This is a genomic window from Leucobacter luti (genome assembly GCF_050310065.1).
Classification (GTDB): Bacteria; Actinomycetota; Actinomycetes; order Actinomycetales; family Microbacteriaceae; genus Leucobacter; species Leucobacter luti_B.
The window spans coordinates 2,954,228-3,011,898 of the sequence record NZ_CP190007.1 but is presented as its reverse complement, the minus strand read 5'-3'; the positions used below and the strand labels follow the sequence as shown (position 1 = coordinate 3,011,898).

The window sequence follows — 57,671 nt, the reverse complement described above, 5'->3', positions numbered from 1 at the left end:
GCCGGCCTTGTAGACGGGCGTCGAGGCGACGATCGCGTCGGCGTCGCGCATTATGTCGCTCGCCCGCTCGAGCGCGGGGGAGACGTGCTGGGTGACGAGCGCCGTCGTGATGTCCTCGGCGAGGGCGCGCAGGTCCACGATCGAGACGGAGAGCTCGATGCCCTGCGCCGCCGCGAGCGTGCTCGCCTTCTCGGCGACGCGGTTCGCGAGCATCGTGGTGGTCGAGGGGGCGCTCGTGCCCGCGGTCACGACCGCGAGCGACATGGTGCGGGGCGCCGCTGCGGCGCCGTCGAACGGTGCGTTCATGATGAAGTCCTTAGGGTATTGAAACGAAAAGAGAGTGCGGCGCCTAGCGCCCCGCGAGCTTCCGGCACAGCCGGTCGAGCTCGCGCTGTTCGTCGGGGGTGAGCGCGTCGCCGACCTCGCGGGCGACGCTCTTCGCGTGCGCCGAGCCGACGCGGCGCTGCACGTCGCTGCCTGCCGGCGTGAGGGAGACGCGCACGGCGCGCCCGTCCTCGGGGTCGGCCTCGCGGGCGAGCATCCCACGGCCGACGAGCCGGTCGATCATGCGGGAGAGCGCCGGCTGGCTGAGCAGCACGCCGCTCTGGATATCGCAGATCCGCATGGCCTCGCCGCGCTTCGCGAGCGTGTAGAGCAGGTCGTACTCGCGCACGCTCACCTCGCCCCACATCTTCTCGGCCGTGAAGACCCCCATGAGCGTCGCGTGCGCGGTCATCAGGGATTCCCACGCCGCGTTCGCGAGGCGGACGTCCCGGCGGGGCGCCTGCTGCGTCTCGATGCTCATGGTCTCTCCGTTCGGATCTGGGTCAATCGCTGCTGCGCCACTCAGATTCTGGTCAATCGGTCTGTTGGGAAGGGGGTGCGGGATCGGGATCCGGATCAGGCCCCGGATCCCGGTCCCGCGCCCCGCGACGGGCGGCCCGGGCTCAGCTGAGCCCGAACGCGGCCCCGGCCTTCGTCGGGGTGTCCTGGTAGGGCGAGCCGCCCGTGACGTTGTCGCCGCGGTTGGCGTTCGGGCGCGGCTGGCGCGGCGCCTCGTCCCCGTACTTGGCTCGGACCAGGCTAGCGTGCGTCGGCGACTCGGGAACCTCCGGATCCCGATCCTTCGTCATCTCCGTGCGCAGCACGGGGATGACCTCGGATCCGAGCAGGTCGAGCTGCTCGAGCACCGTCTTCGTCGGGAGCCCGGCGTGGTCGATGAGGAACATCTGCCGCTGGTAGTCGCCGAAGATCTCGCGGAACCCGAGGGTCTTGTCGATGATCTCCTGCGGGCTGCCGACGGTCAGCGGGGTCTGCCGCGTGAAATCCTCCATGCGGGGGCCGTGTCCGTAGACGGGTGCCTCGTTGAAGTAGGGGCGGAACTGCTCGGCAGCGTCCTGCGACTTCTTCGCGACGAACGCCTGCCCGCCGAGGCCGACGATCGCCTGCTTCTGCGTGCCGTGCCCGTAGTGCTCGTAGCGCTCGCGGTAGAAGCGGACGAGGCGGAGGAAGTGCTCCGATGGCGCGAACAGGTGGTTCGCGAAGAAGCCGTCGCCGTAGTAGGCGGCCTGCTCCGCGATCTCCGGGGTCCGGATCGACCCGTGCCAGACGAAGGGCGGCACGTCGTCGAGCGGGCGGGGCGTCGAAGTGAAGCCCTGCAGCGGGGTGCGGAACTTGCCCTCGAAGTCGACGACGTCCTCGCGCCACAGGCGGTGCAGCAGGTTGTAGTTCTCGAGCGCGAGGGGGAGCGCCGAGCGGATGTCCTTGCCGAACCAGGGGTAGACGGGTGCGGTGTTGCCGCGGCCGAGCATGAGGTCCATGCGCCCCTGGGCGAGGTGCTGCAGCATCGCGTATTCCTCCGCGATGCGCACGGGGTCGTTCGTCGTGATGAGCGTGGTGCTCGTCGAGAGCTTCAGGGTCTTCGTCTTCGCGGCCACGTACGACAGGAAGGTCGTGGGGCTCGAGGAGAAGAAGGGGGGATTGTGGTGCTCGCCGATCGCGAAGACGTCGAAGCCGACCTCTTCAGCGTGCACGGCGATTTCGGTGAGGCCGGTGATGCGCTCGGCCTCGCTCGGCGTGATGCCGCTGACGGGGTCGCGCGTGACGTCACTGACCGAGAAGATGCCAAATTCCATGGTGTGTGCCTCCGTTATATGCGCTTGCATGTAAATGTAACACGGCGGGGCGCGAGTTATTCCCGCGATGCCTGAGCGATTTCTCCGGGCCCAGGTTGACGGGCCGCGATCCTCGATTTAGACTGACTAGTCAGTTCAAGAAACACGACGTCGCACCCGCGACAGGAACGAGGACCCCGGTGACCGTGACCGAACTCCTGATGGCAGACCCGCACCCCGGCGGTGAGGCAGACCCGGCAGGCGAGGTCATCGCGCTCCAGGACGCGACCGTCGAGGGCCCACGGGGAACCGTGTTCGGTCCGGTCACGGCCGAGAGCGCCGCGCCCATCACGGTTGTCACGGGCGTGCGCGGATCCGGCCGCACCTCGCTCCTCCTCGCGCTCTCGGGCCGCATGCGGCTCACGGGCGGCGAGGCCAGCACGCTCGGCGAGCGGAGCCCGGCCGCGATCCGGCGCAGCTCCGGGATCGCCGGCTTCGCCGAGATCGACGCCCTCGAGCCGGCCGTCACGGTCGGCGCGACGCTGCGCGAGCGCCTCTCCTGGGCGATGCCCTGGTACCGCAGGACGCCCCGGGTCGGTCCCGAGCTGTGCCGGGAGCTGCTCGAGCCGGCGTTCGGCGCGGAGTGCGAGGCTCCGGATCCTGGCACCCTCGTCCGCGATCTCGCCCCGGCGCAGGAGTTCCTGCTCCGGATCGCGCTCGCGCTCATCGACGGCCCGGAGATCCTGTTCGTCGACGACTTCGACGCGCTGCGCGACCCGGCGGACCGCCGCACGGCGGCGCTGCGGCTCGACGCGATCGCCGCCGCAGGGATCCCGGTCGTGCTCGCGACGAGCGACCCGGGCGACGCCGCGCTCTTCGCCGACGTGACCCGGATCGCGCTCTAGCGGCGACGCGCCGCAACGGCCGCCGCGTGGCGGCCGCCCCAGACACCCAGCACCACACCAAGGAACATCAGCATGTCACTCTTCACCAGGGGAACCGAGCTCAAGCGGTTCCGCCACGGCGCCCTCCCGAAGGTCGCGCTCGCGGTCCTCCTCGTCATCCCGCTCATCTACGGCGCCCTCTATCTCTGGGCGTTCTGGGCGCCGACCGACCACATGGATCGCCTGCCCGTCGCGATCGTGAACCTCGATGAGCACGCCGAGAAGCCGGACGGCACGACGCTCGCCGCGGGCGACGACGTCGTCGACGAGCTGCAGAAGGGGCAGGATCTCGACTGGCGGCCGCTCGGCGCGGACGCTGCGGCTCGGGCCGTGTCCGACGGCGACGTCTACTTCTCGGTCACGATCCCGCGGGACTTCTCTGAGACCCTCGCGGGCCTGCAGGACGACCCGAAGGCCGGCCAGATCGAGGTCGTCTACAACGACAACAACTCCTTCCTCGCCTCGACGCTCGGCAAGCAGGCGATGGTGCAGCTGCGCGACGCAGTCGGCGAGACCACCACGCGCACGGCCGCCGAGCAGGTGCTCGTCGGCGTCGAGAAGCTGAGCGACGGCACGCGCGACGCCGCTGACGCGTCGCAGACGCTGAGCACGGGCGCGGCCGCGGTCGCCGATGGCAGCGGCAAGCTGAGCGCTGGCCTCGGCGAGCTCGCCGACGGCACCTCGCAGCTCGTCGGATCCGCCCCCGAGCTCACGAACGGCACGCACGCGCTCGCGAACGGACTCGGCACGGCGCGTGACGGAAGCGCGAAGCTCGCGGCGGGCGCCGGCGAACTCGCGGGCGGGGCCGCGGAGGCCTCCGCGAAGTCCGGGCAGCTGAGCGCCGGTCTCGGCCAGCTCGCGGGCGGCGCGGGAACCCTCGCCGGCGGCGCAACCGACGTCGCCGACGGCTCGGCCGCGCTCTCGGGCGCGACGGGGAAGCTCGCCGCGGGCGCGGGCGAACTCGCGAGCCGCAGCGCCGAGCTCTCCGCGGGCGTCGGCCAGCTCGCGGCTGGCGCCGCGCAGCTCGACGCCGGCGCCGCGGAGCTCGCGGGCGGTTCGGCCGCCGTCGCGGACGGTGCCGGATCCCTCGCGGCCGGCGCCGGATCCGTCGCCGACGGCACGGAGAAGATCGCGCAGCTAGCAGCCGGGAACCCGGGCCTGACGCTCGGCGAGCTGGACGCCGCGTTGCGGGCGCAGGGCTCCTCGCTGCAGGGGCTCGCGGCGGGCGCGGCCGAGGTGAGCAACGGAGCTGCTGATCTGAGCGACGGCGCGGCCCAGCTCCGCGACGGCGCGGCGGCACTGTCGGAGGGAGCCGCACTCCTCGATACGAACACGCAGACCGCGGCGGGCGGAGCCGCCAAGCTCGCGGGCGGCGCGGAAGACCTCGCCGCGAACCTCGGCGCGCTGAACGGCAAGGCGGGCGAGCTCGCCGCGGGCGCGCAGCAGCTCGCGGGCGGCGCCCAGACGCTGAGCTCGAAGGCGGGCGAGGCGAGTGCGGGCGGATCGCAGCTCGCCGCGGGCCTCAATACGCTCTCGGGTGGCGCGGCGACGCTCGCGGGTGGCAGCGCCGACCTCGCCGGCGGCGTCTCGACCGCGGCCAGCGGGGCCGACCGCCTCGCGGCGGGCGCTGACGCACTCGCGCAGGGCGCGACGAAGCTCAACGACGGCGCGCAGCAGGCGGCTGAGAAGTCGGGTGAGCTCGCGACGGGGGCCGGCAAGGTGAGCGACGGGGCCGGCACCTTCGCCGGTGCGCTCGCGGACGGCGCCGCCGAGGCGCCCGAGTTCGCCGACGGCCAGACCGTGAAGATCGCGGAGACCATGGCGGCCCCGGTAACGCTCGCCGAGACGACCGAGAACGAGGTGCAGGGCTTCGGTGAGGGCTTCGCCCCGTTCTTCATCGCGCTCGCCTCCTTCGTCGGGGCGCTCATCACCTGGCTGATCCTGCGCCCGCTGCCGAGGCGCCCGCTCGCCTCGAACGTGTCGGGCCTCCGTTCCGTGCTCGCCGGCTTCCTCCCGGCCGCACTCATCGGGCTCGGCCAGGTCGTCATCATGATGCTCGTGCTCGTGTACGGGATCGGCCTCGAGCCCGCCCACTGGGTCGGCATGGCGTCGTTCATGCTGCTCGTCACCCTCGCCTTCCTCGCGCTGCAGCAGATGTTCATCGCGCTGCTCGGCACGGCGGCGGGCCGCGTGGTGAGCCTCGTCCTCCTGATGCTGCAGCTGAGCTCCTCCGGCGGCACCTACCCCGTCGAGACGACGCCGGGCTTCTTCCAGGCGCTGCACCCGTTCATGCCGGCCTCCTACGTGGTCGACGGCCTGCGGCAGCTGATCGGCGGCGGGATCGACGCGAGGTTCTGGATCGCGCTCGCGGTCATGTCGCTCGTGCTCGTCGGCTCCCTCGCGATCAGCGCGGTCGCCGCGCGCAGGCAGAAGGTCTGGACGATCGAGCGCCTGCACCCGGCGCTCGCGATCTAACCGCCCGGGATCCGGGACCTGGATCCCGGGAAGATAGGGAAGGATATGAGCATGGCCCGCGTGAACACCAAGCAGCTCATCACCGACGCCGCCGTGCAGGTCGCGGCGCGGCACGGCATCAGCGGCGCGTCGATGGATCAGATCGCGGAGACGGCCGGGGTCGCAAAGGGGAGCCTCTACTACAACTTCGCGTCGAAGGACGCGATCTTCGAGGAGGTGATCCGGGGCGGCTTCGAGCGCCTCGCCACGGCGATCGACGGGGCGAGGGCCGCGTCGACGCCGGAGGCTGCCCCGCGCGCCGTGGCGCTCGCGACGCTCGAGACGCTGCGCTCGAACCTCGACCTCGCGAAGCTCATGGCCTCCGAGGTGTTCCGCACGGATCGGCCGTGGGCCGCGACGATGGAGCTCGCCCGCTCCTCGGTCGTCGTGCGCTTCCGCGACGTGCTGCGCGAGGCGCGCGTGGCCGCTGGGGATCCGCACGCGACCGAGGTCACGGAGACCGCGGGAGCCGCATTCTTCGGCGCGCTCGCCGGGGCCTGCCTCGACTGGCTGCTGTTCCGCCAGGACCAGCCCGTCGAGCAGGTGCTGGATCAGGTGCTCCGTGACCGCTGACGCGACTCAGGGCAGCCCTTGCCCCATACATCTGATCTAAGGTAGCCTGACCTCACCTGGCTTTCAGGTGTGGGAGGCCTCGTGCCGGATCCGGGATCCGGCGGCCGAGAACGTGCTCGCCGTGGATCGGCCGTCGCGCACCTCTCAGGGGGCTCCGCGCGCAACGGTGCAACCGCTGCGCGCCGTCTGAAACGGAGGGGCGCATGCTCGACACACGGCACACCAGAGGGCGGGGACAGGCGAGCGGCGAAGCGCCCTCGCCCCGCGGTGCGGCAGGGCAGCTCCCCGCTGCAGGGGATCACGCCGGCAGAGCCCTGATCGAACTCGCGATCGGGATCGTCGCGGCGGTCGTGGTGGCGGCCCTTGCACTGCTCGCGTTTCTGCTCTTCGCCGCACCGGCGAGGTCCGATCAGCACCTGGGCCCGCCCGCGCCCGCGCCCGCGGGCGTCACCGTGCTGTACGACGGTGCCGAATCGGCGGTGTAACGCGTCACAGGCGGTGGGGCCCCGAGATCACCCGGGGCCCCACCGCCTGTGCGCGCCGCGCTACTCCGAGAGGAGCGCCTGGATGCGGCGAATGCCCTCGAGGAGCGGCTCGTCGCCGAGCGCGTAGCTGAAGCGCAGGTAGCCGGACGGGCCGAAGGCCTCGCCTGGCACCGCCGCAACCTCGGCCTCGGAGAGAATGAGGTCGGCGAGCTCGAGCGAGGTGCTCGGGGTCACGCCCCGGTAGGTCTTGCCGAGCGCGCCAGTGACGTCGACGTAGGCGTAGAACGCGCCCTCGGGCGTGGGGCAGACGAAGCCGGGAACCTTGCTCAGCTCCTCAACGATCACCTTGCGGCGGCGGTCGAAGGCGAGACGCATCTCCTCGATCGGCTCCTGCGGGCCAGTGAGGGCAGCGATCGCCGCGCGCTGCGCGATGTTGTTGATGTTTGAGGTCAGGTGCGACTGCAGGTTCGATGCGCCCTTGATGATGTCTGCGGGGCCGACCATCCAGCCGAGCCGCCAGCCGGTCATCGCGTAGGTCTTCGCGACGCCGTTCACGAGGATCAGGCGGTCCTGGAGCGCCGGGGTGGCCTCGGCGATCGAGACGGCTCGGACGCCGTCGTACGTGAGGTTCTGGTAGATCTCGTCGGAGATCACCCACAGGCCGTTCGCCTCGGCCCAGTCGCCGATCGCCTTCGTCTCCTCGGGCGTGTAGACGGCGCCCGTGGGGTTCGAGGGCGACACGAAGAGCAGCACCTTCGTGCGCTCGGTGCGCGCGGCCTCGAGCTGCTCGACGGTCACCTTGTAGCCCTGGTCCGCGCCAGCGAACACCTCGACGGGAACGCCGTCGGCGAGCTGGATCGCCTCGGGGTAGGTGGTCCAGTACGGGGTCGGCAGGATGACCTCGTCGCCCGGATCGAGCAGCACCTGGAATGACTGGTAGACGGCCTGCTTGCCGCCGTTCGTCACGATGACCTGCGACGGTTCGACCTGCCAGCCCGAGTCGCGAGCCGTCTTCTCCGCGATGGCCTGGCGGAGCTCGGGGAGGCCGGCGGCCGCGGTGTAGCGGAAGTTCTTCGGGTCGTCGAGCGCGACTCGTGCGGCGTCGACGATGTGGGCGGGGGTGGCGAAGTCGGGCTCACCAGCGGCGTAGCTGATGACCGGACGGCCCTCGGCCTGGAGGGCCTTGGCCTTCGCGTCGACTTTGAGCGTCGCCGACTCGGCGATCGCAGCGATCTTCTTCGAAAGACGGGAGTTGTTGGTCACGCCACGATCCTACTCCGGAGGGCTCAGAAAATGGGGCATGCGCGAGTCGAAAGGGCCGGTCAGTAGTACTCGCCGTGGCGATAGTCCCAGCTTCCGAAGCAATCTGCCAGGTTCATCATGATCCGGTCGATGTCGAGGCCCTTGCGGATGACGGTCGGGGCGGGGGTGACGGAGCGTGCGGCACCCTGCTCGGGCACGAGCCGTCCGTGCGCGTCGACGAAGGACACCATGACCCCCTGCTCGTAGCGGGACTCGAGGGTGGCGTCCGGCTGGATCGAGCTCACATATTCGTCGCTCTCGATGATGAGGTCTGCGGCTGCCGCGATCCGGGGCCCGATGCCGGCGACGAGACCGCGATTGCCCTGCCCAGAGGGGTTTGCCGAGCTCGCGAAGGTGAGGCCCCGGCCGTGCTCCCAGCGGGCACGAGCGATCTGCTCGCCCGGGGTGCCGAAGCGCACGATGAAGCAGCTCGTGCCGCGGGCGTCCATGACGAGCTCCGAGGTGCCGTCATCTGGCAGGTGGCCGCGCCCGCGCTCGCTCCACGGCAGGATGCACCCGAGCAGGATGTCCTGCTCCCAGTGCCGCCGGTAGAACTTGGCGATCTCCGGGGTGAGCTCCGCGAGTTCGGCGAGCTGCTCGAGCGAGCCGCAGAGCACGACGCCAGGCTTCGTGCGGGCGCGCCCCTTCGCCGCGAACTTGCGCTCGAGGCCCTCGCGGTCGGAAGCCAGGATGATGTACCCCACCTTCGTGGGGCAGACCACGATCCCGCCCCCGCGCTCCAGTCGCTCGACCGCCCGATCCTCGACGCTGCCATCCCATACGACGCGGGTCATCGCCTGCCCTCTTCCTCGTGCCCCCGTGAATAGATAAGGGGAGCCTAACGCACATCTGATCTGCCGGACAGGGGAGACGGGCGGCCGCGCGCGCCGCCCCCCGCCGGTTCGACAACCCGCCCGGGATCCCGTACAGTAGTGCGAGGTAGTTGACTTCTGCCAGAATTTCCTATGCCTGAAGGCGCTTGAGAAAGTGCCGCAGAGCTGGAGATTCGGCGGTGCGAAACTCCATAGGGCGGTGGCGCAATTGGTAGCGCAGCGGTCTCCAAAACCGCAGGTTGCAGGTTCGAGTCCTGTCCGCCCTGCCGATCTCTTTCGGCGCACAGCGTTGGGGGAGACAACCGAAAGGACACCGAGTGAGCAGCAGTGAAGTTGAGGAGAGCGGCGGCGGCCTGGTCGAGCGCGCCAAGGCGGATCGCGCCTCCAAGCGGAACCTGTTCAGTCGAATCGCGCTCTTCATTCAGCAGGTCATCGCCGAGCTGAAGAAGGTCGTCACCCCGACCCGCAAGGAGCTCATCAACTACACCCTCGTGGTCATCGCGTTCGTCGTGATCATGATGGCTCTGGTCTGGGCGCTCGATCAGCTGTTCGGCTTCGTCACCGTATTCATCTTCGGGACGCCGCTCTCCTGATCTGGGCGAAGCCCGCCGCGGAAGCGCACGAACGAACCCGAGAACGAGCAGAACGAGCAAGGAAAAGAAGAGCATGACGACCGAGAAGAGCAACACCCCCGAGGCCGAGCTCGACGCCGCCCTCGATGCGCTGGTGCAGTCGGTCGATCCGGTTGCCGACGCCGCCGTCGAGGACGCGCTGGACATCGACAACGCCGAGGAGGCGGAGGCCGCGGCCACCGCGATCGTCGATTCCGAGGCTGAGGCTGAGGCCGCAGCCGACGAGGATGCCGACGGCGAGTCCGCCGAGTCGGCCGAGGACCCCTACAAGGCCTTCAAGAAGGATCTCCGCCGCCGCCCGGGCAAGTGGTTCGTGATCCACACCTACGCCGGCTACGAGCGCAAGGTGAAGTCGAACCTCTGGAACCGTCGCGAGACGATGGGCGCGGTCGACGACATCTACGAGATCCAGGTCCCCATGGAAGAGGTCATGGAGGTCAAGAACGGCCAGCGCAAGATGGTGACCCGCGTGCGGATCCCCGGCTACGTGCTCGTTCGCATGAACCTCACCGAGACCACCTGGTCCGTCGTTCGCCACACGCCCGGTGTCACCGGCTTCGTCGGCAACGCGCACAACCCGGTCCCGCTCCGCCTCAACGAGGCCTTCGAGATGCTGAAGAGCACCGTCGAGCTCGAGCCGGCGGCGACCGCCAAGGGCAAGGCCGCAGCGAACGCCGCGGCGCAGGGCAACGTCGAGATCGACTTCGAGGTGGGCGAGACGATCACGATCAAGTCGGGCTCCTTCGAGGGGCTTCCCGGCACGATCAGCGAGATCAACCCGGCGGCCGGCAAGCTCACGGTCCTCGTCTCGCTGTTCGAGCGCGAGACCCCGGTCGAGCTCGGCTTCGACCAGGTCACCAAGATGGTCTAGATCCGGATCCCGGATCGAGACGGAAGGCCCCGCCAGGTGCGGGGCCTTCCGCGTTTCCGCAGCTCGCGGGATCGGCGTGAATCAGGTATGCTTGTCTGGTTTGCGTCGGGATTCTCCGTGCGCAGACGTCTACCGCGTCCCGGATCGGCCGGAACGGCGGGAGAGCGTGCGCACTCGCGCGTGTTCGAAGAAAGGAATGGATCATGGCAAAAGCCAAGAAGGTCACCGGTCTGATCAAGCTTCAGATCGCGGCCGGCGCCGCCAACCCGGCACCCCCCGTGGGTCCCGCGCTGGGTCAGCATGGCGTCAACATCATGGAGTTCTGCAAGGCCTACAACGCGGCCACGGAATCCCAGCGCGGCAACGTCGTCCCGGTTGAGATCACGGTCTACGAGGATCGCTCGTTCACCTTCGTGCTCAAGACCCCTCCGGCGGCTGAGCTGCTGAAGAAGGCCGCTGGCGTCCAGAAGGGCTCCGGCACCCCGCACACCGTCAAGGTCGCGAAGGTCACCGCCGAGCAGGTTCGTCAGATCGCCGAGCAGAAGCAGGCCGATCTGAACGCGAACGACATCGACGCTGCGTCGAAGATCATCGCGGGCACCGCTCGCTCCATGGGCATCACGGTCGAGTAAGGGGCACGGACATGGCACAGAAGTCGAAGGCGTACCGCGCCGCTGCCGAGAAGATTCAGGCAGACAAGTTCTACACTCCCGCCGAGGCTGTCGCCCTGGCGAAGGAGACCGGTTCCACCAAGACCGACTCGACCGTCGAGGTCGCCGTCAAGCTCGGTGTGGACCCCCGCAAGGCTGACCAGATGGTGCGCGGCACCGTCAGCCTGCCCCACGGCACCGGTAAGACCGCACGCGTCATCGTGTTCGCGGTTGGCCCGGCGGCGGAGGCCGCTCTCGCGGCTGGCGCCGACGAGGTCGGTGGCGACGAGCTGATCGAGAAGGTGGCCGCTGGCTACACCGATTTCGATTCGGCCGTCTCGACCCCCGAGCTCATGGGCAAGGTCGGTCGTCTCGGTAAGGTGCTCGGCCCCCGCGGCCTGATGCCGAACCCGAAGACCGGCACCGTCACCCCGGATCCGGCGAAGGCCGTCACGGAGATCAAGGGCGGCAAGATCGAGTTCCGCGTCGACAAGCACGCCAACGTGCACTTCATCGTCGGCAAGGCCTCGTTCACGGCTGAGCAGCTCACCGACAACATCAACTCGGTGCTCGACGAGATCTCGCGCCTGAAGCCGTCCTCGGCCAAGGGCAAGTACGTGCAGAAGGGCGCCGTCTCGACGACCTTCGGCCCGGGCATCCCGCTCGACGTTTCCGGCCTCTAAGTCGCAGGCGTCGGCGGCACGTGAGTGCTCGCGAAACAGCCCCCGCTCTCTCCGAGCGGGGGCTGTTTGCGTGACGGGGAGATGAACAGCTGCGTTCTGGCGGGCTCGGCGCGGCACGATACGTTCATGAATCCTCTGGATAGAATCTGTCGGCCCTCGGAATCTCCTATCATGGGAGGCATGTCTTTCTTGCCCGCCTTGACGCGCCAGCGGCGCCAGCAGCAGCTGTGGAAACATGGCTGAGCGCGCCGCGCCGCCGAGGCCGGTCATCCCGGGATTCACCTACGTCAGACCGCTCGGCCAGGGTGGCTTCGCGCAGGTGCACCTCTACGAGCAGGACATGCCGCGGCGGGTCGTCGCGGTCAAGGTGCTGAGCGGCGAGGCCATCGGCCCGGACGAGGCCGAGCTGCGCGCCGTGTTCGAGCGCGAGGCCGACGTCATGGCGCGGCTCAGCAGCCACCCCTCGATCGTCTCGATCTATCAGGCCAGCATCTCGCTCGACGGTCACCCCTACATCGCGATGGAGTTCTGCCCCGCCTCGATGGGCACGCTCACGAAGGGTAAGCCGGCGCGGCTCAGCGACGTGCTCGACGCGGGGGTGCGGATGGCAGGCGCGCTCGAGACCGCGCACCGCGCCGGGGTGCTGCATCGCGACATCAAGCCGTCGAACGTGCTGCTCACGACGCTCGGTCGCCCCGCGCTCGCGGACTTCGGTATCGCGCAGGTGCTCAACAAGCCGGAGCCGGAGGAGGACGAGGTCGCGATGTCGATCCCGTGGTCCGCGCCGGAGATGGTGAAGCTCGCGAGCACGGGCAGCGTCTCGAGCGAGGTGTGGTCGCTCGGCGCGACCCTGTACTCCTTCGCCGCAGGCCAGGCACCGTTCGAGCTCCCGGATCGCAGCCAGAACACGCGCTCGAAACTCATCGAGCGGATCGCGAAGGCCGTCTACCGGCCGGTTCCCGGCGTGCAGGGCTATGGCCCGTTCGACGAGCTGATCTCGCGCGCACTCCAGAAGGATCCCGCCCGCCGCTACGCGTCGATGGCGGAGTTCGGCGAGGCGATCCAGGGCCTGCAGCGGCACTTCGGCTATGACGTCACTCCGCTCGAGATCGTCGCGGAGGCGTGGCTGCCGCGGACCGGCGAGATCCCGGTCGGCTCCCGCGGCCCGGTCGTGAGCTCGATGCCCGGCCGGCAGACGCGCGCTGCTGCGCGCGCCGCGGCCCTCGCAGACCGCCACGGAACGGACAACGACGGCGTGCTCTACGACCGTCCGGTCTCACCGCTCAGGGCCGGCCTCATCGGCGCGGGGATCGCGGTCGGACTGGTCGCAGGCATCGCGGCCATCGTCTGGGCGACCATCGGGAATGCCGGATGAGGAAAGAGAAGCAGGCACGACCCCCGAGGCAGCCGCGTGCGCCTCGCACGGCGGCCTCCGCGCAGCGGGCACGCAACGCACGGCTCTGGATCGCGGGCGGCGTGGCGCTCGCGCTCGTCGGCACGATCGCCGTGGTCGCGCACGGCTACGACGCCAGGGAGACGCCGCGCGAGGAGCCCGGGGTGTGGGTCGCCCGCGATGCGGGCCAGTACGCGCGCGTCAACACGGACACGGGCGAGATCGACCTCGTGCGCAAGATCTCCGAGCCGAGCGGGGTCACGCAGGTCGGCAACCGCAGCCTGCTGCTCTCCCACGGCAACGGGCGGGCGTGGGCCGTCGAGGCCGCGAACCCGCTCGACCTCAGCGATAGCGGACCGGCCGCGGGCGACGCGGCCAGCGAGGATCCCGAGGGCGCCGGATCCGGATCCGGGACCGACGCGCAAGCGGCGTCGAACAGCGAGGCCCCGTCCGCGATCAGCATGCCGGACGGCACGCGCGACGTCGTCACCGAGGGCCGCTTCGTGGCCGTGCGGACGGAGTCCGGCGGCGTGTACGTGGGCGAGATCGCGCCGTCCGCTCCTGATGCCGAGGCCGAGTCCGCGGTGGACGCCGCGGCCGACGTGACGGCGAGGCTCGAGTCGCTCACCCCCGTCGATCCGCTTGCCGCGCGCCAGCAGGAATCCGGCGAGGGCGCGGATGGCGAGAGCGCCTCCGACGAGGGCACGAACTACCAGGCCGCCGCGGTCGCGGTCTCCGCGGACGGGATCGTCGCGCTCTACTCTGCCGACGACCGGACGGTGGACCGTTACGACCTCGCGAAGGGCGAGTTCGTTGGCGGTACCGACACGGTAGCGGGGCGGGCGGCCACGGCGCCGCAGCTCGCCTTCGTCGGCTCCGACTGGGTGCTGCTCGACGCCGAGAGCGGCCGGCTCTGGCGGGCCGGCGCTGGCGCGCGCGCGAAGGATGTGCCGATCGAAGCTCCGGCGAAGCTGCAGGCGAGCGGTTCGCGGGGCGACGGCTCGGCGCTCATCGCGGACTCCGCCGGCCTGCTCAGCGTGCCGAAGAGCGGCGCACCCGTGCGCACGGTCGAGGCCGAGGGCGTGCCGGCCCAGCCCATCGAGCTCGGCGACACGCGGTTTGCGGCCTGGCTCGGCGCTTCGAGCGGCACACTCTGGACGGGGGAGGGCAGCGACACGCAGCCCCTCCAGTTCGACGACTCGGTCGAGACGGGCGGCGACTGGGAACCCTCGTTCCTCTCAAACGGTGATCGCGCGGTGCTCGGCGACAAACGCACCGGCATGCTTTGGACCCTGCCCGACGGGGCGATGATCCCGCTCACGCAGTGGACGATCTCGGATCCGCCGAAGGAGAACCGCGGCGAGGTCGTGGTCGACGAGGTCACGGAGCAGTTCCCGCCGACCGCGATGCCGGACGCCTTTGGGGTCCGCGCCGGCGAGCCGGCCCCGCTCCCGGTGCTCCTCAACGACTTCGACCCGAACACCTCGGACGTGCTCACGATCCTTCCCGAGTCGCTCACGGAGAACCCGCTCACCGAGGACTTCGGCACCCTGCAGATCGCGCCGGACGGTCAGTCGCTCATGGTGCAGCCGTCGGCAGGCATCACGGGATCCGCGACCTTCAGCTACCGCGTCACGGACGGCGTGCTCCGATCCGAGCCGGCCGTCGTCACCCTCACGGTCGCCGACGATGCGACGAACACGGCCCCGGCCTGGTGCCCGGTCGAGGGCTGCCAACGCACCTGGGGCGTCCCTGCGATCGTGCCGGGCGGCACGCTCGTGACCCCGCTCCTCGAGAGCTGGGTCGACCCCGAGGGCGACGTCATGATGCTCGCCGACGCGCGGCCCGCGCACGCGGAGGATCCCGTCCGCGTGCTCGTCACGGCGGACGGCCGCCTCGCCCTGCGGCACACCGACCCGAACGCGGGGGCCTCCGACATCATGCTCATGATTACGGTGCGCGACAGCCGCGGGCTCGAGCGCCAGCGCGAGCTCCAGGTGCAGGTGCAGCCGGACGCGCTTGCGCAGTTCACGGACTCGGCGGCGACCGTCACGGTCGGGCAGCCGCTCACCCTGCGCCCGCTCGAGCGGGTGGCCGGCGGATCCGGATCCTTCGCGCTCACCGACGCGGCGGTGCAGTCGGGCGATGCGAGCGTGACCCGCCAGCTCGCCTCGGGCACGATCGTTGTCGAGGCGACCCAGCCCGGCGTCTCGAACGTTTCGGTCTCGGTGCAGGACACGGGCACGGGCGCCGAGATCACTGGCACGATCAGGGTCACCGCCGTAACCGGATCGGCGTCCCTCACGCTTCCCCCGCTGCGCGCATTCGTGCGCCCGCTCTCCGACACGACCGTCGAGGTGCTCGGCGCGCTGCCGGGCGCGGACTCGCGTGCACTCTCGGTCGTCGCCGCGGACGTGCTCGACGGTGAGCTGCGCGCGGACATCATCGAGCACTCGCGGGTGCGCGTCGCCGGCTCGACCGCGAATGGCGCCGCCGGGCGGATCGGGGCGGTCGACGTGACCGTCGCCGAGGACGAGCGGCGCGGCCACGGCAGGCTCACCGTCTTCCAGGTGCCGGAGTCAGGGGCGTCCGCGACAATCGCCGTCGCCGACAATGCGACGGTGCGCGCGGGCTCGGTCGTCGACATTCCCGTGCTCGCGAACGACGTCGGGGCGCCGGGCGAGCGCCTGCTCCTGCACCCGGATGTTTCCGGATCCGGAACGAAGGGCGAGCTCGCCTTCGCCTCGGGGTCGGTGCTCCGCTACCTCGCGCCGGAGGCGCCGGGCACCTACCGGGTGAACTACACCGCGTACGGGGCGAGCGCGCCGGATGAGAGCGACGTGGGCACGGTCGTGATCACGGTCACGCCGAAGGCTGGCAACCGCGATCCGAAGCCGGCGACCCTCACGGCGCGGCTCTCGCCCGGCGAGAACACGAGCGTGCACGTGCCGCTCTCCGGCGTGGATCCCGACGGCGACCGGGTGCGTCTCGTCGGCGTCGCCGCGGTCGAGGATCCGCAGGTCACCGCGAGCATTTCAGTGTCCGGGGCCGAGCTCGCGGTCTCGGCGTCCGAGACCGCGAAGCCCGGCGTGCGCACGCTGAAGTACGAGGTCAAGGACGGCGCCGGGGGCGCGGGCGAGGGCGTGCTCCGGGTCATCGTCACGGACGGCTCCGAGGCCTCGGGGGCGCCGATCGCGGTGACCGATGTCGTGCGGCTCATGCCGGGCGCGGACCCTGCGGTCGTGACCCCGCTCAGCAACGACATCGATCCGGCTCGTGGCAGGCTGAGCCTCGAGTCGATCGTGCCGAACGTGCCGGGCGGCACCTCGAACCCCGACTACAAGCGGCTCGCCGATCGCCTCGACGCGAAGGAGCTGGAGCAGGGGAGGGTCACCGTGAAACCTGGCTCCGACCTGGGTGTTGTCTCCTACAAGTACCGGGTGACCTCGAGCGCGACGAAGAGCACAGCCGACGGCCTCGTCGTCGTGCAGACCTCCGAGCGGGTCGGCACCCAGGCGCCCTCCATCACCGACACCGTGCTCAACGTGCGCGACCGGGCCCGCCTCACGGGCGAGGGCGTCGACGTGCTCACCGGCAAGGTGCGCTGGGCCACGGGCGATCCGTCGAGCCTCAGCATCTCGATCTGGCAGGAGAACGGCGGGGACTACCGCGTCGAGGGCACTCGGATCCTCGGCAGCTACAACCCCGACGGCGACACGGTCGTGTTCAAGGCGACCGGCGTCGACACCTCGGGCACGAAGGTGTCGAGCTACGGCTTCCTCGTGATCCCGTCGCTCGACGAGCTCCGGGTCACGCTGAAGCCCGGGCTCGGATCGCTCCGCGTCGACGAGGAACAGTCGGTCGACGCGCGCGTCTCCGACCTCGTCGACGTCGGCCCAGAGGACCGGGTCGAGGTGCGCCAGGGCAGCTTCCCCGTGAGCCGGGCGAACGCGAGGTGCGAGGCCGTATCCGCCGACTCGATCCGGTACCGCGCGGGCAAGGAGGCGCCGTGGGCGGATATCTGTCTCATGGACGTGCGTCTGCGCGGCCAGAAGCAGTGGACCACGCTGCCCGTGCCCGTCGCGATCGTGCCGAAGGACCCGCAGGCGGAACTCCGCCCGCTCACCCGCACGATTGCGCCGGGCGAGAGCGAGTCGATCGCGCTCGCCGACATGGTCGAGTGGCCGGGCGGCCGCCAGGGTGACGCCTCGAAGCTGCGCTTCTCGGTGTCCGGGGGAGGTGCCCTGTTCGAGGTGCAGCCCGGCGGTGCGAACGTGACCGCGACGGCGAAGGCCGACGCGCGGCCGGGCGCCCAGGAGGCGCTGACCGTCAACGTGTCGGGGGCGGGCGAGGCGAGCTCGACGCTCACGCTCCGCGTGGGCGAGGCGGCGCGGGATCTGCCGCGCGGCGGCACGGTGGCGCTGCGCTGCACCGTCGGCGCGTCCTGCAGCGCGAACGTGGTCGGAGTGCCAGGCGAGTACGATCCCTTCGCCGGCAAGTCGGGCGGCGGGCTCAAGCTCGCCTCGGTCGACAGCTCGTCGTGCAACGTCGGATCCTTCGCCCCGGCCGGCGACACGAGCGTCGCGGTGAGCTGGCCCGGCGGCCGCACGACCGGCGGCACCTGCACCGTCGGGTTCACCGTACGCGACGCGCAGGGGCGCACGGGGAGCGGCACGATCGAGTTCGACGCCCAGGGTATCCCCGAGGCGCCCGCGAGCATCTCCCAGATCGACTACAGCGACTCGAGCGCCACCTTCTCCGTGACCCTCACCGGGCGCTCGCATCCCGCCGTCACCGACGTGCGACTCTCGGGCGCTGGCTCAACGAGCTGCTCGCCCGCCGGCCCGTCCTCGTTCACCTGCGTGGCGACCGGGCTCCGCAACGGCGAGAAGCACCAGTTCTCCGCGCGCGCGGTCAACGCCGTCGGCGAGTCCGCGCCGTCGAGCTCCGTCACCGCGTGGGCCTACAAGGCGCCGCCCGCGCCCGAGGTCTCAGCCGAGCCGGTCCGCAACCAGTCGAACGAAGACCAGACCAAGGGCGCGCTCCGGATCCGGATCTCGGGCTCGACGGACTCCCGGGAGTACCAGGTCAGCTACGGCGGCCAGAGCCTCGGCACGCTGCCCGGGCCGAGCGTCACGCGTGAGTTCCCTGGCCTGCCGGCCGGGCCAAACACGGTCGTCGTGGTGCCGGTCACGGCCTTCGAGGTGCCCCCCATCAAGCAGGGCTCCTCCACGGGCGACCGGGCCGAGGTCGCAGCCACTGTGATCGGCGCGCCGAAGATCTCCGGCGCGAACCTTGTGAGCACGGGCAACGAGAGCGCGAGGGTCGAGGGCACCGGGACCGCGCACGCGGGCGAGTCGATCTCTCTGTCCTTCAACGTCGAGCCCAGCAACAAGAACGTCGACTGCCGCAACGGCGGCAGCCAGAGTCGTGACTTCTCCGGCCTCGAATGGCGCAAGGAGTACCACGGCGCGATCTGCGCGAAGAGCGACTACGGCCGCAGCATCGCAACGACCGGGAACGTCCGGATCGGCAACCTCCCGGACGGGATCTCCGGCCAGTACACCGTGAATCCGGCGCCGCAGACGGGCGGGAATCGGGCGAGCTACAAGCTGCAGTCGGGGCTCCAGGCCCTCAACCAGTCGAGCGGCACGACGGTCGTCTGGCGCGTCGACGGCGGCAGCCCCACGACGAGCGCCCCGTCCCCGGACGAGGCGGCGATCCGCACCTTCGAGGTGCGCCAGTGCACGGACCCCGGCGACGAGGGCACCTGCTCGCCGTGGGGGCCGGTGACGCCGACGAACGGCGTGCCGGCGCTCGCGAGCGTGCAGCCGAACGGCCAGTGTTTCGACGCCGCGAGCCCGCCGGCGAACCCGATGAGCCTGTTCACGGTGTCGCCCGCCGCGAGCGGCTACGCGACGGGCGTGGCGGGCACCCCGGACGCGAACGCGAAGACCATCCCCATCACGATCTCGTGGAGCGGCGCGTTCGGCAACCTACAGCAGGTCACGCTCAACGCCTGCTACAAGCCGCCGCCGGCCCAGACCCCCACGACCCCGTAACCCCTGACCAACGATCCCCGAACCCCCGAGGAAGCATGACCACGCAGAACCCGGCCCAGCCGCCGGCCCCCGCCCGAGAAGAGACCCTCACGCCCGACCAGGCGCAGTGGGTGTCGCAGGTGTTCCAGTCGACCGCGGGCGCGGTTGAGCAGGTGATCCACGGCAAGCGACGCGTCATCGAGCTCGTGCTCGCGACCGTGCTCGCGGGCGGCCACGTGCTGCTCGAGGACGTGCCGGGGACGGGCAAGACGGCCCTCGCCCGCGCGCTCGGCCAGGTGATCCAGGGCACCTCGTCCCGCGTGCAGTTCACCCCCGACCTGCTGCCCGGCGACGTGACGGGCATCTCGGTGTTCGACCAGCGCGCCGGCGTCTTCGAGTTCCACGCGGGCCCGATCTTCGCGAACATCGTGCTCGCCGACGAGATCAACCGAGCGAGCCCGAAGACGCAGTCTGCGCTGCTCGAGGTCATGGAGGAGGGGCGCGTCACGGTCGACGGCACCTCGCACGACGTCGGCCACCCGTTCCTCGTGATCGCGACGCAGAACCCCGTCGAGCAGGCCGGCACCTACCGGCTGCCGGAGGCGCAGCTCGACCGCTTCATGATCAAGACCTCGATCGGCTACCCGGACAGTGCCGCGATGGTCCGGATCCTGCAGGGCCACCGCAGCGGCCACGAGGAGCTGCAGCCGGTCGTGACGACGAACATGATCACGCAGGCGCAGGAGTTTGCGAACAAGGTGCATGTGAGCCCGCTCGTCGCGGACTACGCGGTGCGCCTCGTCGAGGCGACCCGGCGCGCAGACTCGGTGCGCCTCGGCGGTAGCGTGCGCGGCGCGCTCTCGCTCGTGCGCCTCGCGTGCGCCTGGGCTGTCGCACACGGCCGCCACTACATCACCCCCGATGACATCCGCGATCTCGCGCTTCCCGTGCTCTCGCACCGGCTCGTGCTCGAGCCCGAGGCCGAGTTCGACGGCGTGACCGCCGAGCAGGTCGTCGGGCAGATCCTCCTCGACGTCGCCCCGCCGCAGGAGAACGGCACGGCGTGAACCAGGAGACGTCCCGCAGCCGCACCTACGGCAGCACGCACAGCACGACGAGGCGCACCGGCACGGCGCGCGGTCGTGCGCAGTCGCGTGCCGTCAGGGCGCGGCGGTGGTGGCGCAGCAACCGGCGCAAGCTCCGCCGCAACCTGCGCCGCACCGTGCAGACGGTCACGCCGTCGGGACGTTTCGTACTCGCGCTCACGATCGTCGCGATCGTGCTCGGCGCGACGCTCGGCTGGGTCGAGGCGTGGGTCGTCGCGCTCGTCGGCGGGGTCATGCTTCTCGCCGCGCTGCCGTTCCTCCTCGGCAACCGCTCCTACCAGATCCGGATCGTGATCGACCGCGCGCGGGTCGTGGCCGGCGGCGAGGTGCGGCTCGGCATCGAGGTCGAGAACACGGTCGCGCGGCCCTCGCTTCCGGCAACCGCGGAACTCCCGGTCGGCGACGCGCTACGCGAGATCGATATCCCGTTCATCGGGCCGCACGGCTCGGCCGTGCTCCCGCTCGAGGTGCCGGCGCCCGTCCGCGGCGTCATCGAGGTCGGCCCCGTGACGCTCGCGCGCCGCGACCCGCTCGGGATCCTGCGCCGCGAGGTCACCTGGCGCGACAAGCGCCTCGTGCACGTGCACCCGCGCACCACCTTCCTGCCGCCGGGATCCGCAGGCCTCGTGCGGGATCTCGACGGCGTCGCGAGCCGCCGCCTCACTGACTCCGACCTCTCGTTCCACGCCGTGCGCGACTATGTGCACGGCGACGCCCTCCGGCACGTGCACTGGCGCTCGACCGCGAAGACGGGCATGCTCATGGTGCGCCAATATGAGGAGACGCAGACGGCGCGCGCGGCGATCCTCTTCGACGCGAACCGCAGCGAGTACGCGAGCGAGGAGGAATTCGAGCTCGGCGTGAGCATCGCGGCCTCGCTCTCGCTGCAGGCCGTGCGCGAGGGGCGCGAGCGCTTCGTCGCCTCGCAGTGGACCCCCGGCCGGTTCCGCCCCGCGATCGACGGGCTCGAGGAGCTGCCGTCGCAGACGGTCACGCAGGTGCTCGACGCGTGGGCCGAGCTGGAGGTCGCTGAGGACGCCTTCCCCATCGAGACGCTCGCGCGCGGTCTCGCGGAGTCGCGCAGGCCGCTCTCCGTCGTCTTCGTCGTCACGGGATCGATCCCTGACGCGGCCCGGATGCGCCGCGCGGCGGTGTCCTTCCCGCCCGACGTGACCGTGATCGCGGTGCGCTGCGAGCTGCTCGCCGATCCGAGCGCGAAGCTCCTCGACGTCTGCAAACTGCTCACCGTCGGCGAGCTCGGCGACCTGCCGCAGCTCATGCTCAGAGGGAGCGGCCGATGAGCCAGGACGCCCGCCCGCCCATGTCGGCGGCGCGGCGCTCAGCGATCGTCGCGACACTCGGTGCTGCCTGGCTCGCGCTGTGGGCCGGCGTGCTTGCGGGGCTCGCTTCGGCCCCCATCTACCGCAGCCCGAGCGCCTGGCTTGTCGCGCTCGTCGCGGCCGGCGTCGCGTTCGGGATCGTCTGGCTCGGCCGCCGCTTCCGCTGGGGCCCGCTCACGATCGTCGCACTGATCTCGGTGTTCGTCGTGCTCGTGGTGCCGCTCGCCGTTCCGAGCGCGCTCACGGGCGGGCTCGGCGGCGTCGTGCGCGGCCTGGGCGACGGCCTCGCGTCGGTCGCGCTCGGCTGGAAGCAGCTGCTCACGCTCACCCTCCCCGTCGGCAGCTATCAGACCGTGCTCGTGCCGCTCTTCGTCGTCGTGTTCGGCGCCACCGCGCTGAGCGCCTGGCTCGCGCTCCGCGGCGGCCTCGCCGCCCAGTTCGCCTCGCTCCCGGTCGCGCTTCCCGTCGCGTTCGGCACCGTCTTCGGCTCCTCGAGCGTGAGCGACCCGCTCCAGCTCGGCCCGCTGCAGATCCTCGCGCCCCGAGAGATCGCGATCTGGCTCGTCGCGTTCGGCGTAATCGCCGGCTGGATCGCGTGGGCCTCGGGCACCGCGCGCCGTGCGGCGCTCCGCCGCGGCAGGGACGGCTCATCGCGCGCCCCGGCGCGCAGGCGCGGCGCGCTGCGCGGGCTCACGGGGGCCTGCATCGTCGTCGCCGCGCTCGCGACCGGATCCCTCCTCGCCCCCGCCCTCACGACGGAGGCTCGGAGCGTCCCGCGCGACCGGATCGACCCCGAGATCGTGATCGCGGAGCGCACGAGCCCGCTCGCCGCCTACCGCACCTGGAAGCGCGACGCGCAGTTCGCCTCCCCGCTCTTCGACGTCACCGCCGCGGGAACACTCCCGCCCAGGATCCGGCTCGCCGTCATGGACCGATACGACGGCGTCGACTTCACGGTCGGCACCGGATCCGGATCCGTCCGCTTCACGCGCTTCCCGAGCGGCGAGCCGCTCGCGGAATCGAGCGAGGTCAGCGTACGAATCGACGAGGGCTACTCCGACATCTGGGTGCCGCTCGCGATGCCGCTCGCCGCCCCGCCCCGCTTCACCGGCCCGCGCGCCTCGGAGCTCGGCGACAGCTTCTATGTGAACCGCGACACGCTCGGAGCCGTCGCGATCCCGACGAAGCGCGGCCTCGAGGCGGGCGACGGGCTCACGGCCGAAATGTCGGTCGCGGCCGACGCGCGGCTCGGCGAGCAGCCCGCGCACGAGGAAGCCCTCATCGACCTCGAGAAGATGCCTGAGCTCGAGCAGTGGTGGCACTCGCAGGAGCTGCCGGCCACGGGCCAGGGCTACACCGAGGCGCTCGACCGCCTTCGCAACCGCGGCTACCTCAGCCACGCGCTCACCGACGGGGAGGGCGAGCGGAAGTGGCTTGACGTGCTGGGCGAGCAGTACGGCACCCGCTTCGTCACGAGCCCGGGCGGCCACTCGATCGCGCGCGTCGAGCAGCTCTTCCAACAGCTGAACGAGCAGCAGCGCGCCGCGGGCAAGGACGCCGACGATGAGACGCTCGTCGCTGGCATCGGCGACGACGAACAGTTTGCCGCCGCGGCCGCCCTGCTCGCGCAGGCCGTCGGCTTCGACTCGCGGGTCGTACTCGGCGTGCGCACGGGCGGCGCGGAGATCCCGGGGGTGCCCGCCTGCGCCGAGAGCTGCACGGGCGAGAACATCGCGGCCTGGGTCGAGGTGCGTGGCTCAGACGGGGTGTGGGCCCCCTTCGACGTGACGCCGCAGGTCGAGACGCCTCCGACCACGCTGGAGGAGGGCGAGCAGCTCCCCGAGTACCCGACCGTGCCCGAGGAGCGCGACGCCGAGGAGAGCGATCCGCCCGTCGGCACGAGCGACGCCGACGGCGAGCACCGGGACCCGCGCGAGGCGGGGGACCTCGCCGTGCTCTGGGTCGCGCTCAAGTACGTTGGCCTCGGTCTCGCCGCGCTCGCCCTCATCACGCTGCTCGTGCTGTTCATCCCGGTCGCGAAGCGGATCCGGCGGCGAGCCCGGCGCTCGGCACCGGATCCGGAGATCCGGGCGCTCGGGGCGTGGGACGAGCTGCTCGACGCCTACGCCGACGCGGGATCCCGTGTGCGTCGCCGTGCGGCGCGCACGTCGACGGCGGAGGAGCTCGAGATCCCGGACGGGGTCTGGATCGCGAGCGAGGTGAATCGTGCGGTGTTCTCGAGCGAGAGCATCGACACGGCGGCCGCCGATGCGCTCTGGCGCAGGGTGGACGCGACGACCGCGGCGCACCGTGCCGGGCTCGGCAGGTGGGGGCGCGTGCGCGCCCGCTTCTCGCTGGCCTCGTACGGGGTACCGCGGCTCGGGGCGCTCTTCGGAGGCCGCGAGGGAGAGAAGGGGAGTTCTTCGATGTTCCATGGGGGGAACCGTGCCGCGCGGGGAATCGCGGCCTACAGGAGGTCGACCAAATGATCCGAGAGACGCCAGCCGCGCTGCGCAGTCCGGAGCTCAGCTACGCCATGCGGACCGATCCCGGCCGCAAACGCGAGGTGAACGAGGACTCGGCGCTGGCCGCGCCACCGTGCTTCCTGGTCGCAGACGGCATGGGCGGGCACGAGGCCGGCGACCTCGCGAGCCAGGCGGCCATCGCGGCCTTCGCCGGGCGCTTCACGCGCCGGGTGCCAGCGGACGTCGAGGACGTCGCCGAGGCGCTCGACGAGGCGCGCGCCGCCGTCGACGCGATCGCCGAGGGCCACGAGCGCGGGGCCGGCTGCACGCTGTCCGGCGCGGTGCTCGTCGACATCGACGGTGCCCCGCACTGGTTCATCCTGAACATCGGCGACTCGCGCGTCTATCTGCACCGCGGCGCCTCGCTCCAGCAGCTCACGGTCGACCACTCGCTGCGCGAGGAGCTGCGCGCCGACGGCGCGGTCGAGGAGGCGATGCTGCCCGGCCGCAACATCATCACGCGCGCCCTCGGCTCGACCGACAGCACGGCCGACTCCTGGCTCATCCCGGTCGAGACGGGATCCAGGCTCCTCATCTGCTCCGACGGGCTCACGAGCGAGGTCGGCGACGAGGATCTCCGGGCGACCCTCACGATGGGCGGCGACCCCGAGGCCGTCGCCGGGGAGCTCGTGCGCCGCGCCAACGACGCGGGCGGGCGCGACAACATCACCGTGGTCGTCGTGGACACCCTCTCGGGCGGATCGACCTGGTTCGAGAATCCGACCGGGGAGAGCGCGACCGACGACTACACGCTGACGGTCACGATCCCCGCGCGGAGGGGCGCATGAGCGGCGAAGAGCGGAAGCCCACGCCCGCCCAGCACGGCGCGGAGCTGGGCGCGGATCTAGGCGCGGATCTAGGCGCGGAGCCGGGCGCGGACGCGGAGGACGCGACCGTGGCGGTGCCGCGCCCGGTCGCCGACGATCAGACCGTCGTCGTGCCCCGGCCCGCGGCCGAGGACGCGACGGTCGCGGTGCCGCGGCCGGCGCCCGCCGCCGACGCGACCGTTGTCGTGCCGCGCCCCGAGCCCGCGCGCCACACGGATTCGCGGCATCACGCGTCGGCGCGACTCTCGAGTTCGGAGTCGTTCAGGCGCTCCCGCACGGGAGGCACGACGAGCAGCCGCAACCCTGCCCCGCCGGTCGAGGAGCCCGAGCAGCTCAACGTGTCGCGCGACATCGCCGCGCTCATGTTCAAGTCGCCGCTCGACCCGCGCCGCCGCGCGAGGGAGTCGCCGTTCCCCGAGTCGGCGTCGTCGAAGCCCAGGCAGGGCGTGCGCCCGGGGATGCCCGTCGTCTACGGTGCGCGCAGCGACTCGAGCCTCGCGGTGGGCGTCGCGGCCTCGCCGAGCGGTCCGATCTCGGCGGGCCAGCCGGTCGTGCCGAGGGAAGGCCGGGCGTCGCTCCCGTCGACCGCGCGCAGGAACAGGCGCGAGCAGGTCATCACCCTTGCGGGCGGGGCGGGCATGCTCGTCGCCGTCGCGTTCGGGCTGTGGTGGATCGGGTCCCTCGCGCTCGCGTGAGGCGACCGCCGTGACCCCGGTTCACGGCAAGTTGGAAGTAACGGGTATCTTAGGTGCTGATAAGCGCGTCCTGAGTGAATGGACTGGTAATGAACGAAGAAGTGGCCACTGGAGGCTGGGCGTTCCTCGGAGCGTTCTCGGTGGTGGGCGGAATACTCTCGCTCGCCATTTACGTCTGGTACCTCTGGTCCCTCTCCAAGCTCTTTCCTCATCTGGGACTTCCCTCCGTCTGGGGCTGGATCCCCGTCTGGAACCAGTGGCAGCTGATCCAGCGCGGCGGCCTGCCCGGCTGGCTCGTGCTGCTCGGGCTCGTGCCCGGGCTCGGGATCGTGGTCATCGTGGTCAGCATCATCGCGATTCACCGGATCAACACCGAGTTCGGCAAGTCGGCCGGGTTCACCGTGCTCGGCGCCGTGCTGCCCCCGCTCTGGGCGATGCTGCTCGCGAATCACATCGCAGACCGCTCCTACTCGGCGCCGCTCGGGCGGTCCGCTCAGCCGGCGCACCAGCCCGCGTACCCCCACGCGCCGGCCCAGCAGCCCTTCAGCCAGGCTCCCCAGCCCGGCCCGCTCGCGCCGCCGGCTCCCGCTGCCGCCCCGCAGCTGGCGCAGCCGCACCCAGCCGCGCCGCAGCCGTACGGGGCGCAGGGCATGCCGGCGGAGCCGCAGCCTTACGCGCCCGCCGCGCAGCAGGCCCCGGCCGCGCAGCAGGCGCAGCCCGCACCGCAGCCGTACTCGCCGCAGCCGGTTGCGCCTGAACCGCAGGCGCCGCAGTCCCACGCGACGCCCGCCCAGGCCCCGCAGCAGCCGTCGTTCCGCTCGCAGATCATCCCGCCGGCGCCGCAGGCGCCAGCCGCTCCGGTCATTCCGCCGGCCGACTACGGCTTCAGCCGCACGACCGAGGGCGACTACGAGCGCCTCGCGGCCGAGGGCATCCAGCAGAAGCCGGCAGCGCCCCTCGGGGCCGCTGAGCCGCTGCGGCCGTTCTCCTGGCCTGAGCCGCAGGATCCGACCGACGCGTTCGCCGCGCCGCCGTCGAATCCCGTCGTGCTTCCGGATCCGCCCGCGGCCCGCACGAGCACCGGCACAGCGCGCCGCCGCGCCGCAGAGCGGGAGGCGGCCGAGCGTCAGGCCGCCGAGCTCGCCGCAGCGGAGCAGGCGGCAGCAGACCGGGAGGCCGCGGAGGCCGCCGAGCGGCAGCGCGCCGAGCGTGAGGCCGCGGAGCGTGAGGCCGCGGAGCGCGCGGCCGCGCTCGCCGCGAAGCAGGAGACCGCGCAGGATCCCGAGCCCGCCAGCGATTCGACCCGCACGGGGAGGCGGGCCGCAGCGCCCGCTGCCGGCGCCGATTCCCTGCCGACCGCCGGCCCCGCGACCGGGGAGACCGACCTTCTTGCGGCTGCCGCGGCTGACGCGGCTTTCGAGGAGGAGCCCGAGGACGACCGCACGGTCGTCGTCGTGCGCCGCGCACGCTGGGGGCTCGAGCTCCCGGACGGCGAGATCGTCGAGCTCGCGGGTGACGACGTGATCGTGGGACGCAAGCCCGTGGCCCAGGGTGAGGCCGGCGTGCTGCAGATCGCGGACCCCACGCGAACGATGTCGAAGTCCCACGCGCGCATGCGTCGCACCGGCGACGACTGGACGATCGAGGATCTCGACTCGACGAACGGCGTCTCCGTCGTCGACGAGCGCGGCGAGGCGATCCAGATCGAGCCGGGCGAGGAGGTTGCGGCGACGGATCACCTCGTGATCGGGACCCTCGAGGTCGCGCTGCGGCGCATGGACTAGACATCGCGAGTTTGCAAAGGCGCTGCTCGCACTCAGCTTCGGAGGCGTAGTGTTTTGCACGTTGGGGCTCTTTGCCCCGCTCCGAAGGGGGAACGATGAAGGTCATCAGCTATAACCTGCGGAAGAACCGAGCCGTCACGGAGATCGGCGAGCTCGCCGAGCAACACTCCGCTGACGTGCTCTGCCTGCAGGAGGCGGAGGCCGTGGCCCTGCCGTCCGAGCTCGGGCACATGCGGCTCGTGCACGCGACCGAGCGCAACCGCCTCGGGCTCGCGATGTATGTGCGCGGGGATCGCTTCCACGCCCGCTCGGCGCACACGTTCCAGCTGAAGAAGTCGCTCCACGACCGCCTCCTCGCGCCCGCGCATGAGCGCCTGCTCGGCGCCCGCCTGCACGACGCGGAGGCGGGCCGCGACCTGGTGGTCGCCTCCTTCCACGCGGCCCCCCTGACGGCCCTCAACTCGCTGCGGCGCCACCAGATCCACGCGGCGCTCGGCGAACTGCGCCAGCTCGGCCCCGGGCTCCCCGCGCTGATGGTCGGTGACTACAACTACCCCGTATTCAAGGGCCGCCTCGACACGGAGATGCGCGACAGCGGATACGAGCTCAGCCTGAGCGACAAGCGCACCTACACGCGCTACCGCATGTTCCGCGGTCACTTCGACTTCGCGACCTCCGCGGGCCTGAACATCGGGGGAGTGCGAACGCTCGACCGCGGCACCTCCGATCACCTGCCGATCCTCGTCACGGCGGAGCACCGCGCGGCGGAGGAGCCGATGGCGGAACAGCTCGCGGAGCGCTCACCGGAGCACGCGACCGTCTGACACGGTTCGTGGCCCGCGAGCGCCGGCGCGGGCGACGGCTCAGGCGCGCGGGTGCACGGGGCTCGCGAGGGAGTGCCGAGCGAGGGGGCCGCGGTGCTCGGCGCTGTTCTCGACAACGAACGTGGCCATGGTCGGCAGGTACCGGTCGTCGGCCGTCTCGATCACGCTGCCCTGCTCGCTGAAGGTGAGCCGCCGCACGCGCAGCAGCGGGGTGCTCGCCTCGATGCGGAGCTGCTCGGCCTCGAGCGGGTGGGCCGTGATCGCGTCGATCGCGTGGCGGGCGCGCACGGGGTGCACGCCGTTGTCTGCGAGCGTCTGATAGACGCTGCGGTGGTCGAGGTCGGCGGCGAGGAGGAGCCGCCCGATCTCGAACGGGAAGGATGAGCGCTCGAGCATCGCGGGCTTGTCGTCGAGCGAGCGGAGGCGGATGATCTCCACGACCGGGGCGTCGGGCGCGATCTGGAGCTCACGGGCGATCTCCTCGGTCGCGGGCCTCCGGCTCGCCTCGACGACGCGCTGGCCGGGTGTGAATCCGAGTTCACGCGCCCATTCCGTGAACGACATGAACGTGTCGAACGACTGTGCGGGCGTCGTGCGCTGCACCCGCGGCGGTGCGCCACGACCGCCAACGATCATGCCTTCCGAGCGGAGCGCCGCGAGGGCCTGGCGGACAGGTCCGCGCGAGGTTCCGAACTCCTCGACGAGCGATTTCTCGCTCGGGACACGATCACCCGGGCACCACTCGCCAGTGCGAATTCTCCTGATCATCTCCTCATATAGCTGGGTGTGGAGTGGCGCACTGCTCGACATGGGACCAGGCTAATAGTTGTCTTGATTTGTCCGGGGTCCGCCGGGTGACGGGCAGATGAATGCTCGGTGACTCGGATCCGCGCAAGGTTTCGGCGTGTGAACTTTAGGAAAACAATTGCGCCGGGGCTTGCCCGCTGGGCGCGCTCTCTCGCATGATCGTGAGTATGACGCGAACGGCATATGTGGCGGCTACGATCGCCTCAATCGCCGCGCTCTCGTGCGTCGCGGCTCTCACGCTCGTGCTGCTCGCCCCGGGGAGCGCCGGGGGCGGGCCCGGTTCGGCTGGGTCAGGCCCCCGCGCAGGATGCCCCGAGGGGCCGCTCCGCCTCGGCGTCGAGCGCTCGGCCGATCCGCAGGAGATGGGGCCCGCCTACCAGCGCTTCGGTGACGCGCTGGCGTCGCGGCTCGGTTGCTCGGTCGAGGTCGTGGTCATGGGAGACGAGGGGGAGGTCGCCGCGGCGCTCGAGGACGGGCGGGTTGAGCTCGCGCAGCTCGAACCGCTCGCCTTCGCCAGGCTCGCTGGGGGCGGGGGGTCGGCGCCTCAGCGGGCTCCCGCGACGCCGCTCGCCGCGTTCGCCGATGCGAGCGGTGAGTCTGCCGCCTACTCCAGCGGCATCTGGGTCGCCCGAGCGTCGGGGATCCGGGGCCTCGGCGATCTTGCTGGCCGCTCGCTGGCGCTCGGCAGGCCGGGCTCCGTTGGCGGCGACGCCCTGCCCGCCGCGGGCCTGAAGGACGCGGGGGTCGGTGGCAGGGTGTCGGTCGACTACGCCGGGGACAGCGCTCGGTCCATGCGCGCGCTCGTCGACGGGACGGTCGACGCCGCGCAGATCGACACCTCCGTGGCCGACGCCGCGGTGCGTGCCGGCGCACTCGACCCGGAGCGATTCCGCCGGATCTGGACCTCGCAGTCAGTGGGCTTCGACCTGATCGCTGCGCGCTCGGAGATGCCGCGTGAGCTGCGACTCCGGATCGCGGGCGCGCTCATCGGGATCGAACCGGTCGATCTCGCGCGGGCGGGCAGGATCGCAGGCGTCGAGGCGCCCGCCCGCATGGTGCGCGCGACGGCCGACGAGTATCGCGCGCTCTCGCGGGTCGCCGGAACTCAGGCGTCCGAGGCCGCGTGATCCCGGGTGCAGCGCGCCGCCGGGCCCTCCTGGGGTGACTCCTCGGCGGCGTCGTTGAAGCGGTGCAGCCCGGAGCGGAGCGTCTCGAGATCGACGAGCGACCACTCGGTGAAGCGCTCGTGATACGACCGGGCCCACTCCTCGCGGATCCGCTTGAACTCGCGCTTCGCCCGCTCGCTCCCCGTGAGGAGGGTGACGCGTCGGTCCTCGGGGGACGGAACCGCGTCGACGAAGTCGAGCTCCCTCAGCTTCGTGATCTGCCGGCTGACCATGGCCTTGTCCATGTCGAGCATGTGCCCGATGCCGGTGACGGTGAGCGGACCCTTCTTGAGGATCAGCTGCAGGATCATGAGCCCGACGCCGTTGAGCTCCGGGTGGAGGGAGCCAGCGTAGCGAGCCCAACGCGACTTCGCGAAGGTGAAGACGTCTGAGAACTCCGAGATGATCTCGGTGATCATCGCATCCTTCGAAGCGTCGGGCTCGCTGCCGTGTTCGCGCATGGTTCCGAAGCCTAGCGCGCTGCGCCGTGAGTTTCGGACGCGGCGTCCGGCGCGGTGCCGGGAGCCGCACCCGGGCCACCGGCCGCTTCGGCGGCGGTCTCGGCCGCCTTGCGTTCGAGCTCGGCGCGCTGCTGCGCCGCGCTCTTCGAGCTGAGCGGGATGTTCGGGATCAGGAGGATCGCGACGATCGCGACGATCGCCACGGGGGAGGCCGCGAGGAAGATGTCGCCGATCCCATGCCCGTACGCCGACTCGACGACGTCGCGGATCGGGGCGGGCAGCTCGGCGATCTTCGGGATCGTGCCGCCCTTCAGTGCGTCGGCGCCGGCCATGGCCGCGGGGTTCGTGCGCGCGAGCTTCTCGAAGCCGTCGGAGATGAACTGGACGACCTGGTGGGAGAGCATCGCGCCCATGGCGGACATGCCGGCGGTGCCGCCGATCGTGCGGAAGAAGGTGACCGCGGAGCTCGAGACGCCGAGCTCGTTCGGCGAGACCGTGTTCTGCACGACGAGCACGAGGTTCTGCATGCACATGCCGACGCCGGCTCCCAGCACGAACATCGACGCGCCGACGTACCAGAACGAGGTGTCGTAGCGGAGCTGGCCCATCATGACGAGGCCGAGCGCGAGGATGAAGGATCCCGCGACCATGTAGCGCTTCCACTTGCCCGTGCGCGAGATGATCTGGCCGACGATCGTCGACGCGAGCAGCACGCCCGCCATCATCGGGATCGTGAGGAGGCCGGACTCGGTCGGCGTCTTGCCGCGGGCGAGCTGCATGTACTGGCCGAGGAAGACGGAGGTGCCGAACATCGCGAGGCCGACCGCGATCGAGGCGATGACGGACATCGTGAAGGTGCGGTTCTTGAAGAGGTGCAGCGGGATCAGGGGCTCGGCGGCCTTCGCCTCGACGATGCCCGCGATGAGGAGGGTGAGGATCCCGCCGCCGACCATGGCGAGGGTCTCCCACGACCACCAGTCGAACTGCGATCCGCCGAGCGTGACCCAGATCAGGAGGCTCGCGAAGCCCGCCGAGATGAGCGTTGCGCCGAGATAGTCGATCTTGACCTTGCGCTTCGTCGTGTGGAGGTGCAGCGTCTGCTGCAGCACGATGATCGCGACGACCGCGATGGGGGCGGCGACGTAGAAGTTCCAGCGCCAGCCGATCGCGTCGGTGATCGCGCCGCCGAGGAGCGGGCCGCCGACGGTCGAGACGGCCATGATCGCGCCCATGATGCCCATGTACTTGCCGCGCTCGAGCGGGCTGATGATCTCGGCGAGCACGATCTGGCCGAGCGCGCCGAGGCCGCCTGCGCCGAGGCCTTGGAACACGCGGAACGCGATGAGCCAGCCCGGATCCTGCGCCATGCCGGCGAGCGCCGAGCCCAGGGTGAAGAGCACGAGCGAGATCTGCAGCAGCGCCTTCTTGCTCGTGAGGTCGGCGAGCTTGCCCCAGATGGGGGTCGAGATTGCCGAGGCGAGCATCGTCGCGGTGACAACCCACGTGAACGCCGCCTGGTCGCCGCCGAGGTCGGCGATGATGATCGGCATCGAGGTGCCGACCACGGTCATCGACAGCATCGAGACGGCCATGCTGAGGAAGAGGCCGGTGAGCGCGAGGTTCTTCGCGCGGCCGTGGAGCACGCCATCGGTGTCCGTGCCTGCCCTGGTCCGTGCGCGTGGCTTCGTTGCTGCGGGTCTGGTCTGCGTCATTCGGTGGTGGGTTCCTTCGGGGTGATGCTGATGGCTGGCGACCCGAGGGGTCGCTTTTGTTGACGAAGATCAACTATACGAAAATGGTTGATAGATGTCAACAAGAGCGCGTCTGAGGAGATTCTTCCCTGATCGCTTTGCGGAAACGTGGACGTCGGGTACAGTTATGTTTCGTGACGGCGTGGAACCCTAAGGGGTGACGCGTCGCGCGCGCCGGTTCGTCGCATCTCTGGGGTTCGAACGCGCCGGAACTGTGTGTCGCTATATAAATCCATTGCGTAACGAAACGAATGGGTGTGGGAGGGAAACCAATGCATCGTTTGAGAGGGCGCGCGGGCGAGTCGCCGCGCGCAAGCCGGGGGCTGCGCTCCTGGTGGAGAATCGGGGTCATGGCGCTCGCCGCGGCCCTGGCGCTGCCGGCGCTGCCCGCGCTGTCGGCATCCGCGGCGAATGCCGCGGAGCTGCAGAACGTGAGCTTCAGCAACGTCACGATCTCGGAGGGCTCGAAGCCGCTCGACGCCGACGGCTTCCTGCCGGCCTCGAACACGCTCACGATCAACCAGTGGAACCCCGGCAACGTCAGCGGGAGCGCGGGCAACTACGTCATGCTCGGCTTCGACGTCGCGGTCCCGAACGGCGCGCAGCCGGGGGACACCTTCTCCGTGTCGCTTCCCGAGTTCTGGACGGTCCGCGGCGCGGCCTCACTCGCTGACCTCGTCGACCCCGCGGGCAACACGATCGCGACGACGAAGGTCGTGACCGTGAACGGGATCCGGAGCATCCAGTTCACGCTGACCGAATTCGTCAAGGACCGCGAGAACCTTGCGGGCAACCTCACGTTCATGGCGCAGGAGCTCTCCTCGCCCGATCGCCCGGTCGGCGACTACGTCGCACCGGTCGTGACGAACACGGGCCAGGAGCTCGTCGAGCTCAAGGCGCGGGTGCCGGCACCCTACTGGGCGGCCCCTTCGATCTCGATGTCGTGGTCGGGCGACCCCAACACCCCGACGGGCGGCGTCGAGCTCCGCTCGCGCCCCTCGTACGACGGCGCGAGCTCGGTCAAGGCGACCGTGTACGCGGGCCCCGGCTACATCTTCGACTGCGAGGCGCTGCGCAACCAGGATCCGACGAAGGCGATCGGCATCGGCCTCGTCGACATCGGGCCCGAGGGCGTCCGCAACTCCCTTCCGACCGAGGAGTGGCTGCTCGATCCGAGCAAGTACACGCTGACCTGCGACGGTGGTTCATTCACCGTCGAGATGCCCGCCTCCTCGTGGACGAGTGCCGACGCCGAGAGCGGCCAGGTGCTCCGCATCATCACGACCAGGATCCCGACCGACGACAGCTGGAAGGACGACGGCGCGGTCTTCGCGTACGCCGACCTCGAGCAGAACGGCCGCACCCTCGAGCTGAACGGCCGCGCCGTGCCCCCGGGCTCGACCGGATCCGGAACCTCGAACCAGCTGCCCCCCCGGCGCCTTCGAGACCCTCATGTTCCAAGACATGAACGGCAACAGCCTCTTCGATGAGGGCACGGACGTCGTGCTCCCCGGCATCCAGGTGAAGCTCACGGGCACCACCTCGACGGGCGCGGCGGTCGACACGGCCGTGACGACCGACGATCAGGGGCGCGCACGCGCCACCATGCGCGCGGGCGACTACACCGCGACGATCGTGAACCCGCCGGCCGGCATGACCCAGGTCACCCCGAACGCCGGCGACGACGCGCTCGACTCCGACTTCGACGGAGGCACGGCCACCTTCACGGTCACGTCGCGCGAGACGACGGCGCGCGATGGCGGCTTCTTCGTCCCCATGGGCACGTTCCTCGCCGACAAGGCGATCACGGGCGACGCGGCAGGCCTCGTCCCCGCCGACACCGAGTTCACCCTCGACTACTCCTACCCGGCTGGCGCGGGCTACCCCGCCGGCAGCGGCACGCTCGTCGTGACGGCGGACGGCACCCAGGTGGAGTCGCCCCAGATCCCGGTCGGCGCGGTGGTCAGGATCACTGAGCAGGCGCCCGCGCCCATCGCGGGCACCGAGTGGGGCGCCCCCGAGTACTCCTCGGAGAACGTCACGATCACGAACGGCTCGCAGCTCGCCGAGTTCACCGTCACGAACCCGATCAGCATTCAGTACGGCACCTTCTCGGCGAAGAAGGCCGTCACGGGCGAGACCGCAGGCATCGTCCCGGGCGACACGGAGTTCACGCTCAATTACTCGTACCCGGCCGGCCCGGGCTACGAGGCGGGCGCCGGATCGCTCACGCTGACGGCCGACGGCACCCCCGTCACCTCGCCGGAGATCCCGGTCGGCGCCGTCGTCACGCTCGAGGAGGCCACCCCGGCACCCGTCGAGAACGCCGAGTGGCAGCGCCCGGTGCTCTCTGCTGACACCGTGACGATCATCGCGGGTGGCACGAGCGGCGAGATCGTGGTGACGAACCAGCTCGACCTCAAGTACGGCTCCTTCTCCGCGAAGAAGGAGCTCACGGGCGAGGCGGCCGGGATCGTCCCGGGCGACACCGAGTTCACGCTCAACTACTCGTACCCGGCCGGGCCGGGCTACGAGGCCGGCGCGGGAACACTCACGCTCACGGCCGACGGCACTCCCGTCACCTCCGAGCCGATCCCCTACGGCGCAGTCGTGACACTGTCGGAGGCCGCCCCGGCGGAGATCCCGAACGCGGTGTGGAGCGCGCCCGTGCTCTCCGCGGACGAGCTCACGATCAGCGCGTTCAGCTCAGGCGTCGAGATCACCGTCACCAACGAGCTGAACCTGCGATACGGCGCGTTCAGCGTCGCGAAGCAGCTCGCGGGCGACGCGGCCGGCCTCGTGGCTGACGATACCGAGTTCACCGTCGACTACGCGTTCCCGGCGGGCCCCGGCTACAAGGCGGGCGCGGGATCGCTCACGATCGCGGCCGATGGCACCCCCACCGTCCAGGACGGGATCCCGGCGGGCGCGGTCGTGACGATCGAGGAGCAGGATCCCGCGGCGATCGACGGCCTCGAGTGGACGGGCGTCTCGTACTCCGCAACCGACGCGACGATCGTCGCCGACGAGACCGCGGAGTTCACCGTCACGAACGAGGCGACCGAGGTCACGACCCCGGTCGGCCCGAAGCCCGACGGCCCCGAGCTCCCGACCACGGGCGCCGCCGCAGGCTGGGCGGGTGGCGCGCTCGCCGCCGCGCTCCTCGCGGGCGGAGCGATCCTCCTGCTGGTGCGCCGACGCAGGATCGCGGCGGAGTAATCACGCCCTGATCCGGCACGGAGGGCCCGGTGCGCGAGTGATCGCGCGCCGGGCCCTCCGGCGATCCGGGCGCACCCGGGGCCAGGAGGAATACGGCAGAATGGACGGCATGGGTCTTGAGAGCGGCAGCATCACCATCGGCGTCATCGGCGGAGGTCAGCTCGCGCGCATGATGGTCCCGCCCGCGATCCACCTTGGGCTCCGGATCAGCGTCCTCGCCGAAGCCGAGGGCTCGAGCGCGGCCCGCGCGGCCGACGCCGTAGGCGACTACCGCGACCCCGAGACCGTGTACGCCTTCGCCGAGACGGTCGACGTCGTCACATTCGACCACGAGCACGTGCCCTCACACATCCTGCGCGAGCTCGAGCGCCGGGGCGTCGCCGTGCATCCCCGGCCGGACGCGCTCCAGTACGCGCAGGACAAGATCCTGATGCGCGAGAAACTCGAGGAACTCGGCGTGCCCGTGCCCGCGTGGGCCGCGGTCGCCGACGAGGAGGAGCTGCAGGCGTTCCTCGACGCGAACGGCGGCCGCGCCGTCGTGAAGACCGCGCGCGGCGGCTACGACGGCAAGGGCGTGCGCGTCGTCTCCGACGCGAGCGAGGCGCGCGACTGGTTCACGGCCCTCGCCGAGGACGGCCACGGCGGCCGGCTGCTCGCCGAGGAACTCGTCGACTTCACCCGCGAACTCTCCCAGCTCGTCGGCCGCAGCCCGAGCGGCGAGAGCCGCACCTGGCCCGTCGTCGAGACGATCCAGCTCAACGGCGTCTGCGCCGAGGTGCTCGCGCCAGCCCCCGTGCAGAACCCCGCGACGCTCGACGAGGCGGCCCGGATCGGGATCGCCGTCGCCGAGGGCGTCGGAGTGACGGGCGTGCTCGCGGTCGAGATGTTCGAGACGAGCGACGGGCGGGTGCTCGTGAACGAGCTCGCGATGCGCCCCCACAACTCGGGCCACTTCTCCATCGAGGGGTCCGTGACCAGCCAGTTCGAGCAGCACCTGCGCGCCGTCGCCGACCTCCCGCTCGGCGACACCTCGATGACCGCACCCGCCGCCGTCATGGTGAACGTGCTGGGCGGGCCAGCCGAGGGGCCGATGCCGGTCCGCTACGCCGAGGCGCTGCGCGCGCACCCCCGCGCGAAGGTCCACAGCTACGACAAGCAGCCGCGGCCCGGCCGCAAGGTCGGGCACGTCACCGTCACGGGCGACGACCTCGAGACGGTGCGGGCCGAGGCGGCGGCGGCGGCGCGCGCGTTCGCCTGATCCGCGCGGCCGGATCCGGAGCCGCTCGATACTGAGCCGCTCGATCCGGCGCCCTTCGCTACGATAGAACCATGGCAGCAAGCGAAGCGCCGCTCGTCGGCGTGATCATGGGTTCTGACTCCGACTACTCGGTCATGAGCGAGGCGGTGCAGGTGCTGCGCGAGTTCGGGATCCCGCACGAGGTCGAGGTCGTGAGCGCGCATCGCACCCCCGAGAAGATGGTGACGTACGCGCGCGAGGCCGCGGGCCGCGGCCTGCGCGTCATCATCGCAGGCGCGGGCGGCGCCGCCCACCTGCCCGGCATGGTCGCGTCGATGACCACGCTCCCCGTCGTCGGCGTCCCCGTGCCGCTCGCGCGGCTCGACGGGATCGACTCGCTGCTCTCCATTGTGCAGATGCCGGGCGGCATCCCCGTCGCGACCGTGTCGATCGGCGGCGCGAAGAACGCCGGCCTCCTCGCCGCCAGGATCCTCGGCGCGAGCGACCGTGCGATCGCGGAGCGCCTCGACATCTACGCGCGTCAGCTCACCGACATGGTCGAGCTCAAGAACGCAGCGCTCCAGGAGCGTGTCGCCGAAGAGGAGTAGGCGAGCGGTGCGCGGCGGGCGAGGGGGCGGGCCCGGCGGCGCCGAATCGGGCGAGCCCGGCGGTGCCGATCCGCGTGCCGCGCACGGTTCGGCGACGTATCGCCGCGCCCTCATCGCGCTCTTCTGCGCGGGGCTCGCGACCTTCGCCCAGATGTACTCGCCACAGGGGATCCTGCCCGACCTTGCGCGCGACTTCGGCGTGACCGCAGGCACCTCGTCATGGGCGGTCGGCGCGACGACAATCGGGGTCGCGCTCGGCGTGATCCCGTGGGCGCGCGCCTCCGAACGACTCGGCCGGATCGCGACGATGCGCCTCTCGATGTCGATCGCGCTCGTGATCGGGCTGATCGCGCCCGCGATCCCGAGCTTTTCGGTGTTTCTCGCTGCCCGCTTCGTCGAGGGCGTGGCGCTCGCCGGGCTTCCGGCCCTCGCGGTCACGGCGATCGCGGAGATCGTGCGGCCGCAGGCGCTCGGAGCGGCCGTCGGAACGTACATCGCAGGCACCACGATCGGTGGCCTGATCGGGCGCATCGTCGCGGGTACCGTGGCCGATTGGGCGGGGCACACCGGCGCGGGCTGGCGGCTCGGAATGGCTGCGGTCGCGGCGCTCGCCGCCGTCGCGACCGTGGTGTTCCTGATCCGGATCCCGCCGGCGGCGGTGCGGCGGCCGGCGCCGCTGCCCATGCTCGCTGCGCTCGCCGACAACCTGCGCAACCCGGGCGTGCTCGCGCTCGTGGCGCAGGCGTTCCTCCTGATGGGCGGGTTCGTGGCGGCCTACAACTACCTCGCGTTCCGGCTGCAGGGGGAGCCGTTCGGGCTGACGCTCGCGCAGGTGTCGTGGCTCTTCCTCGCGTATCTCGCGGGGGCGGTGTCCTCGCGCTGGGTCTGGCGGATCGCGCGAAGGGTGCCGCCGACGGGCGTGCTGCTCGGCTGCATCGGGCTCATGCTCGCGGGGCTCGGCCTCACGCTGCTGCCGTGGCTGCCCGCGGTGATCCTGGGCCTCGTCCTGTTCACGGGCGGGTTTTTCGGCGCCCACTCGATCGCGAGCGGGCTCATCGACCGGCGCGCCGGGGCGGGCAGGGTGCTCGCGCCGCCCCTCTACAACCTGGGCTACTACGCGGGCTCGAGCCTGCTCGGCTGGCTCGGCGGCGTCGCGTTTGCGGCCGGCGGCTGGGGCGCGACGGCGGCGATGATCGCGGTCTCGGCTCTCGCCGCGGCCGCCCTCGCGCTCCTGATCCGCCCCCGCGGGGCGGTTGTTAGCGATTTCGGTTCGTAACCGCGCTCATACGAACAGAAATCGCTAACAACCTCCGGCCCCAGGGGGTGGGGTGTTGTTAGCGATTTCGGGGCTTCGCGCCGCCCGCAAGCCCCGAAATCGCTAACAACCGCCTGCCCGGGGGTCAGAGGTTCGCGTGGGTCTCCCAGAGCTGCCACGCGGCGGCGTTCCAGCTGAAGCTGCGGCTGCGGTCGCGCGCGAGCACCGTGAGGCGGGCGAGCGCACCCGGCTCGGTGAAGAGGCGGTGGTACTCGGCCGCGAAGTCGGACTGCGTCTCGGCACCGATCCCGCCGTCGAGCACGAGCTCGGCGGTTGCGGGGTGGCCCGAGTGCAGCACCGGCACCGAGGAGCCGAGCGCGCCGAGCTCCGTGAAGCCGGTGCCCGAGTAGTTCTGCGGCCGCAGCAGCAGGCCAGCCCCGGCGATGATCGCGCCGACATCGGCGAGCTCGCGCGGGCGCACGGTCGTCACGCGGCCGCGGAGGTCGCCCGGGATCAGGCCAGAATCGGGGGCGGAATCGTGCTCGAGCAGCTGCACCCCGCCGCTCGTCGGCGCGGCGTCGGCCTCGCCGCCTGCGAGTGCGGCCTGCGCCTGCACGTGCGCGTCAACGTTCGCCCGCGCCTGCGCCTGGGCCTGCGCCTGGGCCTGCGTCTGGGCGCCACCCTTCGCGCGGCCCGAGGCGCCCCCGGCCGGTGTCGGCTGCGCCGATCCGGGCTCGAGCCCCTCCAGCACCACGAGGTGCGGCAGCTCCGGATCCGCGCGCATCGCGTCGAACAGCCACTCGAGCCGGCCGCGGTCGCCAGGGGTTGCGGTCGTGAGGGTGTAGCGCGGCGGCAGCCCGAGCACGGCGCGGCGCTCGGCCGAGTCCTCGGCCCGCCGGAATTCGGCGGGCGCCGCGAGCTGCATCACCTGGACCGGGAGCCCGGAGCCGTAGGTCTCCTGCAGTACGCGCGCAGTCGCGTGCGTCGGCGTGAGGATCACGTCGGCGAGCCGCACGGCGCGCTTCGCGAAGGCGCGGAAGAGTCTCGCCTGGTTGCCCTGCATGAGCTCGGGGGCCTCCCACGCGACGCTGTGCGAGATCATGACCGAGGTCTGCGAGCCGTCGTCGTCGCCGCGGGAGCGGAGCGGCACCATCGGGGTCGGCGCGTGCACGAACTCGCCGTCGAGGGGCCGCGCGGTCGCGCCCGTCTGCCAGACGAGGGGCAGCACGCTGGCCCGCAGCGGGAGGTGGTCGACCGTGAGCACGGGGGAGCGAAACTCGGGCGCTTCGGAGCCGCGGGCGAGCAGAAACCTGGCGCTGCAGCTGCGGGGGGCCATGGCCGCGATCGCCGCCGCCAGGTCGCGGGCGCCCGCCGACTGCGCCTGGGCCTCCCAATCGGGAAACGGCTCTGCGATCAGGGTAAGTGCCGCCATGGTGCGTTCCCCCTCACCGGTTTGTTCTTCGTGGTCGCCATTAGGCTCTCGTGAACATTCTATGGAGTGAAACCCGTGCAAACCGTACGAACGGGCACCTCCGGTGCAATCGTTTCCGAAAAGCGACATATGATCCCCGGGAAATCGTGCTTGCTGACGCGCGGGCAGCTTTCGGGATCACACCAGGGGTTGCGAAGTACCCTGGGTGCCATGCGTGTTCTCCTCACCGGCGGCGCCGGGTACATCGGATCCCACACCGCGCTCACCCTCATCGGGCGCGGTCACGAGGTCGTCGTACTCGACGACTTCTCCAACAGCAGCCCCGAGGCGATTAGGCGGGTCGAAGAGCTCGCCGGCGTGTCGATCCCCGTGATCGAGGCCGATCTGGCGGATCGCGAGGCGGCGCGCGCCGCGCTAGCCGGCGTCGAGTTCGACTCGGTGATCCACTTCGCCGGTCTCAAGGCGGTCGGCGAGTCGGTCGCGGAGCCCACGCGGTACTACCGGGTCAATATCGACTCGACGCTCGCGCTCCTCGACCTCATGGCGGAGCGCGGGGTCTCGCGCATCGTGTTCAGCTCCTCCGCGACGGTCTACGGTGACCCGGCGGTCTCGCCGATCGACGAGGAGCAGCCGGTCGGGGTGGGGCTCACGAACCCCTACGGCTGGTCGAAGTTCATGAACGAGCAGATCATCCGTGACGCGCAGCGGGCGCGCCCCGAGCTCGAGGCGGTGCTCCTGCGCTACTTCAACCCGGTCGGCGCGCATCCCTCGGGACGGATCGGCGAGGATCCCGCGGGGATCCCGAACAACCTGATGCCGTTCATCGCGCAGGTCGCGGTCGGCAAGCGGGAGCGGCTCGCCGTGTTCGGCGACACCTACCCCACGCCCGACGGCACGGGGGTCCGCGACTACATCCACGTCATGGATCTCGCGGAGGGCCACGTCGCGGCGCTCGAGGGCGCGGTCGAGGGCGTCACGGTCTACAACCTGGGATCCGGCACCGGATCGAGCGTGCTCGAGGTCGTGCGCGCCTTCGAGGAGGCCTCCGGCCGGCCGATCCCCTACGACATCGTCGAGGCCCGCGCCGGCGACGTCGCGACCGTGGTCGCGGATCCCGCGCGCGCGAACGCCGAGCTGGACTGGCGCACCACCCGGACTCTGGCCGAGGCCTGCCGCGACTCCTGGTCGTGGCAGTCGCAGAATCCGGGCGGATACGCCGGATGACGCTCGATCTCGAACGCCCGATCCGGAACCCGGATCAGGGCTCTGGCCCGCTCATGAGCAAGCGGGCCAGGTGGCTTGTTGTGCTCGGTTTCCTGCTGCCGGGGAGCGCGCAGGTGCTCGCGGGCAATAAGCGCCTCGGCCGCTTCGGTCTCGGCGCCACGCTCTTCGTGATCTGTGCCGGGATCGCCGCGCTCGCCGGCTTCCTGTTCGCGCGCGTGCCGACCCTGACGTTCTTCACGAACGGGATCGTGCTGTTCGTGATCCAGATCCTGCTCTTCGCCTACGCGATCCTCTGGCTCGTGCTCGGCTTCGATACGCTCCGCCTGACGCGTCTCGTGCGGGTGCAGCCGGGGTGGCGCGTGCCGATCGCCGTGATTTCGGTGATCCTCACGGTCGTGCCCGCGCTCGGCGCCGCGTGGGCGGGGACGACGGTCGACGCGGGCCGAAACCTGCTCGGCAACCTGTTCCGCGGCGCCCCCGCGGTCGAGCCGGTCGACGGTCGCTACAACATCCTGCTCCTCGGCACGGACGCGGGCGCGGATCGCGAGGGCCTGCGGCCCGACAGTATCTCGCTCGTCAGCGTCGACGCCGAGACGGGCCAGTCCATCATCGTCGGCCTCCCGCGCGACACGATCGACGTGCCCTTTGCCGAGGGTTCGCCGATGGCGGAGATGCATCCGAACGGATTTGGCGTTGCCCCCAACGCGTTCGGCGACTGGGGTGGCTGCGAGGTCGGCCGCTGCATCCTGAACGGGGTCTACGCGGAGTCCGAGCTCTTCTACCCGGAGCTCTACCCGAATGCGACCGCGAACGGCTCCTCACCGGGCATCGAGGCGACGAAGGACGCGGTGACGGGGATCACCGGTCTCAAAGTGCAGTTCTACGTGCTCGTCAACATGGACGCGTTCGAGAGCATGATCGACGCCCTCGGCGGCGTCGAGATCGACGTCAAGGAGACCCTGCCGATCGGCGGTGACGAGTACGGCAACAACGTCGACGGCTACATCGAGCCCGGTCTGCGCAAGCTCAACGGCTACGAGGCGCAGTGGTACGCCCGTTCCCGGTACGGTTCGACCGGCGGAGACTACGATCGCATGGCCCGCCAGCGTGAGCTGCAGGCCGCGATCCTCGCCCAGATGAACCCCTCGAACGTGCTCCTGCGCTTCCAGGAGGTCGCCTCGGCCGGCACCGAACTCGTGGAGACCGACATCCCCGATTCGATGCTCGGACGCTTCGTCGATCTCGCCGCAAAAGCCCGCGAGCACACCCCAGTCAACGTTGAGCTCGTCCCACCGAGCTTCGATCCGGAGTATCCTGATTTCTCTGTGGCCAGGAATTTGGTCGCCGATGGCGTCGCTCAGGCGTCGCCGCCGAAGGAGGAATAAGCAGAACCGTGGTTGAGAAGGACGTCGCGCACGGCGAAGTATCGAGCGCGAGGGATCTCGGCGGCGCGCCCGCGGCGCGCCCCGAGACAGGAGTGACCGAGGGCAAGGATCGTCCACGGAAGAAGTCGAGCCTTGTCAAGAGGTTCGTTTTCTGGGCGCTCATGTTGATCGGGGCACTGCTGCTCGGGATCAGTCTCTGGGTGCGTCGAAGCTTCGGCTTCATCTCGGTCGATCAGCTCCTCTCAAACATGCAGGGCGGCGGCGGCGAGGGAGCCGGCGGCGACGGGATCGTGGTCAACGCTGTGATCACGGGAATCGTGTTGCCGGTGCTGATCGTGGCCGCGCTCATGGTGCTCTCGTTCATCGTGTCCCGCAAGATCAGCCTCACCACGCCAGAATCCCGCGTTCCCGGCAAGATCTTGACGGCCTCCGCGGTGGTGATCGCGATCGCCGTGCCACTCGCCGGTGGAGCGCACCTCAGCTCGACGATCGGTCTGCGTCAGTTCGTGTCGGCCACCGTCCGCGAAGCCGCGGGCGGCAGCGGCATGGCCGAATACTACGTTTCGCCAATGAGCGGGCGGGGGTCCGCGGCGACCGTTGGGAGCATCGACACGCAGGACGAGCCCAGCTTCGGTCCCGGCCAGGATCCACGCAATCTCGTGGTCATCTACCTCGAGTCGGTCGAGGATGCCTTCTCAGACACCGAAACGTTCGAGATCGACATGCTTGAGCCCGTCGAGGACGCGACTCGCGGGTGGACGTCGGTGCCGAATTTCCTGATGTACGAGGGCGGCGGCTGGACGATGTCTGGGCTCGTGAGCACGCAGTGCGGGATTCCGTTGCGGACGGACGAGTCCGGAGCGGCCACGACCGATCCAAACGAGCTCGGGTCAGGAGACAACGAGATCGCGGGCTATCTGCCGCGAGCGACCTGCCTCGGTGACGTACTCAGCGAGGCCGGCTACACGAGCGTGTTTCTGGGCGGCGCCGACAAGAATTTTGCTGGCAAGGGGCAATTCTTTAGCGACCATGGGTATTCCGAGGTCAAGGATCTGGACTACTGGCAGCAGCAGGGCGAAACGGAGATCCGCTCAGACTGGGGACTCTCGGACCGGCGCCTGTTTGAAAATGCAAAGACTGAGATCGATGCGCTGCACGCGGCTAAGGAGCCGTTCAATCTCACGATGCTCACCCTCGACACGCACGAGATGCCCTATGCGCACGAGTATTGCGAGATTGAAACTGAGGCGCCGCTCGCATCGATCACGTTCTGCTCGATGCAGCAGGTCGAGGGGTTCATCGGCTACATGGAGGAGCGGGGTTACCTCTCGGATACCGCGGTCGTGGTGATGGGCGATCATCCAAAGATGACATCTGAGCAGGTGAGTTTCTGGGATGAGCTGAACAATTGGGACGCTCCTCGCACCATCTTCAACCGCATCTGGAGCCCGGATGGTCTCGTCCCCGCACGAAACATCGACCAGCTGAGCATGTATCCGACCATGCTCGAACTCATCGGACTCGAGGTGCCGGACCACCGCGCCGGTATCGGGGTGTCCGCGTTCGCGGCGAAGGAGGACGTGCCCCAGGGTTCGATCCTTGACCTTTCGAAGGGTGAGTACAGCGACGTGGTGAACTCCCGATCCACGAGCCTCTATCGCACCCTGTGGGGGCGCCAGGAAGCCGTCGAAGCGGCGGGCTAGTTTCCTGCTGGGGTGCGGCTCGGGATTCGGCGCCTAGACTGAGTTGGTCTTGAACCAAGGTGAGGAGAGGGTGCGCATGCGCGTCACCGCTGTGCTGGTGGCATACAACCGGAGGGAACTGCTCCAAGAGTCGCTTGCGGCGCTCGCGGCCCAGTCCCGACCCGTTGACCGGCTCGTCGTCGTCGACAATGCTTCTGATGATGGCTCGGCCGACGCCGCGGAGGAACTGCTCGACGCCTGGGGCGGGCGGGCGCGCCTCATCAGACTGAACGAAAACACGGGCGGTGCGGGCGGCTTTGCGGTCGGAATCGCGGCGGCCGTGGTTGAGGAATCGACCGACTGGGTGTGGGTGATGGACGACGATACGGTCCCCGAACCCCACGCGCTTGCCGAGGCTCTGAACGCGCATGCGCGCTACGTCGAATCGGGCCAGGACGATCTTGCCGTCATGGGATCGCGTGTGGTGTGGACCGATGGTGGGGACCACCCCATGAACACCCCCAAACCGAAGATCCGGGCGGATCGGCGCGAGCGTGAGCGTGCCGCGAAGGCCGAGTGCATGGAGATTCGCTCCATCTCGTTCGTGTCTGCGTTCCTCCGCGCTTCGCGAGTGCGGCAGCTGGGAGTCCCGGTCGCCGACTACTTCCTCTGGAACGATGACTTCGAGTTCTCGACGCGGATGCTCAGGGGCGCCCGCGGGCTGTTCGTGCCGGAGTCGGTGGTCACGCACAAGACGGCGAAGCGCGGGTCGAGCGATCAGGATCCCGGCCCACGATTCTTCTACGAGGTTCGGAACAAGCTCTGGGTATTCCGGAAGAGCAACGGTCTTTACAGCTGGGAGAAAGCGGCCTATTTCGCCGCGACGCTGCGCCGCTGGTACCGCACGTTCGCAGCCTCTCGAGACCGGAGGCAGCTGCTCGACTGCCTGGGCCGCGGGCTCCGCGAGGGGTTCGGCAAGAATCCGCGACCGACGCGTGAAGTGCTCCGCAACGTCGGTGTCCCCGTCGACGTGAAAATCGAGATCGACCGCATGCAGAAGCTCGGCTCGCGCTGAACCGCTAGGCTCCTTCACCATGCCAATTGACGATTCGAGAGCCACTCCCCAGGCCGACTTCTCGTTGCTCATGCCCGTGTATGCGGGCGACGACGCGGCGCAGTTGCGGCTTGCCTATGAGAGCAGCGTCGAGACGCAGACGCTCAGGCCCGCTGAACTCGTGATCGTGCAGGACGGACCGGTCGGCGAGCGACTCAAGCAGGAACTCGCGCGCATCGAGATGGTGTGCCCGATCCCGGTCAGGGTCGAACGTCTCGACACGAACCAGGGGCTGAGCCTCGCGCTCAACTACGGGCTGGATGCGTGCTCTTTTCCAGTCATCGCGCGCATGGACGCGGACGACGTCTCCGTGCCCGAGCGCTTTGCGCGCCAGTGGGAGCTCATTGAGCACGGGTTTGACCTGGTGGGGACGGGCATGGCCGAGTTCGAGCATGATCCGAACGTCATCGGCACGCGCAGGATCCCGCCCGTGGGCTCCCAGCGGATCCGGGATCACGCGCGCACGCACAATCCGTTCAACCACCCGACGATGATGTACCGGCTCGCGGCGCTTGACCGGGTGGGCCGCTATGAGCGCTTTGGCAAGATGGAGGACTACTGGCTCGGTGTCCGTCTCATTAACTCAGGAGCACGAGTGGAAAACATCGCGGATCCGCTCGTGTTGTATCGCGTTGGCGGAGGCGCCTTTGCGCGCAGAGGCGGGTTCGCGGAGGCGCGCACGGAGATCCGGCTGCAGCGGGAACTCTTGCGGATGGGCTTCGTCACCCGGGCTCAGTTTCTCCGCAACGTCGTCATGAAGGGCATGTATCGGCTGTTTCCGGCGTGGCTGAAACGGATTTTGTTCCGCGGACTAGTCAGCGGCGGCCTGCCCGGGGACAAGCGCTGAGGCCGAAAGGCACGCTTCGCCTAGCGACTCATTGACAACTGATTCCCAGTTGCCTCTATGCTTGGTGAAGTCTCGAGCGGAAGGTGAGAGTAATGGGCGTGCGTGCGCGGAGGGCTGGCAGTCTCGCTGCAGTGCGCCCGAAACCGACGAAATCTCGGCTTCTCTCCCGTCTGCTGACCGTCCTGGGAGTGCTCGGCCTCACCGCGACGCTCGTGCAGGTACCCGCGGCGGCTTATGCCAACCCCGCAGCCGGCTTCAACCCGTCCAACATCATCTCCGATAGCAACTTCTATGACGGGTACGGCATCGACGACGCGGCGATCCAGGGGTTCCTGAACCAGAGGGTCCCGCGCTGCACGATTGGAGACCCGGGCCGAGCACCGGGCTCGGCATGGGGGAATACCCGTGTCGCCCAGAACTGCCTGCGTGATGCACGCTTCTCGACGACATCGCGAACCGCAAACGCCTATTGCAAGGCTTACGCAGGCGGCGTCAATGAGTCTGCCGCAACGATCATCGGCAAGGTCGGGCGAGCCTGCGGGATCAACCCCAAGGTGCTCCTGGTCATGCTCGAAAAGGAGCAGAGCCTCATCACGGATACTTGGCCGACGGTGCGCCAGTTCGACGTGGCGATGGGCTACGCATGCCCCGACTCGGGTCCCAACAATTCCGCAAACTGCGACCCGACGCAGACCGGCTTCTACCAGCAGGTGTATCGCTCGGCGTGGCAGCTGAAGGTGTACCGGGCGCACCCGGACAGCTACAACTACAAGCCCTTCAAGACCAACACGATCCAGTGGCACCCGAATGCGGGTTGTGGCACCTCGCAGGTCTACATCGAGAACTGGGCAACCGCGGCGCTCTACATTTACACGCCCTACCGCCCCAACCAGGCCGCGCTCAATGCAGGCTGGGGGACCGGTGATGCGTGCTCGAGCTACGGCAATCGCAACTTCTACAACTTCTACAATTCATGGTTCGGCTCGCCCACCGTCGGTGTCGACGCACGCCTCGCAAACCTGTACACCTCGCTGAACGGCACCCTCGGTGGAATCACCGGGAATGCGCAGAACGTCGGCGGCGGGATCAGGCAGCAGCTCGAGCGCGGAACCATGTACTGGCACCAGAACACGGGCGCGCAGGTCGTCAAGGGCTGGTTCCGCGACTTCTACGATGCGCAGGGAGGCGCTACCGGCCAGGCGGGCTTCCCGCGTACGGGTGAGTACTTCATCCTTGACGGTCTCGGTCAGGACTTTGAGCGAGCCTCCTTCTACCAGCGAGGAAGCACGCCGGTGTTCTCTGTCAAGGGACTCGTGCGCGAGTACCAGGTGTCGATCGGCGGAATCAAGGCCACAGGGTTCCCGGTCACTGGCGAGAAACTGGTCGCGCGGGACACCTGGAAGCAGGAGTACCAGAACGGCGCACTCTACCTGAGCGGGACCCAGGGCGCGTTCCTCAAGCCGGGCAAGATCCGCGACTACGTCGAAGCGAACGGGCTGTGGGATATCGGATCGCAGGCGGGGGCGCAGCTCGACGTCGCGGGCGGTGTTGTGCAGGAGTTCTCCGGCGCAACCCTGAACTGGTCGCAGACTGGCGGTTATGTTCCGGTGCGCGGCTACGTGCGCAACTACCAGCAGTCCATCGGCGGTGCGAAGACCACCGGCGTCGCGCTCGCGAAGGAGCAGCTCCTCCCGCACCAGACCTGGAAGCAGGAGTACCAGAACGGGACGCTCTACCTGAGTGGGACTGACGGAGCGTTCCTCAAGCCGGGCAAGCTCCGCGACTATGTCGAGAAGAACGGGCTGTGGAAGCTCGGCGCGCAGCAGGGCCAGCAGATCGAGTCCGGCGGCGGTTTTACGCAGGACTTCACCTTGCAGACGCTGTTCTGGTCGCCCACGAATGGATACGTGACGTCGGGCGGCTGGGTGCGTGACTACCAGCAGAAGCAGGCCGGAGGCGTTAACTCGACCGGACTCGCGCTCAGGCAGGAGCAACTCCTGTCGCATCAGACGTGGAAGCAGGAGTACCAGAACGGGACGCTCTTCCTGAGCGGGGCCGACGGAGCCTTCCTCAAGCCAGGACCCATCAGCGATTTCGTGGAGACAGAGGGACTGTGGTCGCTCGGTGCCCAGAAGTCAGCGCAACAGGACGTGTCGGGTGGCAGCATCCAGGAGTTCGCGAACGCGACGCTCTACTCTTCGCAGCAGGCGGGTCTCTTCTCGGTCGGCGGCTACGTGCGGAACTACCAGCTCTCGCTCGGCGGATTCGCGGCCACGGGCTTCCCGCTGTCGAACGAACAGCTCCAGCCGGATCGCGCGACCTGGAGGCAAGAGTTCCAGAACGGCACGCTCTTCCTGAAGGGGACCCAGGGCAGGTTCGAGAAGCGGTAGCAGCTCATTCTTGTTGACTGAACAGGAGAAACCCATCCACGGCCGCTAGGCTCTCATGCCCGTGAGAGTCAATCGTCAGGCATTGGGAGTCCGAGTTCGCCGCCTCATGGGGGAAAGCCTCAAGGATAAGATTCGCACAAGCAACCTGAGGCCCATCCTGTGGATCAGAGCGCGACTGGGTCAGCCTCATGTTTTACTCGGGCGCATCAGCGTTGTGGTGCCGATCTACAACGTCGAGAACTACTTAGAGGAATGCCTCGAGAGTCTGCGAATTCAGAGCTATCCGGATCTTGAAATCCTGATGGTGAACGATGGGAGCCAAGACTCTTCTCGGGATATCGCGGCCGAGTTCGCACGCAAAGACCGCCGTTTCGTTCTCATTGACAAACGTAATGCCGGACTGGGAGCCGCCCGAAACACCGGTGTACGGCGCGCCCGAGGCAGATATCTGACCTTCGCCGACTCCGATGACATCGTCGCACCGGACGCCTATCGCAACATGGTGGAGATGCTCAAGCGAAGTGGGTCTGACTTTGTCGTTGGAGGCGTTGAACGTCTGAAGGCGGGCTCCACCTGGCGCGATGATTGGGTGACGAGAGTCCACGCACATGATCAGGAGAGGGTGCAACTTGATGACATTCCTGAGGTCACGAAAGATGTATTCGCATGGAACAAACTCTTTCTGAGGCGCTTTTTTGAGGAGGCCGTCGGGGAATTTCCAGAGGGAATCCTCTATGAAGATCAACACCCGACTGCGCTGGCATACACCAAGTGCAATTCATTTGACCTGCTCGCCGATACGACCTACTTGTGGCGAATGCGCGAGGATGGTAGCTCCATCACGCAGGGCAAGCTCTCGGAGCGTGATCTCAGCGACAGGATCCGAGTTGCTGAACTAACTGGTGAGGTGTATCGAGCAGATGCATCCCCTGAGGTGTTCCGGTACTGGAGGCAGAAAACTGCGAGCTTAGACTTTGGCCACTACTACCGACTGAGCCACCGGGGTAGCGAGGAATATTGGGGTCTTCTGCGCGACTTCACTCGGCGGCTGTTCGAGGGGTTCTCTCCGGACGACTGGCCGGGCGTGCCGATCAAGGAACGGATCCTGGCTGCCACAATTGCGAATGACGATCGTGAATCAACCATGAGGATCCTCAATGCGCAGTCGCAGTATGCGAATGGTGTGCCCACCCGCTTTGTCGAGGGAAGGCTCGTCGTGGATCTTCCGAGGTGGGGAGTGCAGCAGGGGACAGTCTCGGCGGATATCGCGGCTATCTCTGAGTTCGACAGCCCGCTGAGGAGCGGACTTACGGAGATTGAGTGGGACACGAATTCCCATTTGATCGTTGAGGGTTTCGTATATATCGACAAGGTTCCCGCGAGTATCACGGAGTCCACGCTTCACGCATTCGCGGTGAGTGCAGATGGAGCGGAGACTGAGGTTCCAGTTGAGCGCTTCACAATGAAACCGGACACCCCCACGCTCCCACGGACCTCGTATGACGAGCATCCCGGATCGGGTGTGCGCGTTCGTCTTGATCTCGAGACTCTGATTCCCTCGCCGAAGGGCAGGATCAATCTTCGTTTCGAAATGGCAGCGCACGGAGTCCGTCGTTCCGGATTTTGGGTGCCGCAGAATTCTGAAAGCAAGGTGCGGCTCGCCCCATTGTCACTCGACGATGGCACTACCCTGCGAGTGGTCGCCAACCGGCGTGAGGGCATACGCGTGACGAGGAGAGCCTACCCTGTGGCGTTGACCGGCCTTCGAATCGAAGGGAGGCAGATGCGTTGCACGGTTACTGCGCGCAGGCACTTGAGAGGTGCCTCACTTCACTTCCTGAATCGAGCGATGATGCTCGAAGAGAACGTGAGTATTCCCACGCTGGAGACTGGCGAGTCTGTGGAACTGTCGGTCGAATTCTCAGTCAGGCCACAGGCTTGGCATCAGCACGTGGAAACAGTTTGGGAGGCTGAACTGATTCGCGGCTCCCAACGGACGGCCCTTCCATATCCGTCGGGCAACTTCACTGATCTAGATCGCGCGGAATCGGGGCTGCTTGCCGTCAGGGCGGGGCGGCGCGGCGCATTGTGCCTTGTGGATCGACCCCAAACGGCGACCGTCGTGTCCGTCCGAGGGAGCGAAAACACGCTCGACTTCGCCGGGAGCTTTTACTCGCGCGATGCAACTCAACCAAGGTTCGTGCTCGTGCGCACGGACGGCGGTCTCATCGAGCAAGATTCTATTCAGGTCGATCCCATGTCCGGGACATTTGTCGCGCGCTTCTCGATGTTGAACGAGCCGGAGTGGGGCAAACCGTTCATTGCAAAGAGTTCCGGGATATTTGGGCTATGCCTCATGAAACCGGGTGCAGTTGACCCGTTTGATTCTACTCAGTTGCTTCGGTTCTCCGACGGGCGACGTAACGGGGTGCGTTACCGCCGGGCGACTTCCACCGGCTTCGCCGAGATTACGGATCTCGGATTTGACCGTTCGGTGCTCGTGAGGTTGCAGGGCGCGCTGTCGCCTGCCGACTGGGGAAATTCCGGTCGGCAAGTCAAAATTGAACGCATACGGGAGGCCGCCCTTGCCGGTACCCTCCTCGAGCGAACCGCCGTGTGTTTGTCTTTTTCCGGTGCGAATGTCCACGACAGTCCGCAGCCAGTCGCTCAGGCTCTGCTGCGGGATGGGCATGTGGATGAAATCGTGTGGGGCGTTCTCAGCACTCACCAGGACCTTGGACCATGCTCGCGAGAAGTTCCACTGCACTCGGAGGAATTCATTGAGCTCCTGCATCGTGCAAAGTTCCTGATCAACAACGCCCATTTCCCGCACTACTTCCGAAAGCGCGCCGGCCAGACCTATATTCAGACCTGGCACGGGACCCCGCTCAAGAAGATCGCGGAAGACGTGCCCCCAACCTCGCTCAGCAACAGTTACCGGGACCTCATGGGCAGAGAGGTGAAAGCATGGGATGTGTTGCTTGCACAGAGCCCGGAGGCCGGTCAACTGCTTGCCCGCGCCTTTCGGTTCCGGGGACCCGTGCTCTCTGCCGGGTACCCGCGTAATGACGAGCTGTTTGATATTGAGAAGATGTCTGCGTTGAGATCCGCATTCCGCGCTCGCTTTGCGATCGGCGAGAATGCCCCCGTCGTCCTGTATGCGCCCACCTGGCGAGACAACGCATCTGGCACCATCGCGAGTACTGTGGGCGAGGAACTGCAGAGTGCCCGATTGCTCGAAGCGCTGGGCAACGATGCACGGTTGCTTCTGCGGGGCCACGTGAACACGATGCGGAATAGACGAGACGTTGAGTCCGGCCGTGTCCTTGACGTGTCCGGCTGGTCAGATCTTACGCAGCTCTTTGCGGCCTCCGACATGCTCATCACCGATTATTCCTCGATGTTTTTTGACTATGACCTCACCGGGAAACCGGTAGTCTCGTTCGCCCCGGACCTGGCTGAGTACTCATCCACAATCCGAGGGCTCTACTTCGACTATCAGGAGACGTTCCCGGGACCCATCGCACAGACGAACGATGAGCTTGTCCAGATTCTTCAGGACGGCGTCACCAGAAGGGAACGCGTAGGGGGAATCGTCGAGGACGTGCGCAGGACCGAGAGGGGCAACGCGGCCCAGGCGACATCCGACTGGGTTCGTGACCAAGCGTCATCTACGACCGTGTGAGTGGCTTTTTTTCTGGCCAAGCGGCTCCTTTGAAAACCGTTTCGTAGGAGTCGCTGATATGGCCAATATCAACGGCCTGTTCACCCAGCGAGGATAGCCGACTGGCGAGGATCGTCCCCGCTGGGCCGAGAGCAATGAGGAAAAGCCGGTCCTGGCCTCTTCTGCCGTTCACCTCTTGAACAACTCGATCGAGATCCGAATAGGCATTAACGGCCAAAGACTCAATCTGATCGATGCTTTCGGCACAATCGAACAACTCGGGAAGGAGCGTCATCCGAGAGTTTTGGCCAGTGATGATGGTGACGTGTCTGCCTGTCCACACCTCACGCCAGAGATCAACGGCCTTTTGTCCCAAGGTTTGAAAGGCGATGGGCCGCGACACGTGTGCATTTCCCAGTCGATCACTTGCCTTCGCTAACGGGCGCACCTCGGGCCAGATGTCGATCCAGACTCTCGACCAATGCAGATCGCGGTAGAGCGTGGGAAAGCCGACAAGGCAGCGAGAGTCTTCTTGCGACTCGAGAAACACTCTCATCAGGTCTTGAGCCAATTCGGGACTGCCTGGTTGAAACCGCAGATTGTAGCTGGGACGAAGCATGGACTTGAACTCGCCATCACCAAATCTCGCGAAGCTCAGACGCTCCTTGGCAATGAGCTCGAGCGTGGGAGCGAAACCGAGCTGGCGTTCGGCAAGGACTTGTTCGATCTCATCGAGATACGACGTCGCGGACCCGCGGACCGAATCCTCAAGAAGGAGACGCTGAGCCCGGAGTTCTTCGTTCAGGCGGGCGATCTGTTCCGAGAGCGCGTCATATTTCTGCTCGCTCGGGCGAAGAAGCCAAGTTCGAGCTGACCTGAGCAATGACTTCATGTTGAGCAACCCCCTGCGAGAGGGAGTACTTCACCCTCATCAACACACCCTAGTCCTTGCGAACGAACTCAAGCCCGCGCTCCAGGTGGAACGAGGCAGTGCCGTTCTGGAATTCCATCGTGCGCTTCTCATCAGCTTCCAGTGAGCCGCGGGGCTGACCTGTAAGGAAACCCCAGGCACCTTCCGGCCCCCCGTGCTTGCGGTAGGAGGTGAGGAAGATGTCTCGGGTCAGGCCAATGGTCTTTCGCTCGCCGTCGGCCGTCTCGAAGGAGGTAATGACACCGTTCTCGAACTCTTGGTAGATGCCGCCCCCGTTTGCGGCCGTCTCGACCCGCTCACCGAGCGGCTTGCCAAAGCGGTCTGGCTTCTCGAGGTAGACCTCGGCGAAGTCACCCACGATCGGGAAGCGGCCGTCCACCGCGTTGGATCCGCCGGCAGCACCATTGAGGTGAAGCACGGCCTCTTCGATGGGGCCGTCGAAGACCATCTTGCCCTTCTCGAGCACGATCCCGCGCTGACAGAGCCGCCGCACCTGGTCGACGCTGTGGCTCACGATGAACATTGTCTTGCCTTGCTCGCGCATCTCGAGCATCTTGGCATCGCACTTCTTGCGGAAGGGAGCATCGCCGACCGAGAGGACCTCGTCGACGAGGAGGACGTCGACCTCGGTGTGCACCGCAACGGAGAATCCGAGGCGGGCGTACATGCCCGAGGAGTAGCGCTTCACCTCAGTGTCGATGAAGTCGCCGATCTCCGAGAACGCGAGAATGTCATCGAACTTCTCGTCGGTTTCCTCTTTCGACATGCCGAGGATCGCAGCGTTGAGATACACGTTTTCGCGGCCGGTGAGGTCCGGGTGGAAGCCAGCACCCACCTCGAGCAGTCCGGCGATCCGACCGCGCGTGCGCACCCATCCGGCATCGGGGCGATACACGCCGGAGAGCAGCTTGAGCGTCGTGGACTTGCCGGAGCCATTTCGGCCCATGATGGCGATCGACTGCCCCTCGGGCACCTCAAGGGTGAGATGGTCGACCGCATTGAAGCTCGTTGAGAGTTCCTTACGCTTAAACGACGCGATGAGAGACTCTTTAAAGGAGTGCGTGTGGTTGATCTTGAACGACTTGCAGACGTCGTTGAAGATGATCGCCGGGCGGTTCGCCGACGTCTCAGATGCGCTGGGCAAAGGAACCCTCCAGCTTCCGGAATACGAACTGACCGATGAAGAGCGTCGCGACGGAGAGCAGCACCCCGAGCCCGATGTTGAAGGGGAGATCTCCGGGGCGGGCGACGTCAGGGGCGAGCGGCAGCCAGAACGCGTTGTGGAACAGTTCCACGGCCGTCGTCATGGGGTTCGCCATGTACCCGCGGTAGAGCCAGTACGGCGCCCGCTCGTAGACCATGGTCCACATGTACAGGACGGGCGAAGCCCAGGTCGCAAACATGAGGATGAGGTCGACGAAGTTTCGAGCGTCCCGGTATGCGACGTTGATTGCGCCGAAGAACAGGCCGAGCCCGAGGCCGAACACGACGATGATGAGGACGCCAAGAATGAACGCCCCGATCTGCAGCCAGCCGATGGTCCAGCCGAAGATGATCGAGACGACAAGGAGGAGCGCCGCCTGCGGGAGGAAGTGTACGACGGCCACGCCCACGGCTGCGACCGGAAACAGCTCTCGCGGCAGGTAGATCTTCTGCACGAGCGCCCGGTTGTCCGTGATGGAACTCGTCGTGTTGCGAAGCACCTCGCTGAAGAGGTTGACCGCCACGATGCCGGCGAAGAGATAGATTGGGAAGAGCGGGACGTCCTTGTGCGCGCCCATGATCACACCGATCACGAGGTAGTACATGAGGAACTGCGCCCCGGGTCGTACGTAGGACCACACCCACCCGAGGACCGACCCGTAATAACGAGTCGCGATCCCCTTCTTCAGGAGGAGCGAGAGCAGATACCTGTGACGGAAGACGTCAACGAGTCCCTTGCTCTTCCCCGGGGTGTCGTATTCCGGGTCGGAGAGTGCTGCGTGCTGTGCCACGGCCAGAATCCTACCCCTCCTGCGATTCGTGATTCTGGGACCGCAACGGAGTCTGCAGCGCGATCGAGCGAGCGAGCTCCGTAATTTGGCGATCCTGTGCGCTCTGCTTTCGCGCGTTGCTGAGCATGTGGCCGATGAACGCCACGAGGAACCCGTAGAGCAGCAGGTCAGCTCCTCGGCCGACACCGACGCTTCTCGCAAGGTCATTGATGATCGCCGGGAATAGGACGGTGACGATCGCTGCGGCGAGGAAGACGAGCATCGTGAGTGTGCGAATCGCTCGGGTGCGGGCCGAGCCACCACTACGGAGCAGGAGCGTGCCAAACACGACGAAGGCGACGATGAGGAGCGCTTTGATGATGAACTGATCCATGGGTCCCTACTTGATGAACAGCTCGCTCAGGATATTGACCGAGTTCCAGAGCGACTGGCCCTTGGCTCGCGAGTAGTCGGTGTAGATGATGTGGACCGGCTCCTCGGCATAGCGCAGACGGAGTCGGCCCATCTGCGCAACGATCTCGCTCGCGTGCGCCATCCGATTCTGGCGGATCCGGATCCGGGTGGCGGCTGTACGGTTGAGTGCACGGAGTCCGTTGTGTGCGTCCGTCAGCTTCACGCCGGTTGAGATCCGCTCAAAGAGGACCGCAGCGCGGAGCACCAGCTTTTTCAGCAGTCCGGGCTTGGTGCGACCGTCCAGGAAGCGTGAACCGACGACGATGTCGAGCGGTTCGTTCCGGAGCCGCTCGACCATCCGTAGTGCGTCTGAGGTCTGATGCTGCCCATCAGAGTCGAAGGTGACGAAATACTCCGCGCCCGGCTGCGCAACCGCGAAGTCGAGGCCTGTCTGCAATGCGGCGCCCTGCCCGAGGTTGATCGGGTGCTTGAGCACGACAGCGCCCCCCGCGAGCGCCTCGGCAACCGAGTTATCCGAGCTGCCATCGTCGACGCAGACGACGTTCGGGAAGGTCTCCCGAGCCTGTTCAACGACCGCGCGAACGACCGTGCCCTCGTTGTAGAGCGGAACGATGAGCCAGGTATCCGCGCTGGCGGGCCCAAGCCCCATACGGTGCATCCTTCGGTTGGTCACTTCTCGTCAGAGACTCCAAGTGTAGTTGCGGAATCTCTCAGAGTGGCGCACACGCCCGCGAACTGGCGGGCGCGGGCAGGCCAGGTCCACTCATCTATGAAGCCGTCAGGGGCAGGATCACCGGGGCTCTCGAGTGCCTCGCGGAGCGTAGCGACGAGCGAATGCTGGTCTCGCGAGGGAGCGATTGAGACGGGCGCGCCGTGGTCCTGTAGCGTGCGCGCGCCGGGAACATCGTAGGTGACGACGCGGCCGTGCTCGGCTAGAGCTTCGAGAAGGGTGGTCTGGAAGCCTTCGGACAGTGTCGTCGGGTTGACGAGCGTCGCTCCTCGCACGGAGCGTCGCACCTCATCCTGCGTGACCCGTCCGCGAATGGTCGCGCTGTCCTGCAGGCCGAGCCTGTCGACGAGAGCCTCAAGCGCTGCACGATCAGGGCCGTCGCCGAGCACCTCCGCGGTGACATTGTGGCCCTCACGTTGGAGCTCCGCGACCGCAGAAAGAAAGTCGCGCCATCCCTTGCCTGCGACCAGCCGGCCGACGAACACGAGGTGGTTCGGCCGATCCCCCGAAGGGGTCGAGCCCTGGCCCGCGGTATCTACGGGGGTCGGGTCGATCGCGTTATACAAGACCTGGGCATCAACATCCGCGAGCTTATGGACAAATGCGACGACGTTCTCGGACACTCCGAGTACCCGGTCCGCGCTGCGGAGCACCGCGCGCCCGAGGGTGAAGTCGACGACTCGGCTCGCGATCCGGATCACCGCGGAGTCGCTGCTGACGTGATCACTGCCGTGCTCCGTGTGCACAAGCGGCAGCCGCGCCCGCCGGGCGGCGCGGGATCCGACGAAGCTCATAGGGAAGAAGCGCGTGTGCACTGAGACCACGTCGACGCGCTCGTCGCGCAGGAGCCGGGTGAGGCGTCTGCGCGTGCCGGGCCCGGGGAAGCCCAGGATGTCAGCGACCCGGAAGTGCTCCGGAAGGGTGAGGACACGGACCCCACCGTCGGACGACCAACCGGGCTCCGTTCCGAGGGTCACGACGAGCGGCGAGTGTCCCTGCCTGGCGAGTTCCTTCGCAAGCGAGCGCACGTGCAACTCCACCCCGCCCGTGCGGGGCGGGTAGTTGTTGACGACGAATGCGATTCTCAGCTCAACCTCCTGGATTCAGTGGGCTCCTGCACCATCGATACTAGGGTGAAGGGGGTCAAACCCAATCGCGGAGGTGCAACGTGCGGATACTCTATGTCGTCACCGACGCAGATATCGGTGGTGCTGAGCGTCTGCT

General features: G+C 68.7%; 46 protein-coding genes and 1 tRNA gene (2 of these 47 running past the window's edge). 32 read left to right on the top strand and 15 right to left on the bottom strand.

What is annotated here, in order from left to right:
* The 3 genes from ACOPJ3_RS13695 to ACOPJ3_RS13685 all read right to left on the bottom strand — a co-directional run.
* Positions 1–306 carry the 5' end (the start) of a CE1759 family FMN reductase gene (locus ACOPJ3_RS13695; protein ID WP_427869717.1) on the bottom strand. The gene continues 387 nt to the left of window position 1, outside the view, so 306 of the gene's 693 nt are visible here — the first part of the coding sequence; its start codon is at positions 304–306; the stop codon falls past the left edge of the window.
* A 43-nt stretch (positions 307–349) separates the two neighbouring features.
* Entirely contained in the window at positions 350–805 is a 456-nt protein-coding gene (locus ACOPJ3_RS13690) for a MarR family winged helix-turn-helix transcriptional regulator (RefSeq protein WP_427869716.1), read from the bottom strand.
* A gap of 142 nt (positions 806–947) precedes the next feature.
* Entirely contained in the window at positions 948–2,135 is a 1,188-nt protein-coding gene (locus tag ACOPJ3_RS13685) for a CE1758 family FMN-dependent luciferase-like monooxygenase (RefSeq protein WP_427869715.1), read from the bottom strand.
* Between the two features lie 179 nt (positions 2,136–2,314).
* Between ACOPJ3_RS13685 and ACOPJ3_RS13680 the strand changes: the two genes are divergently transcribed.
* From ACOPJ3_RS13680 to ACOPJ3_RS13665, 4 genes are all read left to right on the top strand, one after another.
* Positions 2,315–3,019: a hypothetical protein gene (locus tag ACOPJ3_RS13680; RefSeq protein ID WP_427869714.1), complete on the top strand. Its 705-nt coding sequence runs from the start codon at positions 2,315–2,317 to the stop codon at positions 3,017–3,019.
* A gap of 72 nt (positions 3,020–3,091) precedes the next feature.
* A complete protein-coding gene (locus ACOPJ3_RS13675) occupies positions 3,092–5,533 on the top strand; it encodes a YhgE/Pip family protein (RefSeq protein WP_427869713.1) in 2,442 nt (813 codons plus the stop codon).
* 51 nt (positions 5,534–5,584) lie between these two features.
* Entirely contained in the window at positions 5,585–6,145 is a 561-nt protein-coding gene (locus ACOPJ3_RS13670; protein ID WP_427869712.1) for a TetR/AcrR family transcriptional regulator, read from the top strand.
* Positions 6,146–6,348: 203 nt separating this feature from the next.
* Complete coding sequence (locus tag ACOPJ3_RS13665) at positions 6,349–6,630, top strand: hypothetical protein (protein WP_427869711.1); 282 nt, start codon at positions 6,349–6,351, stop codon at positions 6,628–6,630.
* Positions 6,631–6,690: 60 nt separating this feature from the next.
* Here ACOPJ3_RS13665 and ACOPJ3_RS13660 read toward each other — a convergent pair whose 3' ends face one another.
* The gene (locus ACOPJ3_RS13660; protein ID WP_427869710.1) at positions 6,691–7,893 is read right to left on the bottom strand and encodes a pyridoxal phosphate-dependent aminotransferase; all 1,203 of its coding nucleotides are present in this window, start codon (positions 7,891–7,893) and stop codon (positions 6,691–6,693) included.
* Positions 7,894–7,952: 59 nt separating this feature from the next.
* Positions 7,953–8,726 carry an L-threonylcarbamoyladenylate synthase gene (locus tag ACOPJ3_RS13655; protein WP_427869709.1) on the bottom strand — a complete coding sequence of 258 codons (774 nt, stop codon included), beginning with the start codon at positions 8,724–8,726 and terminating at the stop codon, positions 7,953–7,955.
* Between the two features lie 232 nt (positions 8,727–8,958).
* Here ACOPJ3_RS13655 and ACOPJ3_RS13650 point away from each other — a divergent pair.
* The 14 genes from ACOPJ3_RS13650 (at position 8,959) to ACOPJ3_RS13585 (ending at position 28,136) form a co-directional block, all read left to right on the top strand.
* Positions 8,959–9,031: transfer RNA gene (locus ACOPJ3_RS13650), tRNA-Trp, on the top strand.
* 51 nt (positions 9,032–9,082) lie between these two features.
* On the top strand, positions 9,083–9,358 hold the full coding sequence (secE, locus tag ACOPJ3_RS13645; protein WP_427869708.1) for a preprotein translocase subunit SecE: 276 nt from the start codon (positions 9,083–9,085) through the stop codon (positions 9,356–9,358).
* A gap of 73 nt (positions 9,359–9,431) precedes the next feature.
* Positions 9,432–10,268, top strand: a complete 837-nt coding sequence (nusG, locus tag ACOPJ3_RS13640) for a transcription termination/antitermination protein NusG (protein ID WP_427869707.1) — start codon at positions 9,432–9,434, stop codon at positions 10,266–10,268.
* A gap of 203 nt (positions 10,269–10,471) precedes the next feature.
* Complete coding sequence (gene rplK / locus ACOPJ3_RS13635) at positions 10,472–10,900, top strand: 50S ribosomal protein L11 (protein ID WP_087012629.1); 429 nt, start codon at positions 10,472–10,474, stop codon at positions 10,898–10,900.
* An 11-nt stretch (positions 10,901–10,911) separates the two neighbouring features.
* Positions 10,912–11,601 (top strand): 50S ribosomal protein L1, encoded by a 690-nt coding sequence (rplA, locus tag ACOPJ3_RS13630; RefSeq protein WP_427869706.1) that lies wholly within the window; start codon positions 10,912–10,914, stop codon positions 11,599–11,601.
* Between the two features lie 235 nt (positions 11,602–11,836).
* A complete protein-coding gene (locus tag ACOPJ3_RS13625) occupies positions 11,837–12,976 on the top strand; it encodes a serine/threonine-protein kinase (RefSeq protein ID WP_427869705.1) in 1,140 nt (379 codons plus the stop codon).
* Positions 12,973–19,056 (top strand): Ig-like domain-containing protein, encoded by a 6,084-nt coding sequence (locus ACOPJ3_RS13620; RefSeq protein WP_427869704.1) that lies wholly within the window; start codon positions 12,973–12,975, stop codon positions 19,054–19,056. Before ACOPJ3_RS13625 ends, ACOPJ3_RS13620 begins: the two co-directional genes overlap by 4 nt.
* Before the next feature lie 35 nt (positions 19,057–19,091).
* Complete coding sequence (locus ACOPJ3_RS13615) at positions 19,092–20,102, top strand: AAA family ATPase (RefSeq protein ID WP_427869703.1); 1,011 nt, start codon at positions 19,092–19,094, stop codon at positions 20,100–20,102.
* Positions 20,099–21,442, top strand: a complete 1,344-nt coding sequence (locus ACOPJ3_RS13610; RefSeq protein WP_427869702.1) for a DUF58 domain-containing protein — start codon at positions 20,099–20,101, stop codon at positions 21,440–21,442. The genes ACOPJ3_RS13615 and ACOPJ3_RS13610 overlap by 4 nt, the downstream gene beginning before the upstream one ends.
* Positions 21,439–23,970, top strand: coding sequence for a DUF3488 domain-containing protein (locus ACOPJ3_RS13605; RefSeq protein ID WP_427869700.1), 2,532 nt, complete (start codon positions 21,439–21,441; stop codon positions 23,968–23,970). Before ACOPJ3_RS13610 ends, ACOPJ3_RS13605 begins: the two co-directional genes overlap by 4 nt.
* Positions 23,967–24,794 (top strand): PP2C family protein-serine/threonine phosphatase, encoded by an 828-nt coding sequence (locus ACOPJ3_RS13600; protein ID WP_427869699.1) that lies wholly within the window; start codon positions 23,967–23,969, stop codon positions 24,792–24,794. The genes ACOPJ3_RS13605 and ACOPJ3_RS13600 overlap by 4 nt, the downstream gene beginning before the upstream one ends.
* Positions 24,791–25,528 (top strand): hypothetical protein, encoded by a 738-nt coding sequence (locus tag ACOPJ3_RS13595; RefSeq protein WP_427869698.1) that lies wholly within the window; start codon positions 24,791–24,793, stop codon positions 25,526–25,528. The genes ACOPJ3_RS13600 and ACOPJ3_RS13595 overlap by 4 nt, the downstream gene beginning before the upstream one ends.
* An 89-nt stretch (positions 25,529–25,617) precedes the next feature.
* On the top strand, positions 25,618–27,312 hold the full coding sequence (locus ACOPJ3_RS13590; RefSeq protein ID WP_427869697.1) for an FHA domain-containing protein: 1,695 nt from the start codon (positions 25,618–25,620) through the stop codon (positions 27,310–27,312).
* A gap of 95 nt (positions 27,313–27,407) precedes the next feature.
* Entirely contained in the window at positions 27,408–28,136 is a 729-nt protein-coding gene (locus ACOPJ3_RS13585) for an endonuclease/exonuclease/phosphatase family protein (RefSeq protein WP_427869696.1), read from the top strand.
* 39 nt (positions 28,137–28,175) lie between these two features.
* Here ACOPJ3_RS13585 and ACOPJ3_RS13580 read toward each other — a convergent pair whose 3' ends face one another.
* The gene (locus tag ACOPJ3_RS13580; protein ID WP_427869695.1) at positions 28,176–28,946 is read right to left on the bottom strand and encodes a GntR family transcriptional regulator; all 771 of its coding nucleotides are present in this window, start codon (positions 28,944–28,946) and stop codon (positions 28,176–28,178) included.
* Between the two features lie 164 nt (positions 28,947–29,110).
* Between ACOPJ3_RS13580 and ACOPJ3_RS13575 the strand changes: the two genes are divergently transcribed.
* A complete protein-coding gene (locus ACOPJ3_RS13575; protein WP_427869694.1) occupies positions 29,111–30,070 on the top strand; it encodes a PhnD/SsuA/transferrin family substrate-binding protein in 960 nt (319 codons plus the stop codon).
* Here the strand turns inward: ACOPJ3_RS13575 and ACOPJ3_RS13570 are convergent.
* The gene (locus ACOPJ3_RS13570) at positions 30,049–30,570 is read right to left on the bottom strand and encodes a MarR family winged helix-turn-helix transcriptional regulator (protein WP_427869693.1); all 522 of its coding nucleotides are present in this window, start codon (positions 30,568–30,570) and stop codon (positions 30,049–30,051) included. The genes ACOPJ3_RS13575 and ACOPJ3_RS13570 overlap by 22 nt on opposite strands.
* An 11-nt stretch (positions 30,571–30,581) precedes the next feature.
* Complete coding sequence (locus tag ACOPJ3_RS13565) at positions 30,582–32,282, bottom strand: DHA2 family efflux MFS transporter permease subunit (protein WP_427869692.1); 1,701 nt, start codon at positions 32,280–32,282, stop codon at positions 30,582–30,584.
* Positions 32,283–32,671: 389 nt separating this feature from the next.
* Here ACOPJ3_RS13565 and ACOPJ3_RS13560 point away from each other — a divergent pair, with 389 nt between their 5' ends.
* The 5 genes from ACOPJ3_RS13560 (at position 32,672) to ACOPJ3_RS13540 (ending at position 38,661) form a co-directional block, all read left to right on the top strand.
* Positions 32,672–33,811, top strand: a complete 1,140-nt coding sequence (locus ACOPJ3_RS13560) for an Ig-like domain-containing protein (RefSeq protein ID WP_427869691.1) — start codon at positions 32,672–32,674, stop codon at positions 33,809–33,811.
* A complete protein-coding gene (locus ACOPJ3_RS13555) occupies positions 33,786–35,540 on the top strand; it encodes a DUF5979 domain-containing protein (protein ID WP_427869690.1) in 1,755 nt (584 codons plus the stop codon). Before ACOPJ3_RS13560 ends, ACOPJ3_RS13555 begins: the two co-directional genes overlap by 26 nt.
* Before the next feature lie 109 nt (positions 35,541–35,649).
* Positions 35,650–36,798, top strand: a complete 1,149-nt coding sequence (locus ACOPJ3_RS13550) for a 5-(carboxyamino)imidazole ribonucleotide synthase (RefSeq protein WP_427869689.1) — start codon at positions 35,650–35,652, stop codon at positions 36,796–36,798.
* A gap of 71 nt (positions 36,799–36,869) precedes the next feature.
* Positions 36,870–37,385 carry a 5-(carboxyamino)imidazole ribonucleotide mutase gene (purE, locus tag ACOPJ3_RS13545; protein ID WP_427869688.1) on the top strand — a complete coding sequence of 172 codons (516 nt, stop codon included), beginning with the start codon at positions 36,870–36,872 and terminating at the stop codon, positions 37,383–37,385.
* A 7-nt stretch (positions 37,386–37,392) separates the two neighbouring features.
* The gene (locus ACOPJ3_RS13540; RefSeq protein WP_427869687.1) at positions 37,393–38,661 is read left to right on the top strand and encodes an MFS transporter; all 1,269 of its coding nucleotides are present in this window, start codon (positions 37,393–37,395) and stop codon (positions 38,659–38,661) included.
* Positions 38,662–38,785: 124 nt separating this feature from the next.
* Here ACOPJ3_RS13540 and ACOPJ3_RS13535 read toward each other — a convergent pair whose 3' ends face one another.
* A complete protein-coding gene (locus tag ACOPJ3_RS13535; protein WP_427869686.1) occupies positions 38,786–40,072 on the bottom strand; it encodes a mannosyltransferase in 1,287 nt (428 codons plus the stop codon).
* A 210-nt stretch (positions 40,073–40,282) separates the two neighbouring features.
* Here ACOPJ3_RS13535 and galE point away from each other — a divergent pair, with 210 nt between their 5' ends.
* The 7 genes from galE to ACOPJ3_RS13500 all read left to right on the top strand — a co-directional run bounded on the left by galE (position 40,283) and on the right by ACOPJ3_RS13500 (position 52,399).
* Positions 40,283–41,296: a UDP-glucose 4-epimerase GalE gene (gene galE, locus ACOPJ3_RS13530; protein WP_427869685.1), complete on the top strand. Its 1,014-nt coding sequence runs from the start codon at positions 40,283–40,285 to the stop codon at positions 41,294–41,296.
* Positions 41,293–42,681 carry an LCP family protein gene (locus tag ACOPJ3_RS13525; RefSeq protein WP_427869684.1) on the top strand — a complete coding sequence of 463 codons (1,389 nt, stop codon included), beginning with the start codon at positions 41,293–41,295 and terminating at the stop codon, positions 42,679–42,681. The genes galE and ACOPJ3_RS13525 overlap by 4 nt, the downstream gene beginning before the upstream one ends.
* 8 nt (positions 42,682–42,689) lie before the next feature.
* The gene (locus ACOPJ3_RS13520; protein WP_427869683.1) at positions 42,690–44,384 is read left to right on the top strand and encodes an LTA synthase family protein; all 1,695 of its coding nucleotides are present in this window, start codon (positions 42,690–42,692) and stop codon (positions 44,382–44,384) included.
* Between the two features lie 76 nt (positions 44,385–44,460).
* Positions 44,461–45,438: a glycosyltransferase gene (locus ACOPJ3_RS13515; RefSeq protein WP_427869682.1), complete on the top strand. Its 978-nt coding sequence runs from the start codon at positions 44,461–44,463 to the stop codon at positions 45,436–45,438.
* A 19-nt stretch (positions 45,439–45,457) separates the two neighbouring features.
* On the top strand, positions 45,458–46,324 hold the full coding sequence (locus tag ACOPJ3_RS13510; RefSeq protein WP_427869681.1) for a glycosyltransferase: 867 nt from the start codon (positions 45,458–45,460) through the stop codon (positions 46,322–46,324).
* 188 nt (positions 46,325–46,512) lie between these two features.
* The gene (locus tag ACOPJ3_RS13505) at positions 46,513–48,714 is read left to right on the top strand and encodes an LGFP repeat-containing protein (protein WP_427869680.1); all 2,202 of its coding nucleotides are present in this window, start codon (positions 46,513–46,515) and stop codon (positions 48,712–48,714) included.
* Positions 48,715–48,769: 55 nt separating this feature from the next.
* A complete protein-coding gene (locus ACOPJ3_RS13500; RefSeq protein WP_427869679.1) occupies positions 48,770–52,399 on the top strand; it encodes a bifunctional glycosyltransferase/CDP-glycerol:glycerophosphate glycerophosphotransferase in 3,630 nt (1,209 codons plus the stop codon).
* On the opposite strand, the gene ACOPJ3_RS13495 is transcribed toward ACOPJ3_RS13500, so the two are convergent.
* From ACOPJ3_RS13495 to ACOPJ3_RS13470, 6 genes are read right to left on the bottom strand one after another with little or no spacing between them, the layout of a single operon-like run.
* Positions 52,386–53,270, bottom strand: a complete 885-nt coding sequence (locus tag ACOPJ3_RS13495; RefSeq protein ID WP_427869678.1) for a GT-D fold domain-containing glycosyltransferase — start codon at positions 53,268–53,270, stop codon at positions 52,386–52,388. The genes ACOPJ3_RS13500 and ACOPJ3_RS13495 overlap by 14 nt on opposite strands.
* 49 nt (positions 53,271–53,319) lie before the next feature.
* On the bottom strand, positions 53,320–54,453 hold the full coding sequence (locus tag ACOPJ3_RS13490; protein WP_427869677.1) for an ATP-binding cassette domain-containing protein: 1,134 nt from the start codon (positions 54,451–54,453) through the stop codon (positions 53,320–53,322).
* Entirely contained in the window at positions 54,437–55,303 is an 867-nt protein-coding gene (locus tag ACOPJ3_RS13485; RefSeq protein WP_427869676.1) for an ABC transporter permease, read from the bottom strand. The genes ACOPJ3_RS13490 and ACOPJ3_RS13485 overlap by 17 nt, the downstream gene beginning before the upstream one ends.
* A 10-nt stretch (positions 55,304–55,313) precedes the next feature.
* Positions 55,314–55,676: a DUF2304 domain-containing protein gene (locus ACOPJ3_RS13480; protein ID WP_427869675.1), complete on the bottom strand. Its 363-nt coding sequence runs from the start codon at positions 55,674–55,676 to the stop codon at positions 55,314–55,316.
* A gap of 6 nt (positions 55,677–55,682) precedes the next feature.
* Positions 55,683–56,366 carry a glycosyltransferase family 2 protein gene (locus ACOPJ3_RS13475; protein ID WP_427869674.1) on the bottom strand — a complete coding sequence of 228 codons (684 nt, stop codon included), beginning with the start codon at positions 56,364–56,366 and terminating at the stop codon, positions 55,683–55,685.
* Between the two features lie 20 nt (positions 56,367–56,386).
* Positions 56,387–57,529, bottom strand: a complete 1,143-nt coding sequence (locus ACOPJ3_RS13470; RefSeq protein ID WP_427871237.1) for a glycosyltransferase family 4 protein — start codon at positions 57,527–57,529, stop codon at positions 56,387–56,389.
* Between the two features lie 86 nt (positions 57,530–57,615).
* On the opposite strand from ACOPJ3_RS13470, the gene ACOPJ3_RS13465 reads away from it, so the two are divergent.
* A protein-coding gene (locus ACOPJ3_RS13465; protein ID WP_427869673.1) for a glycosyltransferase crosses the window boundary here: on the top strand, positions 57,616–57,671 show its start. 1,054 nt of this gene lie beyond the right edge of the window; 56 of the gene's 1,110 nt are visible here — the first part of the coding sequence; it begins with the start codon at positions 57,616–57,618; the stop codon falls past the right edge of the window.

Bases quoted from the DNA above. Each gene is read 5' to 3' on its own strand.
- ACOPJ3_RS13535 (WP_427869686.1), bottom strand. From the start codon at position 40,072: ATGGCGGCACTTACCCTGATCGCAGAGCCGTTTCCCGATTGGGAGGCC.
- rplA (WP_427869706.1), top strand. From the start codon at position 10,912: ATGGCACAGAAGTCGAAGGCGTACCGCGCCGCTGCCGAGAAGATTCAG.
- ACOPJ3_RS13510 (WP_427869681.1), top strand. From the start codon at position 45,458: ATGCCAATTGACGATTCGAGAGCCACTCCCCAGGCCGACTTCTCGTTG.
- ACOPJ3_RS13575 (WP_427869694.1), top strand. From the start codon at position 29,111: ATGACGCGAACGGCATATGTGGCGGCTACGATCGCCTCAATCGCCGCG.
- ACOPJ3_RS13595 (WP_427869698.1), top strand. From the start codon at position 24,791: ATGAGCGGCGAAGAGCGGAAGCCCACGCCCGCCCAGCACGGCGCGGAG.
- purE (WP_427869688.1), top strand. From the start codon at position 36,870: ATGGCAGCAAGCGAAGCGCCGCTCGTCGGCGTGATCATGGGTTCTGAC.
- rplK (WP_087012629.1), top strand. From the start codon at position 10,472: ATGGCAAAAGCCAAGAAGGTCACCGGTCTGATCAAGCTTCAGATCGCG.
- ACOPJ3_RS13620 (WP_427869704.1), top strand. From the start codon at position 12,973: ATGAGGAAAGAGAAGCAGGCACGACCCCCGAGGCAGCCGCGTGCGCCT.
- ACOPJ3_RS13560 (WP_427869691.1), top strand. From the start codon at position 32,672: ATGGCGCTCGCCGCGGCCCTGGCGCTGCCGGCGCTGCCCGCGCTGTCG.
- ACOPJ3_RS13605 (WP_427869700.1), top strand. From the start codon at position 21,439: ATGAGCCAGGACGCCCGCCCGCCCATGTCGGCGGCGCGGCGCTCAGCG.
- ACOPJ3_RS13495 (WP_427869678.1), bottom strand. From the start codon at position 53,270: ATGAAGTCATTGCTCAGGTCAGCTCGAACTTGGCTTCTTCGCCCGAGC.
- ACOPJ3_RS13475 (WP_427869674.1), bottom strand. From the start codon at position 56,366: ATGGGGCTTGGGCCCGCCAGCGCGGATACCTGGCTCATCGTTCCGCTC.
- ACOPJ3_RS13480 (WP_427869675.1), bottom strand. From the start codon at position 55,676: ATGGATCAGTTCATCATCAAAGCGCTCCTCATCGTCGCCTTCGTCGTG.
- ACOPJ3_RS13670 (WP_427869712.1), top strand. From the start codon at position 5,585: ATGGCCCGCGTGAACACCAAGCAGCTCATCACCGACGCCGCCGTGCAG.
- ACOPJ3_RS13500 (WP_427869679.1), top strand. From the start codon at position 48,770: ATGCCCGTGAGAGTCAATCGTCAGGCATTGGGAGTCCGAGTTCGCCGC.
- galE (WP_427869685.1), top strand. From the start codon at position 40,283: ATGCGTGTTCTCCTCACCGGCGGCGCCGGGTACATCGGATCCCACACC.
- ACOPJ3_RS13565 (WP_427869692.1), bottom strand. From the start codon at position 32,282: ATGACGCAGACCAGACCCGCAGCAACGAAGCCACGCGCACGGACCAGG.
- ACOPJ3_RS13675 (WP_427869713.1), top strand. From the start codon at position 3,092: ATGTCACTCTTCACCAGGGGAACCGAGCTCAAGCGGTTCCGCCACGGC.
- ACOPJ3_RS13555 (WP_427869690.1), top strand. From the start codon at position 33,786: ATGAACGGCAACAGCCTCTTCGATGAGGGCACGGACGTCGTGCTCCCC.
- ACOPJ3_RS13615 (WP_427869703.1), top strand. From the start codon at position 19,092: ATGACCACGCAGAACCCGGCCCAGCCGCCGGCCCCCGCCCGAGAAGAG.
- ACOPJ3_RS13625 (WP_427869705.1), top strand. From the start codon at position 11,837: ATGGCTGAGCGCGCCGCGCCGCCGAGGCCGGTCATCCCGGGATTCACC.
- ACOPJ3_RS13590 (WP_427869697.1), top strand. From the start codon at position 25,618: ATGAACGAAGAAGTGGCCACTGGAGGCTGGGCGTTCCTCGGAGCGTTC.
- ACOPJ3_RS13585 (WP_427869696.1), top strand. From the start codon at position 27,408: ATGAAGGTCATCAGCTATAACCTGCGGAAGAACCGAGCCGTCACGGAG.
- ACOPJ3_RS13685 (WP_427869715.1), bottom strand. From the start codon at position 2,135: ATGGAATTTGGCATCTTCTCGGTCAGTGACGTCACGCGCGACCCCGTC.
- ACOPJ3_RS13600 (WP_427869699.1), top strand. From the start codon at position 23,967: ATGATCCGAGAGACGCCAGCCGCGCTGCGCAGTCCGGAGCTCAGCTAC.
- ACOPJ3_RS13525 (WP_427869684.1), top strand. From the start codon at position 41,293: ATGACGCTCGATCTCGAACGCCCGATCCGGAACCCGGATCAGGGCTCT.
- ACOPJ3_RS13665 (WP_427869711.1), top strand. From the start codon at position 6,349: ATGCTCGACACACGGCACACCAGAGGGCGGGGACAGGCGAGCGGCGAA.
- ACOPJ3_RS13655 (WP_427869709.1), bottom strand. From the start codon at position 8,726: ATGACCCGCGTCGTATGGGATGGCAGCGTCGAGGATCGGGCGGTCGAG.
- nusG (WP_427869707.1), top strand. From the start codon at position 9,432: ATGACGACCGAGAAGAGCAACACCCCCGAGGCCGAGCTCGACGCCGCC.
- ACOPJ3_RS13580 (WP_427869695.1), bottom strand. From the start codon at position 28,946: ATGTCGAGCAGTGCGCCACTCCACACCCAGCTATATGAGGAGATGATC.
- ACOPJ3_RS13550 (WP_427869689.1), top strand. From the start codon at position 35,650: ATGGGTCTTGAGAGCGGCAGCATCACCATCGGCGTCATCGGCGGAGGT.
- ACOPJ3_RS13515 (WP_427869682.1), top strand. From the start codon at position 44,461: ATGCGCGTCACCGCTGTGCTGGTGGCATACAACCGGAGGGAACTGCTC.
- ACOPJ3_RS13570 (WP_427869693.1), bottom strand. From the start codon at position 30,570: ATGCGCGAACACGGCAGCGAGCCCGACGCTTCGAAGGATGCGATGATC.
- ACOPJ3_RS13690 (WP_427869716.1), bottom strand. From the start codon at position 805: ATGAGCATCGAGACGCAGCAGGCGCCCCGCCGGGACGTCCGCCTCGCG.